Consider the following 56,020-nt stretch of genomic DNA (forward strand, 5'->3'; position numbering starts at 1 on the left):
ATGCTGCTTCTGGGCGGCTTCTCGCGTTTTGGCGTCTGGCGGCAGGTGATCTGGGCGGTGGTGGCGCTGCTCTTCGTGCATTTCCTGTCCACTGCCGCCGCCAGCCGCGCGGCGAAGGCGCCGGAAAGCTGGCCGCTGCTCTATGTGCCCGCGATTGCGGGCGCGGCTATGGTCATGGCGGCGCTGTGGGTGGCGGCCCGGCCGCGGCGGCTGCGCGGGGCGGACCAAGCCGAGGTCGGGCCATGATCCTGCAACGCTATGTCGCCCAACGCTTCCTGCGGCAATTTCTGCTGGTGACGGCAGTCTTCGTGGCGATCCTCTTCCTCATCGACATCGTCGAGCAGATCCGCCGCTTCGGCGGCGACGACATCGGCCTTGCGGGGGCGGCTGGCCTGTCGGCGCTGAACATCACCGAAGGCGTTTATGCGATCCTGCCGCTGATCGCCCTGCTTGCGGGCATCGCGCTGTTTCTGGGGCTGTCGCGCAGTTCGGAAATGGTGGCGATCCGCGCCGCCGGGCGGTCCGGGCTGCGCATCGTGGCCGCGCCCGTCATCACGGCGGTCGTCCTGGGCGCCATTCTCGTCAGCGTGATGAACCCGATGGTGGCAGCCACCACCAAGCGCTACGACGAGGCCGCCGCGCGGGCGAACGGAGAGGTGCCGCAGGCCGTCTCGCTGGGACGGGGCGCGGTCTGGCTGCGGCAGGGTGTGCCGGCGGGCTCGGCCGGGACCGGGCCCGAGGGCGGCCAGATCGTGATCCGCGCGAGCCGCGCCAGCGCCGACGCGACCACGCTTTACAACGCGACCTTTCTGGTCTTCGACGCGACCCAAGGCCCGGTCCGCCGCATCGTCGCGCAGTCGGCGCGGCTCATCAACGGCGCCTGGGCGCTGACCGGGGTGAAGGAATGGCGGCTCGGCAGCGCCAATCCCGAAAGCGCGGCGCTGGCCCTGCCCGGCATGACGCTGCCCACGGAACTGACCGCCGCGCGCATCCGCGACGGCTTCGGCGCACCCGAGGCGATCCCCTTCTGGCAGTTGCCCGATTTCATCGAAGGGCTGGAACGCGCGGGCTTTTCCGCCCTGCGCCACAAGGTCTGGCTGATGATGGAAATCGCCCGGCCCTTCCTGATGGGGGCGATGGTGATGGTCGCGGCCGTCTTCACCATGCGGCCGATGCGAGGGCGGCGCAGCGGGATGCTGGTGCTGACCGCCTTCATCACCGGCGTGGGGCTGTTCTTCCTGCGCAACCTGACGCAGGTTCTGGGAGAGGCCGGCGAGGTGCCGCCCGCCTTCGCCGCCTTCGCGCCCCCGCTGATCGCGGCGCTGCTGGCACTGACCGCCCTTCTGCGGCTGGAGGAATGATGACCGCGCCTGCCCGCATCCTCCGCCGCGGCACGGCCGCCCTGGCCATCGGCCTTGCGCTGGCGACCGCCGCCTCGGCGCAGACTGACCTGACCGCGCCCTCGGTTCCTTTCGTGGGCAGAGGCGGGCCGGCACTTGCGCCGACGGAATCGAACCGGCGCGGCGACCGGCTGGCCGACGGAACCAGCTTCACCGCGCTGCCTGTGGTGATCGCGCCCCGGCGGCCGCCCGCGCGGGTCGAAACGCCGCCCGAGCCGGATGACGCGGCCACGCTTCTTGCCGATCACGTCGATCTGTCGGGCGACCGGGTGCTGACCGCATCGGGCGGGGTCGTGATCTGGTTCCGCGGCGCGCGGCTGATCGCCGAGCGGGTGATCTATGACGGCAATGCGGGCACGCTGGCGATCGAGGGGCCGATCCACCTGACCGAGCCGGGCAGCGAGAGCACCCAATCGGAAGTCATCCTGATCGCCGACGCCGCGCAACTGGACGAGGACCTGCAGGACGGGCTGCTGACCGGCGCCCGGATGGTGCTGGCGCGCGAACTGCAGTTCGCCGCAGCCGAGGTCCGCCGCACCGGCCAGGGCCGGATGACCACGCTGACCCATGTGGTCGCTTCCTCCTGCCAGGTCTGCGCTTCGGACCCCACGCCCTTGTGGGAGATCCGCGCCCGCCGCATCACCCATGACGCCGAAACCCGGCGCATCCATTTCGACCGCCCGCAGTTCCGCGCCTTCGGCCTGCCTGTCGCGACCCTGCCCGTGCTGTCCGCCCCCGATCCCACGGTCGAGCGGATGACCGGCTTCCTCGCGCCCCGCTTCCGCACGACCTCGGGGCTGGGGTTCGGGGTGATGCTGCCCTATTTCATCACCTTGGGCGACAGCGCCGACCTGACGTTGACGCCCTATGTCTCGGCCAGCCGCACCGCGACTCTGGGGCTGCGCTACCGGCAGGCCTTCGTGAACGGCGCCGCCGAGATCAACGGCGCGATCTCGGACGACGACCTGGCCTCGGGGACGCGCGGTTATCTGTTCGCGAACGCCGCCTTCCGGCTTCCCCGCGATTACCTGCTGGGGCTGCAGCTTCAGACCGCCTCGGACCGCGCCTACCTGCTGGATTACGACATCACCGACGCCGACCGGCTGTGGAGCGGGGTGACGCTGGACCGCGTCGCCCGCGACCGGCTGGTGACTGCCCGCGTCGGCCGCTACGAGGCCCTCCGCGACGAGGAGGACAACGCGGCATTCCCCGACCTTGTCGCCGACGCGCTGTGGGAACGGCGGTTCCGCCCTGCGCTGATCGGCGGCGAGGGCGGGGTGCAACTGTCCGTCCACGCCCATCGGCGCCGCTCGGGCGAGGACATCGAGGGCCGCGACATGGCCCGCGGCTCGGCCCGGCTGGACTGGCAGCGCAACGAGATCCTGCCCCTTGGGATCGTCGCGGCGATGCAGGGGCGGCTGGACGCGGACCTTTACCGCATCCGCGACGACAGCCGCTTCGACGCGACCGAGGCCCGCGCGACCCCGGTCGGCGCCATTGAGCTGCGCTGGCCGCTGTTGTCGCGGGGCGGCCGGGCCGCGAACCTGCTGGAACCCGTGCTGCAGGTCGTCTGGTCGCCGGAACTGGACAACGAGGACGAGGTGCCGAACGAGGATTCCCGCCTGATCGAGTTCGACGAGGGGAACCTGTTTTCTCTGGACCGCCTGCCCGGCCGCGATGCGGTGGAAGGGGGTCTGCGGGCGAACCTCGGGCTGACATGGACGCGGATCGACCCGGCGGGCTGGTCCTTGGGGGTGACGGCGGGCCGGGTGCTGCGCAACGACCCGGACCCCGCCTTTGAACGCGGCGGCGAGGTGCTGTCCGGCCGCCAGTCCGACTGGCTGCTGTCCGCGACCTATTCCGATTCCAGCGGCCTTGCCGTCGCCAACCGGGCGCTGTTCGACAGCGACCTGTCGATCCACCGCGACGAGCTGCGCGTGGGCTGGCTGCGCCCCGGCCTCGAACTCTCCGCGGGCTATCTGTGGATCGACGCCCGGACCGAGGAAGGCCGCCCGCGCGACGTGTCCGAACTGACCGCCACCACCGGCTGGCAGGTGGCCCAAGGCTGGCGCGCGACGGCCGAGACCCGCTACGACTTTGCCGCCGACCGGGCGCAGAAGGCGGAACTGGGGCTGGAATACCGCAACGAATGCGTGACGGTGGACCTGTCGGTGTCGCGCCGCTTCACCTCGTCGGACACGGTTCGGGCCGACACGGACGTAGGGCTGTCGGTGCGGCTGGGCGGCTTCGGGCGCTCGCGCGCCGATGGCGTGGCGACGGTGGCGCGGCGGTCCTGCCTGCGCTAGGTTGGCCTGCAAGAACAGAACGGCAAGACCTGAGGACGGGGCGACGATGCGGCGGATTCTTCACGCGACGACCATGGCGGTGGCTCTGGGGGCGACGGCCCTGCCCGCGTTGGCCCAGACGGGGCCGCTGTCGCCCGTGGTGTATGTCAACAACTCGGCCGTGACGCAGTATGAGCTGGACCAGCGCATCCGCTTCATGCAGATCCTGCGCGCCCCCGGCGCCGACCGCGAGGGCGCGCTGCAGGCGCTGATCGACGACCGGCTGAAGATGGACATCGCCAGGCAACTCGGCATCGCCGTCACCGACGAGGGGCTGGAAGCGGGGCTGGCCGAGTTCGCAGGCCGCGCCGGGCTCGGCATCGAGGAATTCGCCGCCGCGCTTGGCCGCGAGGGGGTCGAGCGGCAGGCTTACCGCGATTTCGTCCGCACCGGCGTCGCCTGGCGCGAGGTCATCCGCCAGCGCATCGTGCCCACCATCGATGTCAGCGACCGCGAGGTCGAGCAGGATCTGACCCGCGAGATCGAGACGCCCATCGTCACCCAGGTCCTGCTGTCGGAACTGGTGATCCCCGCCCCGCCCGGGCAGGAACAATCCGCGCTGGCGCTGGCGCAGCAACTGTCGGGGTCGGTGACGACCGAGGGGCAGTTCGCCGCCGCCGCGCGCCAGTATTCGGCGGTGCCGACCGCGCCGCAGGGCGGACAGCTTCCCTGGACGCCGCTGGCGAACCTTGCGCCGGGCCTGCGCGACATCATCCTGCAGATGCCTTCAGGCTCGATCAGCCAGCCGCTTCCGGTGCAGGGCGCGGTGGTTCTGTTCTTCCTGCGCCAGACGCAGGGCCGCCTGCGCGCGGGGGCCGAATCCCAGACCGTCGATTACGTCGAGCTTGCCCTGCCCTCGGCGGCCGAGGGCGCGCGCATCCTGTCCGTCGCCGACAGTTGCGAGCAGGTCTTCGTCGAGGCCAACCGCTTCGCCGGCGACGTGATCCGGCGACAGACGCAGCCCCTGTCGGCGGTGCCGCTGGACGTGGCGCAGCGGATCGCCTCGCTGGACCGTAACGAGGGCACGGTGATCGACTATGGCGGGGGGGCGCGGCTGGTGATGCTCTGCAGCCGCACGCCCGCGCTGATCGCCGACACGGCCGAGCCCACCACCCTGCCCGGCCTGCCGGTGCCCCCGCGGCGCGAGGCGCCCCCTCCCAGCGCCGCCGAAGCGCCCAATGCCGCGAACGCCGCCGCCGATGCAGCCGCCGCGGCAGGCGTCGCCACGCCCGGCGACCCGCCGCTGCGAACGCGCGAGGAGGTGCGGGCGGTGATCTTCAACCGCAAGGTCAACGCGGCGGCCGACGCCTATCTGGCCGAGTTGCGCGCCGACGCGCTGATGCGCCGCCCGTGAGCCAGCGCCCGTGACCCCGCCGCTGATCCTGACCTGCGGCGAACCCGCGGGCATCGGTCCGGAACTCGCCCCTCTGGCGCTGGCTGCGGGCGTGCCCTTCGTCTGGCTTGGCGACCCCCGGCATCTGCCGGAGGGCACGGTCTGGGCCGGGGTCACGGCGCCCGGCGATCCCGTCGCATCCGGCACGCTGCCCGTCTTGCGCCACGACTTCGCTGCCCCTGCGACTCCCGGCAGCCCCGATCCAGCCAATGCGCAAGGCATCATCGACGTAATCGCCCGCGCCGTGGCGCTGGCAATGGAAGGGAAAGCGGGTGGCATCTGCACCCTGCCCATCAGCAAGCAGGCCCTGAAGGAAGGCGCAGGCTTTGCCTTTCCCGGCCATACCGAATACCTCGCCCACCTCTCTGGCGGGGCCGAGGTGGCGATGATGCTCGCCTCGACCACGGTGCATCCGCCCTGCCGTGTCGTCCCCGCCACGATCCATATCGCGCTCGAACAGGTCCCGCATGCCCTGACGCCCGAGCTGATGGAGCGCACCATCCGCATCACCCATGCGGGCCTGATCCGCGACTTCGGTATCGCGGCCCCCCGCATCGCCGTCGCCGGCCTCAACCCCCACGCTGGCGAGGGCGGCGCCATGGGCCGGCAGGAACTCGACTGGGTTGCCCCCCTCTGCCAGCGCCTTGCGGCCGAGGGAATGCAGGTCACCGGCCCTCTGCCCGCCGACACGATGTTCCACGCCCCCGCTCGCGCCCGCTATGACGCGGCGATCGCCTGCTACCACGACCAGGGACTGATCCCGATCAAGACGCTGGACTTCGCAGGGGGCGTGAACGTCACCCTTGGCCTGCCCTTTGTCCGCACCTCGCCCGACCACGGCACCGCCTTCGACATCGCGGGCCGGGGCCGGGCCGATCCCTCCAGCACCATCGCCGCGCTGCGCATGGCCTGGGATATGGCGCAAAAGCGGTCAGCGGCATGACCGATCTTTCGGCCCCAAATATCCTGCGGGGGTGCGGGGGGGCAAAGCCCCCGCTTGCCGCCCGTTGAACGCGATCGACGGCCTGCCGCCCCTGCGCGAGGTCATCGCCCGCCATGATCTGCGGGCGAAGAAGCAGCTTGGCCAGAACTTCCTTCTGGACCTCAACCTGACCGCCCGCATCGCCCGCGCGGCAGGCGACCTCACCCGATGCGACGTGATCGAGGTCGGCCCCGGCCCCGGTGGCCTGACACGCGGCCTTCTGGCCGAGGGCGCGCGCCACGTGCTGGCCATCGAAAAGGACGCCCGCGCAATTCCCGCGCTGGAGGAAATCGCCGCCGCTTATCCCGGCCGGCTGACGGTGATCCACGGCGACGCGCTGGAGATCGACCCGCTCGCCCATGTCACGCCCCCGGTCCGCATCGCCGCGAACCTGCCCTACAACATCGGGACGGAACTGCTGGTCGGCTGGCTGACCCCACCCGAATGGCCGCCCTTCTGGCAATCACTGACGCTGATGTTCCAGAAGGAGGTCGCGCAGCGCATCGTGGCGAAGCCGGGCGGCAAGGACTATGGCCGCCTTGCGATCCTCGCCCAATGGCGCTGCGAGGCGCGGATCGTCCTGACCCTGCCGCCGCAGGCCTTCGTGCCCGCGCCCAAGGTCGAGTCTGCGGTCGTCCACCTGACCGCCCTGCCCGCGCCGCGCTTTCCGGCCGATCCGCGTGTGCTGGAAGAGATCACCCGCGCCGCCTTCAACCAGCGCCGCAAGATGCTGCGCGCTTCGCTGCGCGGGCTGAATCCGCAGATCGAAACGCTTCTGGCCGAGGCTGGCATCCCGCCGACCGCCCGTGCGGAAGAAATCGACCTGGAACGCTTCTGCATCCTTGCCCGTGCGCTGGCGGCTGCGCGCAGCACGGGCTGACCCCGGCGCTCACCGGACGATCACGGGCAGGAAAGCTTGCAAAGACCCGGCTGCGGCGGCGATCCTGCACGCAGCCATGCAGGAAAGCCGTTGACGTTGTTTGACGAGTTCCCGCCTGAACGATGGGGAGACAGGCACAAGGACATTGTACAAGACAACCTCGCGGGCCAGCAGTCCCAAGGCATTAGACCGTCAGCACGACATGAGCTTCTGCTGGAATCCGTGCCTGCAGCGCAGGACCACCAAACCGCGGAACTTTCCGGGCGGCATTGCAGGAGGCGCGTCCTACGCGCCCCTGCAGTCCTGATGCCTTATTCTTCCCCGGCAGCTTCGGGGGTGGCAACCACAGCCTCGCCGTCCTCAGTGCGGCGGCGACGCTGGGGGGCACGGCGCGGCGTCGTCGCGCGCGGCTTGCGGGTGCGCGGAGGTGCCGCCTGCAGATCGACCGCAGCTTCGTCGCGGCTTTCGGGCGTTTCCACCGGCACCGCATTGTCGTCACCCTGCGCTTCGGGCAGGCCGGGAAGGTCGGGCTGCGAAAGCTCGGGCAGCGCGGCATCCTCGCTGGGCACCGGGTCCGCCTGCGCCTTGACAGCGGGCGCCTCGGCGGCAGGCGTCTCGACGGCGGGGGCCAGCGGCAGGATCTCGGCGGCGGCTTCGGCGGGGGCCTCGGTCACGGGTCCGACGGTCGGGCGTTCGTCGCGGCGGTTGTCCTCGCGCTCGTCACGCCGGTCATTACGATCATCGCGGCGAGGCTGGCGGTTGTCGCTGCGGTCGTCCCGGCGGGTGTCACGCGGCTCGTTGCGGCCGTCGCCGCGATCATCGCGCCGCTCGCCCTGCGGCTGGTTGCCCTGGTAAGGGTAGCCGTTGCGCTGCTCCTCGCGCCCGTCGACGCCGGGCTGCTGGCCGCCGAACTGGGCCTGACGCTCGGCCTGCTCGCGCTGGGCCTCGCCCAGCATCCGCGTGTAATGCTCGGCATGCTGCAGGAAGCTCTGCTCGGCCACGCGGTCGTGGGACAACTGCGCGTCGCGGGCAAGCGCAAGGTATTTCTCGATGATCTGCTGGGGAGTGCCGCGGACTTTCCCTTCGGGGCCGGAGCTGTCGAAGACGCGGTTGACGACGTTGCCCAAAGACCGCGGATTGCTGCGGGACTTGTTGCGCGAGCGGGACTTGGAAGATCTCATCGTGCCAATGTTCTTGGTCCGGCGCGGAACGCCTGGATGCGGTTGGGGTCACGGTGCTGCGGCATGGGTCGGGACAGTGGCCCGGCAATTCGCGGAACTCTCCGGCAACGGTGTGTGCGGATGACCCGTGCGGGGCATCATGCCCCTGTCACGCCGCCTGCTAACCATGCAAGATGATCCATGGCAAGTGAAATCGCCCTGAAACACGGGTCGTTTATCTAAAAATGCATCCGATCAGCCCGGATTGCGCGCCATAATCACCCGGTCGCGCCCGTCAAGATCGTGGCGGAGGCCGATCTGCTGCAACCCGCAGGCCGCGAAAATCGCGCTGACAGCCGCGGCCTGCGTCGGCCCGATCTCGACCGCAAGCCAGCCGCCGGGCGACAGATGCGGCCCTGCCCCCGCGGCGATGGCGCAATAGGCGGAAAGCCCGTCGCCCTCGTCGGTCAGGGCGACGCGGGGTTCCCACTCGCGCACCTCGGGCGACAGGGCGGGCATCTCGTCGGCGGCGATATAGGGAGGGTTCGAAACGATGAGGTCGAAATGGCCTCCGGCCGCCGAGAACCAGTCCGAGCGCCGGAAATCAGCGGCAATGCCCAGTGCGGCGGCATTGCCACGCGCAACCTCCAGCGCCGCTTCGGACAGATCGACCCCAAGGCCCCGTGCGCCGGGACGGTCGGCCAGCAGCGACAGAAGGATTGCCCCGGTTCCGGTGCCGAGATCCAGCACCGAGCGCCATGGCAGTTCCAGCGCGGCGGCCACCAGCGTTTCCGTATCGGGGCGGGGATCGAGGGTGTCGCGGGTGACGCGGAAGCGGTGTTTCCAGAAGTCGCGATAGCCGATGATCTGGCTGACCGGCTGGCGTTCCAGCCGCGCGGCGATGGCCTCCTCGAAGCGTGGGACCGCATCCGGCGGCATCGGCTGCGCCAGCGCATCACGCAGGGCATGGCGGGGAAGGCCCAGCGCGTGCCCCATCAGCACCAGCGCGTCGCCGGCCGCAGTGTCGATCCCGGCGGCGGCCAGCCGGGCACTCGCCTCGGCCAGCGCCGCGTGACCGTCCCTCACCCTTCGGCCTCGGCCAGCCGGGCAGCCTGGTCGTGGGCGGTCAGCGCGTCGATGATCTCGGTCAGGTCGCCGCCCATCACCCGGTCCAGCGCATAGATCGTCAGGTTGATCCGGTGGTCCGTCACCCGTCCCTGCGGGAAGTTGTAGGTGCGGATGCGCTCGCTGCGGTCGCCCGAGCCGACCTGTGACCTGCGGTCGGCGGCGCGTTCGGCATCGGCGCGGGACCGTTCCATGTCGTAAAGCCGCGCCCGCAGCACTGCCATCGCGTTGGCGCGGTTCTGGTGCTGCGACTTTTCCGAGCTTGTCACCACGATCCCGGTCGGCAGGTGGGTGATCCGCACCGCTGAGTCCGTCGTGTTGACGTGCTGGCCCCCCGCCCCTGACGAGCGCATGGTGTCGATGCGGATGTCGGCGGCGGGGACGTCGATGTCCACGTCCTCGGCCTCGGGCAGGACCGCCACGGTCGCGGCCGAGGTGTGGATGCGCCCGCCCGATTCCGTTTCCGGCACCCGCTGGACCCGGTGGACGCCGGATTCGTATTTCAGCCGGGCGAAGACCCCCTCGCCCGCGATATGGGCCACGGCCTCCTTGACCCCGCCCAGTTCGGATTCGGCCAGTTCCAGCAGGCGGAAGTCCCAGCCCTGCTGTTCCGCATGGCGCTGATACATCCGCAGCAGGTCGCCCGCGAACAGCGCGGCCTCGTCGCCCCCGGTGCCGGGGCGGATTTCCAGGATCGCGGGCCGGGCATCCGCCGCGTCCTTCGGCAGCAGCGCCAGCCGCAGCGCCTGTTCCAGTTCCGGCAGAAGCGCGCGCAGGCGGGCGATCTCGTCCTCGGCCAGTTCGCGCATGCCGGGATCGGCCAGCATCGCCTGCGCCTCGGCAAGACCCGCCCGCGCCGCGCGCCATTCGGCGACTTGGGCGACCACCGGCCCGAGCTCGGCATATTCGCGGCTGACGCGCGCAATCTCGTCGGCCTGCGGTCCCGCGTTCAGCCGCGCTTCGAGATACTCGAAGCGGCTGACGATCTGGTCGAGGCGGTCGGCGGGCAGCATCCCTGCCGCTTAGACCCCATGACCGGGGGCGGCAAGGGCGCATGAAAGGCGAAAGCTTTGATCTGCATCATGGAACCGTCACCGCCCCGGTGCGATAGTCCGTTGACGCGCGGAAACCGCATCAAGCGAATGGAGCCATGATGACCTACCGTCCCCTTATGTATCTTACCACGGCCCTTGTCCTTGTGGCGCCCGTTGCCTTTGCACAGCCGGCGACCGCCCCCGCCGCCGTTGTCGAACAGGCGCAGGGGGTGCAGGTCCCCGCGGCGGGCGACCCGGCGCAGGAAGCGATCGCCGCGGGCGACGCCGCCCTGGCCCAGGGGTCGACCGAGGAGATCGCCGCCGAAACCGCCGTGACCCCGCCCGAGGGCGGTGCCGTGTCAGACCCCCAAGCCATGCCCGAGGCTGCCGCAGTCGAATCGCCCGATGCCGAACTGCGCGCCGAGGCCGCGGACTGGTTCGAGCCGATCCCCCGCGCCGCCGAACTGCCCAGCGGCCGCCCGATCACGCGCGCGCGGGCGGATCTGGGACGGATGCTGTTCTTCGATCCCCGGATGTCGCTGTCGGGCGTCTTTTCCTGCCACTCGTGCCACAACCTCGGCCTGGGCGGGACGGACCAGCTTGAAGCCTCGGTCGGGCATGGCTGGCAGCAGGGTCCGCGCAACTCGCCCACCATGCTGAACGCGGTCTTCAATGCCGCCCAGTTCTGGGACGGCCGCGCCGAGGATCTGGCCGAGCAGGCCAAGGGTCCGGTGCAGGCGGGCGTCGAGATGAACAACACGCCCGAGAACCTGATCGCGACCATCAGTTCGATGCCCGGCTATGTCGAAGCCTTCGAGGCCGCCTTTCCCGGCGAGGAAGACCCGATCACCTTCGACAACTTCGCCTTGGCGCTTGAAGCGTTCCAGACCACGCTCATCACCCCGAACTCGCGCTTCGACCAGTGGCTGATGGGCGTGGACGGGGCGATGAACGAACAGGAAAAGCGGGGCCTGCAGGCTTATATGGAGGCGGGCTGCACGACCTGCCATGCGGGCGTGAACTTCGGCGGACAGGAATACTTCCCCTTCGGCCTGGTCGAGGCGCCCGACGCCGAGGTGCGCCCCGAGGGCGACGTCGGCCGCTATGAGGTCACCCAGACCGAGGAGGACCAGTATGTCTTCCGCGCCTCGCCGCTGCGCAACGTCGCCCTGACCGCGCCCTATTTCCATTCCGGCAAGGTCTGGAGCCTGGAGGAAGCGGTGAAGATCATGGCGACCGCCCAGCTCGGCACCGAGCTGACCGAGGAACAGGCCGAGGACATCACCGCCTTCCTGATCACGCTGGACGGCGAGCAGCCGCAGGTCGTTCACCCGACCCTGCCCGTCCGCACCGACAAAACGCCGCCCCCCTCGCCGATCGACGCAGCCCCCGGGGCAAATGCCGCGGCGAACTGATCGCGGCTGAAAAGCATCAGGGCCGCCCAAGGGCGGCCCCTTTCTTCTGCCAGGTTCGGCCGGATCAGCCCTTGATCGCCTCGACCGAGATCTGGATCTCCATCTCGTCCGACACCGCCGGCGCGAGCATCCCGAGGTTGAAGTCGCTGCGCTTGATCTCGCCCTCGGCCACGAAGCCGACGGCCGGCTTCTGGGTCATCGGATGCGCGGCCGCCTTGCGAAGATCGACATCCAGCGTCACCGGGGCGGTCACGCCGTTCAGCGTCAGCTCGCCCGTGACCTTGGCCTCGTCGTCATCCTCCAGCTCGACCGAGGTCGAGCGGAAGGTCACCTGCGTGTCGGGCGAGGCGCCGTTCAGCATCTGGTCGCCATACATATGCTGGTCGAGATCCGCGTCGATGGTGCTGATCGACGACAAGGGGAAGCTGGCCTCGACGCTGGAGTTCGCGGGATTCGCCGCGTCCAGGGTGATCGTCCCGGTGACGCCGTTGATCATGCCGTGGCTGATGGAAAAACCCAGGTGATCATACGAGAACACGATCTGGCTGTGGCCCGGGTCGATCACATAGGCGCCGCTGATGTCGCCGCTCTCGGCGGGGGCTGCCGCGGCTGCCACGGCCTGGGCTGCAGGCTCGGGGGCGGCGGGGGCCTGCTGCGCGTCGGTGGCGGTCTGCGCAAGGGCGGGGGCCGCCAGCAGGGTGGAAAGGGCAAGGAAGGAGAGGGTGCGGGTCATGAAGGCTCCTGTCGTTGATGTGGCTATGCAGGGATAGGTAGTGTGAGGAACATCGAACCGCCATTCTTGTTCCGGAAGCAGTCTTCTTCCATCGGTTTGCGCCGAATCCGCTTGCTTGGGACGGCGCGTCCCCTATAAGGCCCCATTCCTTTCCGCAGTTTTGCGAAACCGGCGCAGCCTCTCGTGGCGGGGCGCGGAAAGGATCTTACCCGCCTATGAAGCGCGCCCGAGACGAGAAGGGATTGCCATGCCGCTTTACGAGCATGTGCTGATCGCCCGCCAGGACCTGTCGAACGCGCAGGCCGAAGGGCTGATCGAACATTTCTCGACCGTGCTGGCCGACAACGGCGGAACGGTCAAGGAAAGCGAATACTGGGGCGTGCGAACGCTCGCCTACAAGATCAACAAGAACCGCAAGGGCCATTACGCCTTCCTGCGTTCGGACGCGCCCTCGGCCGCCGTGCAGGAGATGGAGCGTCTCGCCCGCCTGCATGACGACGTGATGCGCGTGCTGACCGTCCGCGTGGACGAGCATGCGGAAGGCCCCTCGGTCCAGATGCAGCGCCGCGACGACCGCGAGCGTGGTGATCGTGGGGACCGTAGTGATCGTGGCGACCGCCGTGACGGGGACCGCCGGGACGGCGACCGTGGCGAGCGCCGCGAATCGCGCGGCGAGGATCGTGGGGATCGCGAGCGCGCCCCCCGCGGCGACCGTTTCTGATCGTAAAGGAGCGACATCATGGCGACCAAACCGTTTTTCCGCCGCCGCAAGGTCGATCCGTTCGGGAGCGACAACGCGCCCGCGATCGACTACAAGGACACCCGCCTGCTGCAGCGCTACATCAGCGAACGCGGCAAGATCGTGCCGTCGCGGATCACCGCCGTCTCGGCCAAGAACCAGCGCAAGCTGGCGCAGGCGATCAAGCGCGCGCGCTTCCTTGCGCTGCTGCCTTACGCCGTGAAGTGAGGATCTGACCGATGCAAGTCATTCTTCTGGAACGCGTGGCCAAGCTGGGCCAAATGGGCGAGGTGGTGCGGGTCAAGGAAGGCTTCGCCCGCAATTATCTGCTGCCGCAGGGCAAGGCGATGCGCGCGTCCGACGCCAACATCGCCGCCTTTGAAGTCCGCAAGGCCGAACTGGCCAGCCGCAACGACGAGACCCGCGCGGAAGCGCAGCGCATCGCCGAAAAGCTGGACGGGGCGAGTTTTGTCGTCATCCGTTCGGCCTCGGACGCTGGCGCTCTCTATGGCTCGGTCACGCCGCGTGACATCGCCGAGGCAGCCGCCGCCGATGGTTTCCAGGTCGAGCGCCGCCAGATCGTTCTGGCCGAGCCGATCAAGGATCTGGGCCTGCACGACGTGACGGTCCACCTGCACCCCGAGGTCGAGGCGAAGATCACGCTGAACGTCGCCCGCTCGCCCGAAGAGGCCGAGCTGCAGGCGACGGGCCGCTCGATCCAGGATTTGGCCGCCGAGGAAGACGCCGCCGCCGAATTCGAGATCGCCGAACTGTTCGACGACATCGGCTCGGCCGGCCGCGACGAGGACGACGCCCCCCGCGGCTGATTCCGGCCTTCTTGAAAACTTTGAACCGCGCCGCATCCCGGCGCGGTTTTCTTTTGCGCGAACCTCACCGGAACGCCCCTGCCCCGCTGCAAGTTGGTTTGCCGGACCTGCAAGGAGGCAGTCATGAGCACGCATCCCACCATCCTCGGCGACATGGTCAAGAACGAGGGGGAAAAGGACGACAAGACCTCGCTGGATGTCGAGCGCGACCTCGGCACACCCACCGGCATCGACAGCGACACGACGGATGTCGCCCGCGATCTGGCGATCCCGCCCTCGGACCTGCCCGATGCCGAGCGGCAGCCGGATGCCGGCTCGGGGCGCAAGCAGTCGGAGTGACAGGGCGCGCGGCTGCGGGAACGATCGGCCGAGCCGATGTGTTGGAGGACCAAAGGGACCGCATCGCCGCAGACGCGGCAGCAGCAAGGAAAACCTCATGTCCGATACCGACAACCTGCCGTCCAACAGCTATATTCCCCAAGGCGGGGGCCTTGGCCGGCCGGTGGACCGCCGGCAGGAACGCTACCAGCCCTCGGGGCACAGCGCCCGCCCGATCCCGCCGCATGGCGACGTGTCGCCTGACGGGGAACGGATCTGGCCGCAGCCGTCGATGACCTCGCGCGTGCTGGTCTATGGCGGCGCGGCAATCGCCGCCGCCGCCGCGACCGCCGGCGTGGTGCTGGCCGCGCGGAAGGTGGCCGACATGGTGACCGGCGACGACAGGCTTAACCGCGAGGCCGAGGACGCCGCCGAACGGGCACGGGTCAAGGTCTATGACGAGGCCCATGGCCGCTACACCGCGCCTCGCATGGCCGCCCTGCCCGAACGCGAGCGCGAGGCCGTGCGCGCCCGTGCCCGCAGCCGGATGCGCGAGGATGACGCCCAGCGCAGCCGGATGCGCGCGGAAGCCCGGCGCAAGCACGGGGGCGACCGCAAGCCTGCCCCTCCGCGCCAGGGGGTTCAGCCCATGGGCTTTCTGGACGATGTCGAACATACCGCCCAGCGGCTGACGTGCACCGTCAACGACGTGGTGAACGGCATCGGCGCGGCGGTCGCGGCCTTCCGGTCGGTCGCAGCCCAAGCCGAAGGCGTGATGCGCGACTTCCATGGCGCAGCCGATCAGGTGCGCGGCTTTCTGGATACCGGGCGCGGCACCGGAACGAACCCCGCGCCGCGCCGCGACCCTTACCGCCGCCCCGCGCGCCGCGACGTGGTCGACCTGCGCGACACGGGCGAACCCGCGCAGGGCGAGGGCGATCCCGCCCGGACCCACCGCCTGTAAGCCCGGTCGTCCGGCATCCCCGATCCGGCCGCGCCTTTCCGGCGCGGCCTTTCCCCACCCGAGGCACCCATGACCGATCCGAAACCCGATGTCTTCGCAGCCTTGTTCGACCCGCTTCCCGAAGGCTGGCGCGAACGCAAGGGGTTGCCGCCCGAACCCGGAGGGTCGAAGCAGGACAGGCCGGAAAAGCCGGGCCACGGGAAGGAGTCCGCAGCCGCGGCTGCCAAGACCGAAAAGGCAAACGAGGCGCCGCCGCCCCGGCGTCCCGGCGCCCCGGAATCGCCCTGGCAGTTGAGCCGGCAAAGCTGGGTCAAGATCGGCAAGCGCGTCGTCACTGAATTCACCGCCGACCGCGTCACCTCGGTCGCGGGCGGCGTCACCTTCTTTGCGCTGCTGGCGCTGTTTCCCGCGATCACGGCGCTGGTGTCGATCTACGGGATGCTCGCCGATCCGGCGACCATCGCCGACAACCTGTCGATGCTGGATCGCATCCTGCCGGAAAGCGCGCTGGAACTGATCTCGGGACAGGTGATCGCCATCGCGTCGGCCCCCACTACATCGCTGTCCATCGCCGGGATCATCGCGATCCTGATTGCCCTGTGGTCCGCCAATGGCGGCATGAAGGCGCTGATCGAGGCGCTGAACATCGCTTGGTTCGAGACCGAGAAGCGCGGCTTCATCAAGCTGAACCTGGTGTCGCTGGCGCTGACCCTCAGCGCGATCGTGGGCGTCATCCTGATGATCGCACTGGTCGCGGTGCTGCCGGTGCTGCTGAACACCGTCCTTGCCGGCAGCGGCGTCGAGACATGGCTGAACTGGCTGCGCTGGCCGATCCTTGCCGGGATGCTGATCCTGGGGCTGGCGGTGATCTACCGCTTCGGCCCCAGCAAGGAAGACCCCCAGTGGCAATGGATTTCCCCCGGCGCGGCCGTGGCGGCGCTGGGGCTGCTGATCGCCTCGATCCTGTTTTCCTGGTACACGGCGAATTTCGCCAACTACAACGAGACTTACGGCTCGCTGGGGGCGGCGGTCGCGATGATGATGTGGCTGTGGATCGCCGCCATCGTGGTCCTCACCGGGGCCGAGGTGAATTCCGAGGTCGAGCGGCAGATCAAGATCGAGAACGGAGTCGAGCCCAAGGACGAGGACGACATGGACCGCAGATGAAAAAGGCCGCCCCAAGGGGCGGCCCTGTCGTTCAAGCCGGGACGATCAGATCTCGTCCAGCGCCTCGAGCGCCTTTTCCAGTTCCTCCTTGGAAACGGAACGGTCCGTCACCTTGGCGCCGGCGATGATGTGATCCACCACCTTGTCTTCGAAGATCGGGGCGCGAAGCTGCTGGCGGGCGCCCTCGTTCTGCTGGATGAACTCGAAGAAGGCGCGTTCCTGTCCGGGGAAGTTCCGGGCCTGGCGCATGACCGCTTGGGTCATTTCCTGGTCCGAGACGTTGATCTCGGCCTTCTGCCCCACATCGGCCAGCAGCAGGCCCAGACGCACGCGGCGCTCGGCCAGCTTCTTGTGCTCGTCCGTCGGCTCGATGGAGCCGTGGTTGTGGCCCTGCTCTTCCGGGTGTTCCTCGTGCCAGAGCTGGTGGGCGATCTGCGCGGCCTCGGCCTCGACCAGCGATTCGGGCAACTCGAAGCTGACCAGCTCGTCCATGCGGTCCAGCAGGGCGCGCTTGACCAGCGCACGGCTTGCGCCCTGGTATTCGGCCGACAGACGCTCGCGGATCTGGGTCTTCAGCGCGTCCAGGCTTTCCGCGCCGAAGCGCTTGGCCAGTTCGTCGTCGATCTCGGCCGCCTTCGGCGACTTGACGGCGTGGATGGTGGTCTCGAAGACCGCGTCCTTGCCCTTGAGATTCGGGGCGCCGTAATCCTCGGGAAAGGTGACGTTGACGTTCACGCTGTCGCCTGCCTTGACGCCAGCCAACTGGTCCTCGAAGCCGGGGATGAAGGACCCCGAGCCCAGCACCAGCGGATAGCCCTCGGCGCTGCCGCCCTCGAATGCCTCACCATCGACCATGCCCTTGAAGTCGATGGTGACCTGGTCGCCCGGCTGCGCGGCCTCGCCCTCGGCGCGGTCCTCGAAGTCTTGGGCGTTCTTTGCCAGGTTCTCCAGCGCCTCGGTCACGGCCGCTTCCTCGGGCTCGACCGTCAGCCGTTCAAGCTCGACCGCCGACAGGTCCACTTCCGGGATCTCGGGCAGCAGCTCGTAGGAGACGTTGACGACCACGTCGTCGCCGTCCTTCCAGCCTTCGCCGTTCTGCATCTCGATCTTCGGCTGCATGGCGGGGCGGACGCTGTTTTCCTGCATATGCGCGCTGATCGCGTCGTCGATGGATTTCTGCATCGCATCGCCCATGACACGCGGGCCGTAGTTCTTCTTCAGCAGCGCCATCGGCACCTTGCCCTTGCGGAAGCCCTTCATCTCGATCTGGGGCTGCGCCTCGGCCAACTGGCGATCGACCTCGGCGGCCAGATCGGCGGCGGGCAGCGTGAACTGGTAGCCGCGCTTGAGACCTTCGTTCAGGGTTTCCTTGACCTGCATGGGCATTCCTTTTGTCATGTCGAAGGGGCCGCGACAGCAGCGGCCGTGCAGTTTGTGCGCCCTTCTAGGGACCCCCGGCCGCGCGCGCAAGCAGCGGCGCCATGCTGTCGCAGGGCGGACTTCACCGGTTCGTGCCTTGTGCTTGCAACCCGGCTGATCCATCGCGGACTGCCCAAACCAGGGATGGCGTGATGAGGATCGTTGGTCTGTGCCGCTTTTCGCTGGTCGGACGGGGCGACTGGCGGGCCACCCGGAAGATGAGGGCGGAGGAGTTCGGGGCAATCGCCTCGGAACGCGCCGCGATGCTCTTCGCCCCCCGCCGGCTGGAAGCGCGGCTTGCCACCTTCGAGCATCTCACCCTTGCCTCGCTGAAGGGGCAGACGGACCCCGACTTCACCTTTGTCGTGCTTGCATCAAGCCTGATGCCCGAGTTCTACCAGGACCGGCTGGAAGCGGTCTGCGCGCAGGTGCCCCAGGTCGTGCTGCGCTATTTCCCCGTGACCAGTGCCGAGGCGGCCCAAGACGCGACCTTCCGGGAACTCGGCATTCCGTATCGCGACACCCTGCAGTTCCGGCTGGATGACGACGACTGCCTTTGCGCCGATTACGTCGAGGTGATGCGACGGCACGCGGCGCCCCTGATGGACGGCCCTGAGGTCTTCGCCGCAAGCCTGACAGGGGTGATGTTCTCGGTCCTGAACGGGCAAAGGCCGGTGATCCATGACTGGCCGGTGGCGTTCTTCAGCGCCGGCGCCGCCATGCGCCATCCCCGGCGCAGCATCTTCCGCTTTGGGCATTACGCGCTGCCGCAAAGGTTTCCGCATCTGACATTGCCGCGCGGGATGGCGCTTGTGACGCATGACGGCAGCAACGACACCGGCGCGCCGAACGAGACCCGGAAAAAGCGCCGCGGCATGACCGAGATGAGTCCATCCGAGATCGGGGCCGTGCGGGACAGGTATTTCCCGTTTCTGACCGAAGCGGGCATGATGGTGGCCGGACTGACCGGCGCGCTTGAAAGGGCTGGCTGATGCGGCATTTCCCGGCCACATGCCGGGCATGACGGCGCGGCGGATGCTTCAAGGGTGGCATGGTGCGGGTAAAGGGACTCGAACCCCCACGCCTTACGGCGCCAGAACCTAAATCTGGTGCGTCTACCAGTTCCGCCACACCCGCATCCCCGGCGCAGCGCGCCGGTCGGGGCCTTGTAGCAAAGCCGCCGGGCGCGCGCGAGAGGAAATCACAGCCCGAGATCGCGGAACACGCCCGGCAACTGGTCGGGCAGGTCGTCGGCGATCAGGCCGGGGCCGAAGCGGCGGGCGGCGGCGGCGTGCAGCCAGGCGCCGGTCGCCGCGGCCTCAATCGGCGGGAAGCCGCGGGCGAGCAGCCCGGTGATGATGCCCGCAAGCACGTCGCCTGTCCCCGCAGTGGCAAGCCAAGGCACGTCCCAGGCGCCAATGACGCGCGGCGGCCCGGACCCGTCCGCCACGACCGTCGCCGCGCCCTTGTGCAGGAGCACGCATCCGACCCCGCGCGCGGCCTCCTGTATCGTCCCGATGAGGCTGCGGCTTGCGTCGACGCTCTTGGGAAGCAGGCGGGCAAACTCGCCGCCATGGGGGGTCAAGACGACCTCGCGGTGCCGGGTCAGATCGAACAGCGCCTGTGGATCGTCGGCAAAGGCGGTGAGCGCGTCGGCATCCAGCACGAGCCTCAGCCCATGGCGCGCGCGGGGATGGTGCAGCGCCGCCTCGACCAGAGCGCGGGCACGCTTCAGCCCAAGGCCCGGGCCGAGGCAGAGGGCGCGGATGCGTTCATCCTCCAGCGCGGCGGTCAAGTCGTCCGGTCCCGCTATGACCCGGCGCATCAGCGCGTCGGGCAGGGCCGGAGTCACGCCGCCCTCCGGCAACCCCAGCGTCACCAGCCCCGCGCCGACGCGCAGAGCGGCCCGCGCGGCCAGCCGCGCCGCGCCGGCGTGGCTGGCGCCGCCCGACAGCACCAGCGCATGGCCGTGGTCGTATTTGTGCTGCCCCGCGTCCTTGGCGAGCGCGGGCGCAGAGGGCGGCAGATGGCGGGTCCACAAGAGGGGATACTGGTTGAACCTGCGCGAGCCGGGACCGGAGAAGCGCATCCATTCGTTGTGCAGCCCAAGATCGGCAACCATCACCCGGCCCGACAGCAGCGGCCCTTGCCCCAGCACATGGCCGGGACGGGCGCGATGGAACGTGACCGTCAGTTCCGCCGCCGGCTCGGCGGAATCGGCCGCGCCGCTGTCGAGGTCGAGCGCGCTGTGGCCATCGACGCAGACCAGATGATCCGAGTTCTCGGCGAAATCGTAGAGGTTGCCATACCAGCCCTGCGGCATCGGATGGCGCGCGCCCGAGCCGAGGATCGCATCAACCGCGACATCGTAGGAGGTTCCGATCATATGGCCGGGGAACTCGCCTTCCGGGTCGGGCGCATCGTCCACCTTGCCCCCGGCCTCGATCAGCCTCTGGCGGGCGGCGGCGGCCTCGGGGGGCTGGCGCGCGGGATCGCCCAGGCCGATCACGTCCACGGACCAGCCCTTCTCGTGCAGCAGCCGGGCGACGATATAGCCGTCGCCGCCGTTCAGCCCCGGCCCGCAGAGGACCACGGCCGAGCCGGGAAACCGCCCGCCCCCCGGCGCAAGCTCGGGCCATGCCTGCTCGATGGCGGCGACCACGGCAGCGCCCGCGATCTCCATCAGCCCGGCACTGGTCGCCGCGCCGCTGGCGAAGACCTCCTGTTCAAAGGCGCGGATGGTGCGGCAGGGCACAAGTTCGGTCCCAGCTTCCGGGTTCGTTCCAAGTTCGATCAACATCTCACCACCCTGCCCAAGATTTGGGCACCTGCTGCCGAATGCCGGAAACCAGGGCAGTCGCCCGGCGCACCGGCATTTACCCCGTCCATCAAACCCGCCACCACACCTTCAAGGCAAGCCGGACAGGAGCAAAGCGCGATGAAGAAGGTCGAAGCCATCATCAAGCCGTTCAAGCTGGACGACGTGAAGGAGGCGCTGCAGGACGCGGGCGTCCAGGGCCTGTCCGTCACCGAGGTCAAGGGCTTCGGCCGCCAGAAGGGCCATACCGAGCTTTACCGCGGCGCCGAATATGTCGTCGATTTCCTGCCCAAGGTGAAGATCGAGATGGTGCTGCCCGACGACCTGGTCGATGCCGCCATCGAGGCGATCATCGGCGCCGCCCGCACCGACAAGATCGGTGACGGCAAGATCTTCGTTTCCCCCGTCGAGCAGGCGATCCGCATCCGCACCGGGGAAACCGGCGACGACGCCGTCTGAGCCGAAATCCTACCCACGAACCCGCAACCACGCGGCAAGGAGAAGTTTATGGCCACAAAAACGGTCGCAGAGGTTCTCGACCTCATCAAGTCGGAAGAGGTCGCCTATGTGGACGTCCGCTTCACCGACCCCAAGGGCAAGCTGCAGCATGTCACGCTGGACGTGGACCTGATCGACGAGGACTGGTTCGAGGAAGGCTTCATGTTCGACGGCTCCTCCATCGCCGGGTGGAAGTCGATCGACCAGTCGGACATGAAGCTGATGGCCGATCCTTCCTCGGCCTATATCGACCCTTTCTACGCCGAAAAGACGCTGTGCCTGCATTGCAACGTGGCCGAGCCCGACACGGGCGAGCCTTATGACCGCGACCCGCGTAGCACCGCCGTCAAGGCCGAGGCCTATCTGAAATCGACCGGCATCGGCGATGCCTTCTACTGCGGTCCCGAGGCCGAGTTCTTCATCTTCGACGACGTGCGCTATTCGGTGACGCCGCAGAAGGTCAGCTTCCAGATCGACGCCCATGCCGCCGCTTGGAACACCGACGCTGAATACGACAGCGGCAACCAGGCGCATCGCGCGGGCTTCAAGGGCGGGTATTTCCCCGTGAATCCGATCGACGAGGGGCAGGACATCCGGTCCGAGATGCTGTCCACCATGAAGCGCATGGGCATCAAGGTAGACAAGCACCACCACGAGGTCGCCACCTGCCAGCACGAGCTGGGGATGATCTTCGGCGGGCTGGTGGAACAGGCCGACAACATCCAGAAATACAAATACGTGATCCACAACGTGGCCCACGCCTATGGCAAGAGCGTGACCTTCATGCCGAAGCCGATGAAGGGCGACAACGGCTCGGGCATGCACGTCAACATGTCGATCTGGAAGGACGGCCGCCCGCTGTTTGCCGGCGACCGCTATGCCGATCTGTCGCAGGAAGCCCTGTGGTTCATCGGTGGCATCCTGAAGCACGCGAAGGCGCTGAACGCGATCACCAACCCCTCGACCAACAGCTACAAGCGGCTGATTCCGGGCTTCGAGGCCCCGGTGCTGCGCGCCTATTCCGCCCGCAACCGCTCGGGGGCGGTCCGCATCCCGTGGACCGAGTCGCCGAAGGCCAAGCGCGTCGAGGCCCGCTTTCCCGATCCCTCCGCCAACCCCTATCTCGCCTTCGCGGCGCTGCTGATGGCGGGGCTGGACGGAATACGGGGCAAGATCGACCCCGGCCCGGCCTCGGACAAGGATCTCTATGACCTGCCGCCCGAGGAACTGGCCGAGATCCCAACCGTCTGCGGGTCCTTGCGCGAGGCGCTGGAGGAGCTGGAGAAGGACATGGACTTCCTGCTGCAGGGCGACGTCTTCACCCGCGACCAGCTGGAAAGCTACATCCGGCTCAAGTGGGAAGAGGTCTATGCCTTCGAGCATACTCCCCATCCCATCGAATACGCGATGTATTACAGCTGCTGATCCCAGCGGCAGGATGATGCGGAAGGGCGCCCCATGCGGGCGCCCTTTTCTGTCGCGCCCGTCACAACAAAGTTCAGCGGAACACCTCCGCCGTCGCCGCCGTTCGGCTGGCACAACAGTTGGAGGCATGAATGCGCGCGATCACCTTTCAGGGCACCGGCAAGGTCCAGGTGGACAACGTCGACGACCCCACTATCGAGGATCAGGGCGATGTCGTCCTGAAGGTCACCAGCACCGCCATCTGCGGCTCGGACCTGCATCTTTACGACGGCTTCATCCCCGAGATGCGGAAAGGCGACATCCTCGGTCACGAGTTCATGGGCGAGATCGTCGCTGTCGGCTCGGGCGTGACCAGGTTCAAGCAGGGGGACCGGGTGCTGGTGCCCTTCAACATCGCCTGCGGGCAGTGCGACTTCTGCCGCGTCGATGCCTTTGCGCTGTGCGACAACACCAACCCCGACCACGAGAAGGTGGACGCGCTCTATGGCCAGTCTCCCGGCGGGATGTTCGGCTATTCGCATCTCTTCGGCGGTTATGCTGGTGGACAGGCGGAATACGTGCGCGTCCCCCATGCCGACGTGGGACTGGTCGCCGTTCCCGAAAGCCTGCCCGACGAAAAGGTGCTGTTCCTGACCGACATCTTCCCGACCGGCTATCAGGCGGTCGAGCAGGTCGGCACCGGCCCCGGCGATCTGGTCGCGATCTGGGGCGCGGGCCCCGTGGGGCAGTTCGCCATCCGCTCGGCCTTCATGCTGGGGGCCGAGCGGGTCTTCGCGCTGGATTTCGAGGAAGGGCGGCTCGACATGGCCCGCAAGGCGGGGGCCGAGACGATCAACCTGTCGAAAGAGGACAGCTACGAGCGGCTGCTGGACCTGACCGGGGGCAAGCTGCCCAACCGCTGCATCGACGCCGTGGGGCTGGAAGCGCATGGCGCATCCGTCATCGGCAACATCTACGACAAGGCCAAGGCAGCCATGATGCTGGAAACCGACCGGCCGAACGCACTGCGCGATGCGATCATGTGCTGCCGCAAGGGCGGCGCGGTGTCGATCCCCGGCGTCTATGCGGGCGTGGCCGACAAGTTCCCCATCGGCGCGGCCTTCGGCAAGGGGCTGATGATGCGCGGCGGCCAGACCCACACCCGCGCCTATATGGAGCGCCTGCTCAAGCGCGTCGAGGCGGGCGAGATCGACCCCAGCACCATCATAACCCACCGCGGCACGCTGGAGGACGGGCCGGGCTTCTACGAGAATTTCCGTGACAAGCGCTCGGAATACATCAAATGCGTGATGACGCCCTGACGGACGCCTGACCAAGGCCGGGCTAAGCTGCCCGGCCCGATTCGGTTGCACTGCCGGCGTGGGGGGTTCTAAGAGGCAGGCGAACGCTCCCGCGACGGAAGGCCCCGCCATGATCCCCCGCTATTCCCGCCCCGAGATGGTGGCCATCTGGTCGCCGGAAACCAAGTTCCGCATCTGGTACGAGATCGAGGCCCATGCCTGCGATGCCCAGGCCGACCTTGGAGTGATCCCGCGCGAGAACGCCGAGGCCGTGTGGAAGGCGAAAGACGTCCAGTTCGACGTCGCCCGCATCGACGAGATCGAGGCCGTCACCAAGCATGACGTCATCGCCTTCCTCACGCATCTGGCCGAGCATATCGGCGCGGATGAAGCCCGCTTCGTCCACCAGGGCATGACCTCGTCAGACGTGCTCGACACCACGCTGAACGTCCAGTTGGTGCGCGCCGCCGACATCCTGCTGGACGACATGGACCGGGTGCTCGCCGCGCTGAAGACCCGCGCCTTCGAGCACAAGGATACGGTGCGGATCGGCCGCAGCCACGGCATTCATGCCGAGCCCACGACGATGGGCCTGACCTTCGCCCGCTTCTACGCGGAAATGGCCCGCGGCCGCGAACGGCTGGAACGTGCCCGCGAGGAGGTCGCGACCGGCGCGGTCTCGGGCGCCGTCGGCACCTTCGCCAACATCGACCCGGCCGTCGAGGAACACGTCTGCCGCATGATGGGCCTGCGCCCCGAGCCGATCAGCACGCAGGTCATCCCCCGCGACCGCCACGCGATGTTCTTCGCCACGCTGGGCGTCATCGCGTCGTCCATCGAGAACATCGCCATCGAATTCCGCCACATGCAGCGCACCGAGGTGCTGGAGGCGGAGGAGTATTTTTCGCCCGGCCAGAAGGGCTCGTCCGCGATGCCCCACAAGCGCAACCCGGTTCTGACGGAAAACCTGACGGGCCTTGCGCGCCTCGTCCGCATGGCCGTGGTGCCGGCGATGGAGAACGTGGCGCTCTGGCACGAACGCGACATCAGCCATTCCTCGGTCGAACGCGCCATCGGGCCGGATGCCACGGTCACGCTGGACTTCGCCCTGAACCGTCTGGCGGGCGTGATCGAGAAGCTGGTGATCTACCCCGAGAACATGCTGAGGAATATGAACAAGTTCAAAGGGCTGGTCATGTCCCAGCGCGTGTTGCTGGCGCTGACCCAAGCCGGTGTCAGCCGCGAGGACGCTTACCGCTTGGTCCAGTGCAATGCCATGAAGGTCTGGGAACAGGGCGCCGACTTCCGCGAGGAACTGCTGGCCGATCCCGAAGTGACGGCGGCGCTCTCGCCTGCCGAGATCGAGGAAAAGTTCGACCTCGGCTATCACACCAAGCATGTGGACACGATCTTCCGCCGGGTCTTCGGGGCGGCGTGAAGCCGTTAACCTGAGGTTAAGGCCCGTCTGCGAGACTGCCCCCCAGGTCTGATTCACGGGGGCGGACATGCTGAGGGTAGTGCCGGGGTTGTCCCCCCGGCAGAAGGCGGCGGTGGTGGTCCGGGTGATGCTCGCGGACGGGGCGGATCTCGACCTGTCCCGACTGCCGCCCGAGTTGCAGGCGCTTCTGGCGCAGGAAATGGCGGGGATGGAACTTGTCGACCGCGACACCTGCGACCGGGTGATCGCCGAGTTCTGCGGCCAGTTGGAAGCGGTGGGCGTCACCTTCCCCGGATCGATCGACGGGACGCTCGACATCATCGGCGCGCATCTTTCCGCCGACACCAACAGCCGGCTGCGGCGGATCGCAGCGCTGAACGGCTCGGCAGACCCTTGGGACCGCATCGCCGCGCTGCCCCCCGCGCAACTGGCGGAACTGGCGCGGACCGAGGCCATCGAAGTCGCGGCGGTGATGTTCACCCGCCTGCCCGTCGCCCGTGCGTCAGAGGTCTTCGGGCTGCTCGACCCCGCGCTTGCCCGCCAGATCGCCTATGCGATGTCGCTGACAGCCGGGATCGAGGCGCCTGCCCTGCGGCGCATCGGGCTGGCGCTGATGCGCGCCGTGGACGCCCTGCCCCGGCCCGCCATCGAAGGTCAGCCGGTCGAAAAGGTCGGCGCGATCCTCAACTTCGCCCCGGCGCTGACGCGCGACACGGTCCTGGCGGGGCTGGATCAGGACGATGCCGATTTCGCCGGCCGCGTCCGCAGGACCATCTTCACCTGGGCCACCATCCCCCGCCGCATCGACCCCCGCGACATCCCCCGCGTCATTCGCGAGGTCGATGCCGCCACCATCACCAAGGCCCTTGCCGGCGCAACGGGCGAGAATGCCGCAACGGTGGAGTTCCTGTTGTCCGGCCTCAGCACCCGCCTGGCCGACAGCATGCGGGAAGAGATGGAAGGCGCAGGCAAGGTCACGGCCCGCGACGCTGAAGAGGCGATGAGTGCCGTTGTCGCCGCGATCCGGCGGATGGAACAGGCCGGAGAGCTGTTCCTGATCGTCGAGGAGGACGAGGGCACCGGCGGATGACGGCACCGCGCACGCTGCGGAAGGGGGGTGCGCGGACGAGCCGTCGGCTTGCAGCGGGGCGGGCGGCCCGATTATGACGCGCGCAGGACTTATTCGGGGGCAGAGCCATGACCAACAGCATCGCGCTGGCGCTGGCGCTGATCGTTGTCGGGTTCTTCGTTCTCGACGCGGCGGTGCTGCACTGGAACCTGCCGCTGCTGGTCGGGCGGCAGATGCTGTCGCTGATCGAATGGGTCAGCTTCTGGCGCTGACCTGCCCCTTTCCCCGGCGATCCGGGCTGCCGACCCCTTCGACTGATTGCATTTCCCTGCAATCTTGGGCATTGCGTCCCCGCGCAGTCAGCGGTTGGAGGTATTCATGGCAGTCAAGGTAGCGATCAACGGCTTCGGCCGGATCGGTCGGAACGTGTTGCGGGCAATCATCGAGTCGGGCCGCACCGATATCGAGGTCGTGGCCATCAACGATCTCGGCCCCGTCGAGACGAACGCGCATCTGCTGCGCTACGATTCCGTCCATGGCCGCTTCCCGGCCGAGGTGAAGACCACCGCGGACAGCATCGACGTGGGCCGCGGCCCGATCCGCGTCACCGCCGAGCGTGACCCGGCCAAGCTGCCGTGGCAGGACGTGGACGTGGCGCTGGAATGCACCGGCATCTTCACCGACGGCCAGAAGGCCGCGATCCATCTGCAGAACGGCTCGAAGCGCGTGCTGGTCTCGGCCCCCGTCTCGGGCGAATGGTCCACCGACCGCGCGCTGAAGACCATCGTCTATGGCGTGAACCACGACACGCTGGAATCGGAAGACCACGTCGTCTCGAACGCCTCCTGCACGACGAACTGCCTGTCGCCCGTGGCCTATGTCCTGAACGAGGCGGTGGGCATCACCCGCGGCTTCATGACCACGATCCACAGCTATACCGGCGACCAGCCGACGCTGGACACGATGCACAAGGATCTTTACCGCGCCCGCGCCGCGGCGCTGTCGATGATCCCGACCTCGACGGGCGCGGCCAAGGCCGTGGGCCTGGTGCTGCCCGACCTCAAGGGCAAGCTCGACGGCGTGGCGATCCGGGTGCCGACACCCAACGTCTCGGTCGTGGACCTGACCTTCGAGGCCGCCCGCGACACCTCGGTCGAGGAGATCAACGCGGCGATCAAGTCGGCCGCGGACGGCAGGCTCAAGGGCGTGCTGGGCTACACCGAGGAGTCGCTGGTTTCGATCGACTTCAACCACGATCCCCATTCCTCGGTCTTCCACATGGACCAGACCAAGGTGCTGGAAGGCAAGCTGGTCCGCATCCTGTCCTGGTACGACAACGAATGGGGCTTCTCGAACCGCATGTCCGACACCGCGGTCGCCATGGGCAAGCTGATCTGAATCCCTGCCCCATGAATGACAAAGGCCCGGCGATTGCCGGGCCTTTTCGCTTTCCGCCGCCTCAGAGCCGGGTGCCGAGCCGTCTGGCATTGGCCCGCGTCCGCCGCCCGTAAGGCTTCAGTGCCGCTGCGAGGATCTGGTCGGCCCGCGCCCCGCGCGCCGCCGAGCGGAAGGCCGCGCCGAAGGATTCGCGCACCGCGTCGGTCTTTTCCGATACCATCAGCGTGTTCTCGTTCTTGCCATGCGGCAGCAGTCCCAGCATCCCCGCAGTCCGCAGGGTCATGACGAACTGGGCCTCGATCCCCATCCGCATCATGTCGCCCCAGAGTTTCGCCGAAGGCATAAGCGCGCCAATCATCATGTTCATCAAAGACATCCTTTCGAATTGATCTGCGTCATTGCTGCCGAAGCTGAGGGACGATGGTCAAACACGCCACTCAGCCTTTTGGACAGGACACCGGACGGGCGCAGTCCGACCGCTGGCTAACGCGATATGGTTCGTTATAGATGCAGGTCATGAACAACTTCTTGCGACTTCGCCGGCCTGACGATTGGCATCTGCACCTGCGGGACCAGCAAATGCTGGCCGCCGTGGCCCCCTGGTCGGCCGATCTGGGGCGCGCGATCATCATGCCGAACCTTGTTCCTCCGGTAGTTACGGGGTCCGAGGCGGCGGCCTATCGCGACCGGATCACGGCCGCGCTGCCCGAAAACGCGACGTTGCGTCCGTTGATGACGCTTTACCTGACCGAAGCCACCGATCCGGCTGATGTGGTAGGCGCCCACGCCCAGGGAATCATCTCGGCGGTCAAGCTTTACCCGGCGGGCGCGACCACCAACTCGGCCAGCGGCGTGCGTGATTTCGACCGGGTGCGGCCCGTTTTCGAGGCCATGGCAGAGGCGGGCGTCCCCCTTTGCGTCCATGGCGAGGTGACGGACCCCGCCGTGGACATTTTCGACCGCGAGGCGGTGTTCATCGACCGCGTTCTCGACCCGGTCCGGCGCGAGACGCCGGGCCTGCGGGTGGTGATGGAACACGTCACGACTTCGGACGGCGTGGATTACGTCCGCGCGGGTGGCGACATCGGGGCCACGATCACGACGCATCACCTCGTCATCAACCGCAACCACATCCTCGCGGGCGGCATCCGGCCGCATTACTACTGCCTGCCCGTCGCCAAGCGCGAATCCCACCGACTGGCGCTGGTCGAGGCCGCGACCTCGGGCGATCCGCGCTTTTTCAGCGGCACCGACAGCGCCCCCCATCCCGACCGCGCCAAGGAAAGCGCCTGCGGCTGCGCCGGCTGCTTCACTGCCCCGAACTGGCTGTCCATCTGCGCCCATGTCTTCGAGGAAGCCGGCGCAATCGACCGGCTGGAAGCCTTCACCAGCCTGAACGGCCCGGCTTTCTACCGCCTGCCCCCGAACAAGGACCACATCCGCCTGGTCCGCCGCGACGAGCCCGCGGTCTTCCCCGACCGTATCGAGGCGGGCGGCGAGACCGTAACGGTCTTCGACCCCGGCTTCCCCTTGTTCTGGCATATCGAGACCGACGCATGACCCTGAGCTTCCCCACCCGCGAGGAGATCGCCCGCCTCTCGGCCCGGATGCTGCTGGAGATCAGGGCCGTGCATTTCTCGGCCGAGCCCTTCACCTATGCCTCGGGGCTCAAGGGGCCGACCTATATCGACTGCCGCAAGCTGATCTCCTACCCCCGCATCCGGGGCACACTGATGGATTTCATGGCGGCCACCGTCTGCCGCGACGCGGGCTTCGAAGCTTTCGACAACATCGCAGGCGGCGAGACCGCGGGCATCCCCTTTGCCGCGCTGGTGGCGGAACGGCTGGGCCTGCCCATGACCTATGTCCGCAAGAAGCCCAAGGGCTATGGCCGCAATGCCCGGATCGAGGGCGAGATGCGCGAAGGCCAGCGCGTGCTGCTGGTCGAGGACCTGACCACCGACGGCGGATCGAAGCTGTCCTTCGTGGACGCCATCCGCGAGACGGGGGCCACCTGCGCCCATACGGCGGTGATCTTCTACTACGGCATTTTCCCCGAGACGACGCAGCGTCTGGCCGATCATGGTGTAAGGCTGCATCACCTGTGCACCTGGTGGGACGTGCTGGAAGAAGCCAAGGCGCAGGGGTCTTTCGACAGTGCAACCCTTTCCGAAGTCGAAGCTTTCCTGACCGACCCGCGCGGCTGGCAGGCAGCTCATTCCTGATTCACCCACTGAGTTGTCCACAATTTCGCCGGTTATCCACAGCTTTCCCCCGGCCTGCCCCGCGCGATACGGGGCGTGATCGTGGACCCCCGCCCCCTGTCATGAGATAGTCGGGCGCACCCGAGTCGAGGACATGAGATGAACGAGCTTCGCGCGCTCACGCCCCGCCCTGTGGCGGGTGCCGATGAGTCCGATACCCCCTCCGTGCCCTTCTCGATCGAGGCCGAACAGCAGCTTCTGGGCGCACTGCTGACCAACAACGACGTGTTCGATTCGATCACCCGCCTGATCCGGGCCGAGCATTTCTACGACCCCGTCCACCGCCGCATCTTCGAGCTGTGTTCGGAACGCATCGTCAGGAACGCCCTGGCCAGCCCGGTGACGATCAAGGCCTTCATGGAACATGACGCGGGGCTGAAGGAACTGGGCGGCCCCGCCTATCTCGCGCGTCTGGCCGGGGCGGCGGTCTCCTCCTACGCCGCGCGCGATTATGCGAAGATGATCCGCGAGTTCGCCCTGCGGCGCGAACTGATTTCGCTGGGGCAGGAAATCTCGGCCCGTGCCGCGACCGTCGTCATCGATGACGACGCCGAGGAGCAGATCAAGACCGCCGAGCAGACGCTTTACAAGCTGGGCGAGCAGGGCGTGGCGGAACGCGGGTTCCAGTCTTTCCTGCAGGCCGTCACCGGCGCAGTGGAAACCGCAAACGCCGCCTATCAGCGCGGTGGCAAACTGTCGGGGATCTCGACCGGGCTGTCCGATCTGGATGCCAAGCTGGGCGGCCTGAACAAGTCGGACCTGCTGATCCTGGCCGGGCGGCCGTCGATGGGAAAGACCTCGCTTGCGACCAACATCGCCTTCAACGTCGCCAAGGCGCACCGGATGGGCGAGTTGCCCGACGGCAGCCGGGGCACCGTGGACGGCGGCATCGTCGGATTCTTCTCGCTGGAAATGTCGGCGGAACAGCTTGCCGCGCGGATTCTCTCTGAGGCATCGGAAGTGCCCAGCGAGATGATCCGGCGGGGTGAGCTTTCCGAAGAGGAGTTCCGCCGCTTCGTGGAAGCGGCCCATGCGCTGCAGAACTGCCCGCTGTATATCGACGACACGCCGGCGCTGCCGATCAACCAGTTGGCCGCCCGCGCCCGCAAGCTGAAGCGGACGATGGGGTTGGACGTGCTGATCGTGGACTACTTGCAGCTTCTGCGCGCGGCTTCTGCCAAGGACAGCCGCGTGAACGAGGTGAGCGAGATCACGCAAGGGCTCAAGGCCATCGCCAAGGAACTGAACATCCCCGTGATCGCACTGTCCCAGCTTTCCCGTCAGGTCGAGAACCGCGAGGACAAGCGCCCGCAGCTGTCGGATCTGCGCGAATCCGGGTCCATCGAGCAGGACGCCGACATCGTGATGTTCGTCTTTCGAGAGGAATATTACCGCGAGCGCGAGAAGCCCTCGGACCACGACCTCGACAAGATGGCGACCTGGCAGCAGGTGATGGAGCAGGTCCACGGCAAGGCCGAGGTCATCATCGGCAAGCAGCGCCACGGACCCATCGGCTCGGTGGAACTGAGCTTCGAGGGCCGCTTCACCCGCTTCGGCAACCTGGCGCGGAACCACGTCCAGCAATGGGGCTGAGCGTCCCGGCCGTCACCATCGGCCTGCTGATCGCATCCAACCTGTTCATGACCGTCGCCTGGTATGGACATCTCAAGTTCAAGACGGCGCCTCTTTTGATGGTGATTCTCGTCAGTTGGGGCATCGCCTTCTTCGAATATCTGCTGCAGGTGCCCGCGAACCGCATCGGGCACGGGCATTTCAGCGCGGCCCAGTTGAAGACGATCCAGGAGGTCATCAGCCTGACCGTCTTTGCCGGCTTCTCGTGGCTTTACCTCGGCGAGCGGCTGGGGTGGCAGCACGCCGTGGGCTTCGGGCTGATCTGCGCGGGGGCCTGGTTCGTCTTCCACGACTGGGGCTGAGGGACTTTGCAGCGGATGCACGACCGATGCACAGGTGATGCACAGTCGATCTGAACGCCACCCTGCATTTGCGTTTGCAAAACCACCGTGATTTTGCAAACGACGCGGCAGGAGGGATCGATGGCCAGCCACAAGATCTACGCCGGCGCCTCGCTGCGCGAGACGCGCAACCGCCACGGGCTGACGCAGCGGGTCTTTGCCGACCGGCTGGGCGTGTCCCTGCCCTATCTCAGCCAGATGGAAAACAACCACCGTCCCGTCTCGGCCGGGGTGCTGCTGCGGCTGGCGTCCGAGTTCTCGGTGGACGTGGGGGCGCTGGCAACGGGGGACGGCGACCGGATGGTGGTCGATCTGGCCGAGGCGCTGGCCGATCCGCTGTTCGCCGCGACGCCGACGCTGGCCGACATGCGGCTGGCCGCGTCCAACACGCCGGGGCTGGTGCGGGCATTTCTGGACCTTTACCGCGCCCATCGCGCCGGGCAGGACCGGCTGGCGGCGCTGGACGAGGCTTTCGGCCCCACGGGCCAGAATGCGCTCACCTCGCCATGGGAGGAGGTGCGCGACTTCTTCCATTACTGCGACAATTACATCGACGCCGTGGACCGCGCCGCCGAACGCTTCGCCTGCCCCGAGGGACGCCGCGCCCCGCCGATGGACCGGGCGCTGGCCGCGCTGGGCGAGCGGGGGATCACCGTCCGCTCGGCCGAGCTTGCGGCGGGATCGGTCTTTCGGCGCGAGGGCGACGTGGTCACGCTGAACACGCTGGCCGATCCCGCCACGCAGGTGTTCCAGTTGCTGAACCTCGTCGCGCGGGAAACGCGGGGCGAGTTGCTGGACGCGACGCTGGACCTTGCGCGGTTCCGCAGCAATGCCGCCCGCGACATCGCCCGGCTGGGGCTGGCCAATTATTTCGCCGGCGCGGCCCTACTGCCCTATCGCGCCTTCCTGGCGGCGGCGCGGGCGGAACGGCACGATCTGGAACGGCTGTCGCATCTCTTCGGCGCCTCGCTGGAGCAGGTGGCGCACCGGCTGTCCACCCTGCAGCGGGCGGGGGAACGCGGCATCCCCTTCTTCTTCGTCCGGGTCGATCAGGCGGGCACCATCACCAAGCGCCATTCCGCCACGCGCCTGCAATTCGCCCGCTTCGGCGGTGCCTGTCCCCTGTGGAACGTGCATCGCGCCTTCGAGACTCCGGGCCGGTTCCTGCGGCAACTGGCGCAGACGCCGGACGGGGTGCGTTACCTGTGCCTGTCGCGCGAGGTGGCCAAGCCCGGCGGGTCCTTCCGCGCGCCCGTGCGGCGCTTTGCCATCTGCCTCGGCTGCGAGATCACCCATGCGCGCGACTTGACCTATGCCGACGATCTCGATGTCGGAAATCCGGCGGGCTACGAGCAGATCGGCGTCAGTTGCCGCATCTGCCCCCGGCAGGACTGCCACCAGCGGTCCGTCCCGTCCATCGACCGCGAGGTGAAGATTCCCGAGGACCGCACCGGTCCCCTGCCCTATGCCATGGCCTGAAAGAGCAAGACACGAGTGGTCGCGCCGCTGTGATTGGGCGGAAACTCTCCACCGGAACGGCTTTCCTGCGCGGGCTTCCGCCGACCCTGCTGCAAAGATTTCGTGAAGCGTTGCAGGTCTGCCACGGTTTCCGCTAGCAAGCCGCAACCGCGAGGCGACCGCCTCGGCCTTCACGAATGGATAACCCCCATGACGCGACCGGCTGTTGACCGTCCCGCAACCATTGCCCCTGTTTCCCCTGCACGCCGCCCGCTGGTCCGGCGGCTCGGCATGGTGGTGGTGGTCGGATGGGCGGCCGCCGCAAGCTCGATCCTGACGCTGGACGCCATGGGCGGGACCGCGCCGCGCAATGCATCCGCGGCGATGGAACAGCAGCTTCAGCAGCTTGCCGCCGAGCGCGACACCCGCGCCGCCGAGGCCGCCGCTGCGCAGAGCCGCTTCACCGCGGCGCTGGACCAGATCTCGGCCATGCAGTCGCACCTGCTGGCATCCGAGGAAAAGCGGCGCGAGCTGGAAAGCGGCATCGGCGCGATCCAGGCCGCGCTGCACGACGTGCAGGCGGAAACCGAGGCGGCGCGCCAGGCCGGAACGATGGACGCCGGGCCGCAGGCCGCCCGTGCCGAGGAAATGTCGGTGGCCTTGGGGGCGCTGTCGAGCGAACTGGCCGCCACCGCCGCGGCAAGGACCGCGGCCAGCCTGCGCGCCGATGCCGCCATCCGCACCGCCGAGGCCATGGCGGTCGAGCGTGACGCCATGCTGAAGCGCAACGAGGAAATCTTTGCCCGGCTGGAAGAAGCCGTCGAGATGTCGGTCAAGCCGCTGGACGAGATGTTCGAGCAGGTCGGCGTGGACAGCGACCGCCTGCTGGCCACCGTGCGCGAGGGCTACGAGGGCACCGGCGGGCCCCTGACGCCCATGGGCTATTCGTCGCGCGGCAATGCCGCCATCAGCGAATCCGAGGCGCGGGCGACCGAGGTCATGGTCTCGCTGGGCAAGGTCAAGGATTACAAGATCGCCGTCAGCAAGCTGCCGCTGGCGATGCCGGTCAAGTCGGCCTTCCGCTTCACCTCGGGTTTCGGTCCGCGCTGGGGCCGCCAGCACCAGGGGCTGGACCTTGCCGGTCCAGTGGGCACCCCGATCTTTTCCACCGCCGACGGTGTCGTGACCTATGCCGGCTGGCAGCGCGGCTATGGCAACCTCATCAAGATCCAGCACGAGCTGGGGACCGAGACCCGCTATGGCCACCTGTCCAAGATCCGGGTGAAAGCCGGGCAGAAGGTCTCGCGCAACAGCCTGATCGGTGATATGGGCAACACTGGCCGCTCGACCGGACCGCATCTGCACTATGAAGTGCGCGTGGACGGGAAGGCCGTGAATCCCATGAGCTTCATCAAGGCCGCACAGAATGTTTTCTAAAACCCGCGTCACCGACCCCGGCCCCCGTGCCCAATCCCAAGAATCGGAAATGAACCGGCCCGCCATGGACATGAAACCCGACTTTCCCCCGCCCGCCGCGATGCGCACCCGGTCAGGGCCGTCGGTCCTGTCCAGCGACCTGACGGTCAAGGGCAACATCACCACCCAGGGCGATGCCCAGATCGAGGGCACGGTGGAAGGCGACATCCGCGCCCACCAGTTGACGGTCGGCGAAAGCGCCACCATCCGGGGCGAGATCGTGGCCGAAGAGATCATCGTGAACGGCCGCGTCGTGGGCCGGGTGCGCGGCCTCAAGGTCCGGCTGTCGGCAACCGCGCGGGTGGAAGGCGACATCGTCCACAAGACCATCGCCATCGAATCGGGCGCGCATTTCGAAGGCTCGGTCCAGCGGCAGGAAGACCCGCTGGGCAACGGCATCACGCCCAAGCTGGCGCCGCCCGTGTCGGCCGATCTGGACGCCTGATCGTCCTTTGGATCTGAGATGACGGGCGCCTTCGGGCGCCCGGTGTCGTTTCAGTCCCAGTCCTCGGGCGGCAGCAGGTGGCGATACATGTGCCAGCTTGCATGGCCCAGCACCGGCAGGGCCACGAACAGCCCCAGGAACAGCGGCGCGATGCCGGCAAACAGGATCGCCGCGATCGTGACTGCCCAGGCCAGCATCACCAGCGGGTTTGCCGTCACCGCGTCGAAGCTGGCGATGATGGCGCTGACCAGGTCCACCTCGCGGTCGAGGATCAGCGGCAATCCGCCCACGGTCATGCCGAACAGGGCCGCGGCGAAGCCCGCGCCGATAACCGTGCCCAGCGCCAGCATGGTCAGGCCGCGGGGCTGCAGCAGCAGTTCGGGCGAGTTGGTGATGTTCGTCAGCGACTGGATGCCCATGAAGACGGCAAAGATCGTGTGGGCGACAAAGACCCAGAACATGAACATCAGCAGGATTGCCATGGCCATCAACGGCACCTGCCGGTCCTTCTGGGCGAAGACCACGCCCAGCACGCCCGCCCAGTCCAGCGCCTCGCCGGATTCGAGCCTGCGGCTGACCTCGTAGAGACCCACGCCCGCAAAGGGGGCGAGCAGGGGAAAGCCCACGATGAAGGGCATCAGCCACCATTCCTGCCCCGAGGCGGCGGCCACCGCCGTCAGGACCAGCCCGCCCAGCACATAGAAGGCGGCGAAGAACAGCCCGAAGGCCGGGGCGCGGCGGAAATCCGACCAGCCCGCCTTCAGCGAATCGATGATCGCGTCGAAGCCGATCAGCGCGGGTTCAGGAATCCTGTCCGCCGCGATGTCGGCCCGCAGCGAGGCCGGGCTGTAGGGGGTGGACCGTTCGTCATGCGTCGTCAGGCGGGTGAAGTTCGTGCGCCGCGCGCGCGGCTCGGGCGCGGGGTCCGGCGCCGGGTCGGGCATCGGCGGGCGGGTGGGATCGGGGATCGGCCGGGGGGGACGCGGTTCTCTCATCCGGCGGGCTTTCCGCTGCCGGCGGCAAGGGCATAGCGGTCCCGCAGCGCCCGGTTGATCGCCGGTGGCACGAACTTGGACACGTCCCCCCCCAGCCGGGCGATTTCCTTCACCAGCTTCGAGGCGATGGCCTGCCGGCGCGCGTCGGCCATCAGGAACACCGTTTCCACGCTGGAATCGAGCGCGCGGTTCATGCCGACCATCTGGAATTCATATTCAAAATCCGCGACCGCCCGCAGCCCGCGCAGGATCACGCTGGCGCCCACGTCGCGGGCGCAGTCGATCAGCAGGTTCTCGAAGGGGTGGACGACGATCTCGATGCCGGTCGTGCGGGCAACCGCCTCGCATTCGGCCTCGACCATCGCCACGCGCTCTTCCAGCGGGAACAGCGGTCCCTTGTCGCGGTTGATGGCGACGCCGATCACCAGCCGGTCCACCAAGGTGGCGGCCCGCTGGATGATGTCCACATGGCCCAGTGTGATCGGGTCGAAGGTGCCGGGGTAAAGGCCGATCCGCATGGGGCTGCTCCGTTCACGGTTCCGTCACGACGGAAAACGTCAAACTCGGGCGCTTTGCAAGCGGCAAGGGGGCTTCAGTTGCCCATGATCATGCCGGTCAGCGCCTCTTTCTCGGCATTCAGTTCCTTGAGCCGGCCGAAGACCACGTCACCGATGGACACCACGCCCAGCATCTCGCCCTTGTCGTCCAGTACCGGCAGATGGCGGAAGCGTCCCTTGGTCATCCGGTCCAGCAGTTCCAGCGCGTCATCGCCGCAGACGCAGGTCATGACCTTGCTGGTCATCAGCTCGCTGGCCTTGCGGTCCAGCACATCGGGGCCGGAACGGCCGAGTTCGCGCACGATGTCGCGTTCCGACAGGATGCCTTCGGCCCTGCGCCCGTCCGAGGACACGACCACCGCGCCGATGCGGCGTTCGGACAGAAGCCGCGCGGCCTCGCCTACGGTCGAATCGGGACGGACCGTCACGATTTCCTCCGGGCCGGCTTTCATGGCGAGGATCTGCTTGACGATCATGGCGGGCACCTTCGCATTCGTTTCACCACCCAGCGTTGCCGCGCAGGATCGTTTCGTCAACCCTGCGCTTGGACGGAAGCCTCAAGCCGCGCGATCTCGCGCCTGAGGCCGTTGGCCACTGCCTCGGCCAGCCGGTTCAGCCGGTCGGACCGGCGGTCGTCGGCCGGGCGCAGCAGCCAGAAGGACCGGGTCAGCGAAATCTCGTCGGCCAGCAGCCGCCGCACGCCGGGCGCGAAGGGGATGGCGAAGTCGTGGACGATCCCCAAGCCTGCCCCCACCCGGATCGCCTGCAACTGCACGCTGACCGAGTTCGAGGACAGCGCCGCGTGATCCGCCCCCGTTTCCGACAAGTAGTCCAGTTCGCGGTCGAAGATCATCTCGGGGATATAGCCGATCATCCGGTGGCCTTTCAGATCGGCACGGCCTTGGATCGGCGGGTGGCGGTCGAGGTAGTCGGCGTGCCCTGCCAAGTGCAGTTGGTAATCGGCGATCTTCTGGATCGCCGCCCGGCCCGTCTGCGGGCGGCTGACGGCGATGGCCATGTCGGCCTCGCGCCGGGAAAGGTTGAAGACGCGCGGCAGGGCGACGATCTGGACCTCCAGCCCCGGATGCTCGGCCATCAGCCGCGCGGCAAGCTGCGGCAGCAGGTAGTTGGCGCAGCCGTCCGGGGCGCCGATGCGAAGCTGGCCGCCAAGGGTTCGCGTGAAGGATTCGGCCGCCGCCTGCGCCGCGGCCTCGGCGGCCTCGGCATGGGGGACCAGCGCCGCGCCTTCCGTCGTCACCGCATAGCCCTGCGGGGTCTTGGCGAAAAGGACGCGGCCCAGCGCGGTTTCCAGCCGGGCGATGCGGCGGCCCACGGTCGAGGCGTCCATCCCCAGCCGCCGCCCGGCGCGGGAGAGCGACTCCTCGCGCGCGACGGCAAGGAAGATGCGCAGGTCGTCCCAGTCCATCCCTGCAATCCTGCAAAACCGTTTGGCCGGATCGTCGCTTTACGCAGGCGTTTGTGCAAGGCTATGGTTCGCCCGAAAATCAGGGGAGAGCCTATGATGCGTTCCGTTCATCACTGGATCGACGGCAAGGAAGCGCCCGGCACGTCCGGCCGCACCGCCGATGTCTTCAACCCGGCCACCGGCGAGGTGCAGGCCAAGGTCGATCTCGCCAGCAAGGCCGAGATGGACGAGGCCATCGCCCGCGCGGCCGAGGCGCAGGTGAAATGGGGCGCCACCAACCCCCAGCGCCGCGCCCGCGTCATGATGGAGATGGTGCGGCTGCTGAACCGCGACATGGACAAGATGGCCGAGATGCTGTCATCCGAGCATGGCAAGACCTTTCCCGACGCCAAGGGCGACATCCAGCGCGGCCTTGAAGTGATCGAGTTCTCGGTCGGCGCGCCGCACCAGTTGAAGGGCGAGTTCATCGACGGCGCCGGCCCCGGAATCGACATGTATTCGATGCGCCAACCGCTTGGGGTCGTGGCCGCGATCACGCCCTTCAACTTCCCGGCGATGATCCCGCTGTGGAAGCTGGGCCCGGCGCTGGCGTCCGGCAACGCGGTGATCCTGAAGCCGTCCGAGCGTGACCCGACCGTGCCGAACATGATCGCGGCGTTGTTCAAGGAAGCGGGGCTGCCGGATGGCGTGCTGCAGGTCGTCCACGGCGACAAGGACGCGGTGGACGCGATTCTGGACAGCGAGATCATCCAGGCGGTGGGCTTCGTGGGTTCCACCCCCATCGCGCAGTATATCTATGAGCGCGCGGCCCAGACCGGCAAGCGGGCGCAGTGTTTCGGCGGCGCCAAGAACCACATGATCATCATGCCCGACGCCGACATGGACCAGGCGGCGGATGCTCTGGTCGGCGCGGGCTATGGGGCTGCGGGCGAACGCTGCATGGCGATTTCCGTGGCCGTGCCGGTGGGCGAGGAGACCGCCGACCGCCTGATCGAGAAGCTGGTGCCCCGGATCGAAAAGCTGAAGGTCGGTCCCTGGACCGCCGGGAACGATGTGGATTACGGCCCCGTCGTGACGAAGGCCGCCAAGGAGAACATCCTGCGGCTGGTGGAAACCGGGATTCAGCAAGGCGCGGAACTTGTCGTGGATGGCCGCGACTTCAGCCTGCAGGGCTATGAGGACGGCTTCTTCGTCGGCCCGCATCTGTTCGACCGGGTGACGCCCGACATGGACATCTACCGGAAGGAAATCTTCGGGCCGGTGCTGTCTACCGTCCGCGCCGCGTCCTACGAGGAGGCGCTGGGGCTGGCGATGGACCACGAATACGGCAACGGCACCGCGATCTTCACCCGCGACGGGGACGCGGCGCGCGACTTCGCCAGCCGGGTGAACGTGGGCATGATCGGGATCAACGTGCCGATCCCGGTGCCGCTGGCCTATTTCACCTTCGGCGGCTGGAAGAAATCGGGCTTCGGCGACCTGAACCAGCACGGGCCGGACGCCTTCCGCTTCTATACCCGCACCAAGACGGTGACCTCGCGCTGGCCCTCGGGGATCAAGGAAGGGGCGGCCTTCAACTTCAAGGCGATGGACTGACGGAGGCGCGGGACCGGGGCGCTGCCCCGGACCCCGGGGATATTTCCACGAAGAAGATGGACCGGAGCGTCGTGGCTTGCGCGGGATGCGCAAACCCCGATGTACTGGCCGCAAGAGGATGCAAGGGGAGGTCGCATGGATTTCGCACTGACCGAGGAACAGCAGGCCATCTTCGACATGGCGCGCGATTTCGGGGCCGAGCACATCGCGCCCCATTCGCGCGAATGGGAGGCAGCGGGGACCATCCCCAAGGACCTGTGGCCGCGCATCGCCGAACTGGGCTTCGGCGGGCTTTACGTATCCGAGGAATATGGCGGCTCGGGGCTGACGCGGCTGGACGCCACGCTGGTCTTCGAGGCGCTGGCGATGGCCGATCCGGCGGTGGGATCGTTCCTGTCGATCCACAACATGTGCGGGGGAACGATCGACAAGTTCGGCAAGCCCGAGGACAAGGAGCGCTGGCTGCCCGACCTCTGCAGCATGCGGAAGGTGTTTTCCTACTGCCTGACCGAACCCGGCAGCGGCTCGGACGCGGCGGCGCTGCGGACGCGGGCCGAGCGGACGAACGAGGGCTGGAAGCTGAACGGGACCAAGGCCTTCATCTCGGGCGGCGGCTATTCGGATGCTTACGTCTGCATGGTTCGGACCGGCGAAGACGGGCCGAAGGGCATCTCGACCGTGGTGGTCGAGGACGGCGCGCCGGGCCTGTCCTTCGGCGCGCTGGAACAGAAGATGGGCTGGCAGGCGCAGCCGACGACCGCGGTGCAGTTCGACGACTGCGCGATCCCGGCCGAGAACCTGCTGGGCGAGGAAGGGCGCGGCTTCGCCTACGCCATGGCCGGCCTCGACGGCGGCCGCCTGAACATCGCGGCGGGCGCCTTGGGCGGAGCGCAGGCGGCGCTGGACCGGACGCTGGTCTACATGGGCGAGCGGAAGGCCTTCGGCAAAAGCCTCGACCAGTTCCAGGCGCTGCAGTTCCGGCTGGCCGAGATGGAGGTCGCGCTGCAATCCGCCCGCACCTTCCTGCGGCAGGCGGCGTGGAAGCTGGACAACAAGGCCCCGGACGCGACCAAGTTCTGCGCCATGGCCAAGATGTATGTCACCGACCGCGCCTTCGAGGTGGCGAACGGCTGCCTGCAACTGCATGGTGGCTATGGCTACCTGGCCGACTATGGTGTGGAAAAGATCGTGCGCGACCTGCGGGTGCACCAGATCCTGGAAGGCACCAACGAGATCATGCGGCTGATCGTCAGCCGCGCCATGCTGGCCGAGAGGGGCTGATGGACGACCTGAACATCCGCCGCGACCATCACGCGGGCCGCATTACCCTGAACCGCCCCAAGGCGCTGAACGCGCTGAGCCACGAGATGGCGAACGCGATCAAGGCGGCGCTTGACGGCTGGCGCGACGATCCGGCCGTGAGGCTGGTCATCATCGACGCCGAAGGCGATCGCGCCTTCTGCGCGGGAGGCGACATCGCGGCGGTCTATCACGGCGGCCGGGCGGGCGACCACGGGATCGGGCAGCAGTTCTTCGCGGACGAATACCGCATGAACGCGACGATCAGGGATTTTCCCAAGCCTATCACCGCCTTCATGCAGGGCTTTGTCATGGGCGGCGGCGTGGGGATCGGCGGCCATGCCTCACATCGGGTCGTGGGCGACACGACGCAGGTGGCGATGCCGGAATCGGGCATCGGGCTGATCCCGGACGTGGGCGGGACATGGCTTCTGGCCCGCGCACCGGGACGGATCGGGGAATATCTGGGGCTGACCGGCGCCCGGATGGGCGCGGGCGACGCCATCCACGCGGGGTTTGCCGACATCTATCTGCCCGAGGCCGAGTGGGCGGCGGTGAAGGAGCAGTTGGCCGAAACCGGCGACATCTCGGTCCTGAAACGGGGGACCCTGCCCCCGGCGGCACTGGAAAGCCGCGACCTGTCGGCCTTTGGAGGCCGCACGGTCGAGGACATCATCGGCGCGCTGGAACATGCGGGCGACGCCGAGGCGCTGAAGGTGATGCGCCGCAACTCGCCCCTGTCGATGGCGGCGACGCTGGCGATGGTCAGGGCGGCGCGCGGCGACCGGCGGATGCAGGAATCGCTTTCGCGCGAATACCGCTTCACCCACCGGGCGACGGCGGAAAGCGACTTCCTGGAAGGCGTGCGGGCGCAGATCATCGACAAGGACCGCAACCCGGCATGGAAGGCGGCGGCCGACCCGGCGATGGTGGACGCGATGCTGGCCGATCTCGGCCCGAACGAGTTGACGTGGGAGGAACAGGCATGAAGGTCGCCTTTATCGGCCTTGGCAACATGGGCGGCCCGATGGCCCGCAATCTCGCGCAGGCGGGGCACGAAGTCACGGGCTTCGACGTGGCGGCGCCGGATGTCGAGGGCCTGATCCCGGCGCTGAGCGCGTCCGAGGCCGCACGGGGGGCCGAGGTGGTCATCACCATGCTGCCGAATGGCGAGATCCTGCGCAGCGTCGCCGGGCAGGTGATCCCGGTGATGCAGGCGGGCGCGGTGTTGTGCGACTGCTCGACCGTGGACGTGGACAGCGCCCGGGCGGTGGCGGACCAAGCGCGGGCCGCGGGGCTGGGGACGCTGGACGCGCCAGTCTCGGGCGGCGTCGGCGGGGCGGCGGCGGGGACGCTGACCTTCATGGTCGGGGGCTTGGCCGGGGATTTCGCCACGGTGAAGCCGCTGTTCGACATCATGGGCCAGAAGGCCGTCCATTGCGGCGATTCGGGCGCGGGACAGGCCGCCAAGATCTGCAACAACATGATCCTGGGCGTGACCATGATCGCCACCTGCGAGGCTTTCGCTCTGGCCGACAAGCTGGGGCTGGACCGGGCGCGGATGTTTGACGTGGTGTCCACGTCCTCGGGCTACAGCTGGTCGATGAATGCCTATTGCCCGGCGCCGGGGGTGGGGCCGGTCTCGCCCGCCGATAACGGCTACAAACCCGGATTTGCGGCCGAACTGATGCTGAAGGACCTGCGGCTGTCGCAGCAGGCCGCCGAAAGCGCGGATGCGGATACGCCGATGGGTGAGATGGCGATGCGGCTTTACACCGAGTTCGTCGAGCGCGAGGACGGCCGGGGCCTCGACTTCTCGGCCATGCTGCCACGCTTTGCCGCCCGCGCCCGTGGGGGCCAGCCGGGGGACTGAGGCGAAACCTGCCTGCCGGTGGCGCGTTGGTTCAGCCACAGCAGAAAGGACGCAGGATGAAACTTTCCGGTTTCCTTGCGGGTGCCGCCCTGGCCCTGTCGCTTGCGCCCGCCGCGCTGACGGATCAGGCGGGCCGGGATAACCCGCCCGGTCCTGCCCCTGCGGAAAGGGACGGACGGGTGGTCGTCGCGCAGCAAAACCCGCCCGGCTGTCCACCGGGGCAGGCAAGGGATGACGGGGGGTGCCTTCTGCCCGGACAGGCGGCACATGGTCCGCTGGTCGGCCGGGTCGTCGATTGGAATGACGTGCATGTTGTCAGGAAGCCGGGGCTTTACGGCCTTGCCGACCCGCCCGAGGGGCAGCATTACGCCATCATCGACGGCAGGCTGGTGCGGATCGAGGCACGCTCGGCCAAGGTGCTGTCGGTGATCCGGGGCGTCGAGGCGATCCTCGACTGACCGCGGCGGCCTGAGGGTTCAGGCGGGCGCGGAGGTCAGCAGGGCGATGGCGGCGGCGCGGGCGGCAGGGGTGATCTCTTCGCCGGCGAGCATCCGGGCGATCTCCTCGACCCGCTCGGAGTCGTCCAGCGCCGCCACCCGCGAGGTGGTGACGCCATCCGCCACCGACTTGGCCACCCGGAAATGCTGCTGCCCCAAGGCCGCGACTTGCGGCGAATGGGTGACGACCAGCACCTGCGCGCCCTCTGCCAGCCGCGCGAGGCGGCGGCCGACGGCATCGGCGGTGGCGCCCCCGACCCCGCGGTCGATTTCATCGAAGATCATCACCAGCGGCTCGCCGCCACGGGCAAGGCAGACCTTGAGCGCCAGCAGGAAGCGCGAAAGCTCGCCGCCCGAGGCGATGCGGTCCAGCGGACCGGCAGGGGCACCGGGGTTGGTGGCGACGGTGAAGGCCACGCTGTCGCGGCCGTCGGGACCGGGCTCGCCTGCGGTCACGCGGGTCTCGAAGACGGCGCGTTCCATCTTCAGGGGCGCAAGCTCGGCGGCCATGGCGGTATCGAGCCGCCCTGCCGCCGCGCGCCTGTCGGCGCTGACCTTCTTCGCCGCCGCGTCATAGGCGGCATCGGCCTCGCGGACGGCCTGCTCAAGCTCGCCCATCCGTGCCTCGCCCGCGTCCAGTGCCTGCAGGCGCGTCGAGAGTTCCGCGGCAAGCGTCGCCAGATCGTCCGGCAGCACGTCATGCTTGCGGGCAAGGGCGCGCAGGGCGAAAAGCCGCTCCTCAGTCGCTTCCAGCGTCCGGGGGTCGAAGTCCATGCGCGCCAGCGCGTCCTCAACCCCTCGGGTGGCGTCGCCCAGTTCGATCGAAGCGCGGGACAGGGCGACCAGCGGTTCGGACAGCCCTTCGTCACTGTCGCCGATCTTGTCGGCGGCGCCTTCCAGCCAGCGGGTCGCCTCGACAATCAGCCCCTCGGCGCCGAGGTCGGCCCCTGCCCCTGCCAGCATCTGCAGCGCGCGGGCGACATCGCCCCGCACCCGCTCGGCGGCCTGCATCTGGCGGCGGGCGACATCGAGCGTGGCCTCCTCGCCCGGTTGCGGGTCGAGCTTTTCCAGTTCGGCCACGGCATGGCGCAGGAAGTCCTCCTCTTTCCGGGCGGCTTGCAGCGCCGCCTCGGCCTCGGCCAGCGCCGTCGCTGCCTGCCGGCGGGCGGTCCATGCGGCGCGGACCTGCGACAGGTCCAGCGCCCCGAAAGCGTCCAAGAGCAGCCGGTGGCCGCGCGGGTTCAGCAGGCCGCGGTCGTCATGCTGCCCATGCAGTTCCACCAGCGCGTCGGACAATGCCCGCAGCACCTCGCCCGAGACGCGGCGGTCGTTGATCCAGCCGGTCTTGCGGCCATCGGCGGCGTTGACGCGGCGCAGGATCAGTTCGTCCTCGACCTCGATGCCTGCGTCCTCAAGCACCGTCCGCGCCGGGTGTTCGGTAGGCAGGTCGAAGACGGCCGTGACCTCGCCCTGCGCCGCACCGGCGCGGACCAGTTCGGCCCGGCCGCGCCAGCCCAGCACGAAGCCGAGGCAGTCCAGCAGGATCGACTTGCCCGCACCCGTTTCTCCGGTCAGCACGTTCAGCCCCGGCGCGAAATCCAGAGACAAGCGGTCGATCAGCAGGATGTCGCGTATGTCCAGCGTCCGTAGCATCCGCCCGTTCCCCGCCGGCCCGCGGCCGTTACAGCCACCGGCCCTGGATCACCTCGCGGTAGACCCGCGTCAGCCAACTGTCGCCCTGCGGCGTGGCCGTCAGCCCCCGCCCCCGCAGTTGGGCATAGGCGTCGGTGTAGAAGGGCGACGAGCGGAAGTTGTGCCCGAGGATCGCCCCCGCCGTCTGCGCCTCGTCGGTCAGGCCGAGCGCAAGATAAGCCTCGACCAGCCGCATCAGCGCCTCGGGCGTGTGGGTGGTGGTCTGAAACTCTTCGACCACGACGCGGAAGCGGTTGATGGCGGCAGTGTGGTGGCCGCGCTTGAGGTAATAGCGGCCGATCTCCATCTCTTTCCCGGCGAGATGGTCGAAGGCGAGATCGAATTTCAGCACCGAGGAGCGGGCGTATTCGCTGTCGGGATATTGCTCGATCACCTCGCGCAGACCCTGCAGGGCCTGGAAGGTCAGGCCCTGGTCGCGGCCGACCTCGTCCACCTGGTCGTAATAGCTGAGCGCGAGCAGATACTTGGCATAGGCCGCGTCCTCGTCGCCCGGATAGTTGTCGATGAAGCGCTGGGCCGCGGCCCGCGCCTCGTCATACTGGCGGGCCTTGTGATGCGAATAGGCCTGCATGATCAGCGCGCGCTTGGACCATTCGGAATAGGGATAAAGCCGCTCGATCTCGCTGAAATAGCGGACGGCGTCCTGGGGACGGTTCTGATTCTCAAGTTCGTATTCGCCGCGCTTGTAGATTTCCTCGGCGGTGAAATTGTCCAGCGGCTCGGACGTCGCGCCAGCGCCGCCGCGCCCGCAAGCCGCCAGCGAAAGAGACAGCGCGACTGCCATGAGCACGAGGCGCGTTTTGCTGAATGCCATGTCCGTCCTGTCTGTCCGTCGTCCTGCGGTCGCGTGCCCCGCACCCGTCAACGCCCGCGTGGCCCGGCTGTCCTAGCACACAACATGGACCCGCGCAAAAGGGCAAGTCGCCCTGTGTTCAGGCAGTTGTGACCGCGGCGCCCGCCCTTTTCAGGCCGCCACACGCGTCAGGCGACAGCGCGGACGCGGGCGACAACCGGCGCGGTGGCCCGCTGGGCGATGACGCCCGCGCCGGGAAGCTGTTCCTCGATCTCGGGGGTGCAGGTGGTCCATTCCCAGGCGTCGTCATTGGCGAACAGCGTCCGCAGCAGGCGGTTCGTCATCGCATGGCCCGCACGGTTGCCGGTGTAGCGCGCCAGCAGCGGCGCGCCTGCCAGCGCGAGGTCGCCCACGGCGTCCAGCATCTTGTGGCGCACGGGTTCGTCCCGGTGACGCAGCCCGCCGGGCGACAGCACCCGGTCGCCGTCCACCACGACGGCGTTGAAATAGGTGCCGCCAAGGGCAAGGCCATTCGCCCTCATCGCCTCGACATCCGCCTGGCGGCAGAAGGTGCGCGAATCCATCAGTTCGCGCAGGAAGGCGCCATTGGCGAGGTCGAGCCGCTTCTGCTGCCGCCCGATGGCCGCGTCGGTGAAGTCGATGGCGAAATCCATCTGCAGGCTGTCGGCGGGCGAGAGCCGGGCAAAGCCCGCGCCCTCATGCACCTCGACCGTCTTGAGGACGCGGATGGCGCGCAGCGGCTCGGGCGAATGGCGCAAACCGGCCTTGAGGATGCCTGCCACGAAAGGCGCGGATGAGCCGTCGAGGATCGGCACTTCCGGCCCGTCGATGTCGATCAGCGCGTTATGGACGCCGGTGCCGACCAGCGCCGCCATGACATGCTCGACGGTCGAGACGGTGACGCCGTCCTCGCCCTGAAGAAGGCTGCAGAGCGGCGAGGGAACGACGTGATCCCAGCGCGCAGGAATCTGCGCGCCGCCCAGATCGGTGCGGCGGAACGTGATGCCGTGCCCGGCGGGGGCCGGGTTGATGGTCAGCCGGGCCGGTTTCCCCGAGTGGAGACCGGCGCCCTTGAAGCGGGCGGGGGTGGCGAGGGTGGCTTGCATCGTCCTGTCCGTCTTGTTGGGGAACGCAACGGTTCCCGTGTCAGGATCGATGTAGGTCCGCGGGGGGAGTCTCTCAATTAACGATTTGTGACGCCTTGTAACATGGACCGCCGCCGCGCGCCGGAACAGGGCATTCCCCGCAAGCAACCGTTCACGAAAGAAAAAAGGCCGCTTGCGCGGCCTTTCGCTGTCATGTCGATCCTTGCCGCCGTCGCGATCGGCGGCAGGCCGTCAGTTCGCCTGACGGCGCAGGAAGGCCGGGATCTCGACGTTGTCCTGGCCTGCGTCCGGCGAGGCGAGATCGTCGAAATCCGCTTCGGCCTTGCGGGCGCGGGCCATGCGGTCGTTCACCCGCTCGGCGATCGTCTCGGGGCGGGGACGCTCGGCCTCGGCGGAGGTGCCGGCGACGCGGTTCAGCATCCGGCCAAGGCCCGACATCCTGCCCTGCGCAGTGGTGGGCTCGGGCGCGGCGGGGCGGCCGGCGCTGCCGTCGCGGTTGAGGGCGCGGTCCAGCCGCTCCTTGACCGCGGCGGAGGGTTCGGCGCGCGGGGATTGCGGCCGCGCGGGCGCGGTGAAGTCGCTGGCCGGGTCGTTCAGCCGCTGGTCCATGCTGCGGGTGTCCGGGCGGATCTGGACGCGCGGCTCGGGCGCGGGCTCGGGGGTCGTCGGGCGGTAGGCGGGTTCCGGCAGCTCCTCGGCGACCGGGGCCGGACGCGCGGCGGGAGCCTCCATGACCGGGCTGCGGCGGGCGGGGGCCGGCGCCTCCTCGGGGACGGCGGGGGCGGCGGCGCGGCCGACGGTCGGGTGCTGGGTCAGCGGCTCTTTCAGCCCGCGGCGGGGGGCGGGGGCCTCCGTCGTGGCGGCGCTGTCGATGCCGGTGGCCACGACCGAGACGCGGACGGCGCCGTCAAGCGACGGATCAAGGGTCGAGCCGACGATGATGTTGGCCTCGGGATCGACCTTCTCGCGGATCTTCTCGGCCGCCTCGTCCATTTCGAACAGGGTCAGGTCGTGGCCGCCGGTGATGTTGATCAGGACGCCCTTGGCGCCATGCAGGCTGATCTCGTCCAGCAGCGGGTTGGCGATGGCCTTTTCGGCGGCTTCCACCGCGCGGTTGTCGCCGGTGGCTTCGCCCGCGCCCATCATGGCCTTGCCCATCTCGTCCATCACCGCGCGCACGTCGGCGAAGTCGAGGTTGATGAGGCCCGGGCGCACCATCAGGTCGGTCACGCCCTTGACGCCCTGATACAGCACGTCGTCGGCCATGGCGAAGGCTTCGGTGAAGGTGGTTTTCTCGTTGGCGATGCGGAACAGGTTCTGGTTGGGGATGATGATGAGGGTGTCCACGACCTTCTGCAGGTTCTCGACGCCCTCGTCGGCCTGCCGCATCCGCTTGCTGCCCTCGAACTGGAAGGGCTTGGTCACGACGCCGACGGTCAGGATGCCCATCTCGCGCGCGGCCTGGGCGATGATCGGGGCCGCGCCGGTGCCGGTGCCGCCGCCCATGCCGCAGGTGATGAAGCACATGTGCGCGCCCATCAGGTGATCGACAATGTCCTCGATCGTTTCCTCGGCGGCCTTGGCCCCGATCGAGGGCTTGGCCCCCGCGCCCAGCCCTTCGGTGACCTTGGGGCCAAGCTGGATGCGGCTTTCCGAACGGCTTTGCGCCAGCGCCTGCGCGTCGGTGTTGGCGACCACGAAGGTCACGCCGTCAAGCTGCTTCTCGATCATGTTGTTGACGGCGTTGCCACCGGCACCGCCGACGCCGAAGACGGTGATGCGCGGGCGCAGTTCCTCGTCGTCACTCATCATCAGGTTGAGATTCATCGCCGCCTGCCCTTCTGTTTGCCTGCCGGAGCGTCGGGCGCCCGGTCGAATCTGCTCTTTTGCCGCGAAGGTATCAGATTGAGCCCTCGCGTCACTTACCAATCGTCCGCCGTCCGCCGATTCGAGGCCCGGTCGGGGCGGGTTTTGGCGGTATGCCGCCGATAGTGCAACCGGGTGCGACAGCCCGCGCCACCCCCCTACCAATTGGCCCGGAACCACCGGATCGCCCGGCCGATCCCCGCGACCCCGGCCCGTTCGGCGGGCATCTCGAAGTCCCACCATTCGTCCTGCGGATTGGCCGCGTGCAGGGCCAGCCCCACGGTCGCGGCATGGCAGGCGGCGGTGTGCTGCTGCGCCAGCCCCTGTATCCGCAAGGGCCGCCCGATCCGCACGTTGTAGCCGAGAATTCGCGTGGCCAGCGTGTCGAGGCCGGGGATCTGGCTGCCGCCGCCGGTCAGCACCACCTGGCGGGCGGGCATCTGGTCGAAGCCCGCCGCGTCCAGGATCTCGCGCACGCCGTCGAAGATTTCCTCGACCCGCGGGCGCATGATGCCGATGAGGTCGGCGCGGCTGACATGCCGGCGCTCGCCCCCTTGGTCGTCGGGATTCCCGTCGGTGACGGGGATCATCTCGCGGTCGTCGCGGCCGGTCGCCTCAAGGCCGCCGTGGCGGGTCTTGAGCCATTCGGCCACCGTTATCGGCACCCGCAATCCCTGGCTGATATCGCGGGTGACCAGCTCGCTCCCCATCGGTACGGCATCGGCAAAGAGCATGTGCTTCTTGAGGAAAAGCGACACGCCGGTGACGCCGCCGCCCATGTCGATGCAGGCCGCGCCCAGTTCCTGTTCGTCCTCGACCAGCGCCGCGCGCCCGGCCGCATAGGCGGCCGAGCCGAGGCCCGCGAGTTCCAGGTCGCAGCGCCGCATGCAGTGGATCAGGTTCGACACGGTCGTGCTGTCGATGGTCAGGACGTGCATGTCCACCGCCAGCCGGTTGCCCACGATATCGCGCGGGTCCGAAAGCCCCGAGCGCGCATCGACCGCGAAGTTCACCGGCTGGGCGTGCAGCACGTCGCGGTTGCGGCCGAAATCGGGGACCTCGCAGGCGGCCAGGACCGCGCCGATGTCGGCCTCGGCCACCTTGCCCGAACGCAGCGGGACCTCTCCGGCCAGGCCATAGGAGGCCGGGCGGCCGCCCGAGATGGTGGCGATGACGTGATCGACGCGAAGCCCGGCCTGGTTCTGCGCCCCCTGGATCGCGTGGCGGACGCATCGCTCGGTTTCGGCCATGGCCTCGATCTCGCCATAGCGGACGCCGCGGGACTGGGTGGTGAACTGGCCGATCACCCGGAACGAGGATTGCCCGGCCATCGGTCCGACCCCGTCGGCCCCGCGGAACTGGCCGGGGCCGTCGAACTCCAGGATGATGCAGGTGACTTTCGAGGTGCCGATGTCCAGCAGCGCCAGCACGCCCCGCGCCATCGCCGCGCGGCGCGCCTGCCGCATCGCCCGCTGAGCCTCGTAAAGATCCCGCATCCCCGTCGTCCCCCTGTCCCTGTCGTCAGCCGCGCGACGCGCTTGCGGTCTTGGCGCCGGTCTTCGCCCCGTCCTCGGGGTCGATCTCGTTGCCCTGGGCGTCCAGTTCCGGCAGCCCGGCGGCGCGGCGCAGCGTGTTCTGCGCCGTCAGCCCCATCCGCAGCACGGGGCGCGCGGGGTCGCGCATGTCCACCGCCACCACGTCGCGGGCCAGCAGCCCGTCCTCGCGGTCGATGGCGAGAACCCTTTTCAGCGCCGGCAGCGGCCGGTCGGTCGGCAGCATGATCCGCTGGCCGCCGTCCAGCACCACGTCCCAGCGCCGCTCGCCCATGCGTTCCAGGCCCCGCAGGCGCGGCAGGATCGGGCCGATGGCGTTGATCAGCGCCAAGGCCTCGGCGGCGTGACGGCCCGCGCCCTCGCCCGCGATCATCGGCAGGTCGGTCCGCACGTCGCGCGAGGTGACGGAGGCCACGCGATGGCCGCCCGCGTCCAGCAGGTCCAGCCCCCGCGCATGGCGCCACAGGATCGCAGGCGTCCGCTCGGTCACGACGGCGGACAACAGCCCGCCGGGCTGGATCCGCAGTTCCATCTTCTCGATCGCGTCCAGCCGCTCGGCCGCGGCCCGCAGTTCGGGCAGGTCGATGTCGAAGCTGGATGCGGGCAGCGTCACCGGCAGCATGGCCCGCAGCGCCTTGTCCACGGCAGGAGATGCGCCCTCGATCTGCATTCCGTGGACCATGAAGGCTTCCTGCGACTGGATACGGTCCACCATCGCCGTCATCGTGCCCGTCAGGTTCGCGCGGCGGGTGTCGTCGGCCAGCCACGCCCCGGCAAAGGCGCAGATCACGAGGATCGGGACGCCCACGCGGAACAGCCGTCGGTAAAGCGGCGTCAGCCACAGCCGGTTCAGCCGGTAGGCCAGCCGCGAAGGCCCCGGTTCCCGCCGCGGGGCGGTTGCGGGCTGCGGCCGCGCGCCGGCGCGGCGCATGGGCGCAGGCAGGCGCGCGGCCTGGAAGGTCCGGGTGAGATGCTTCAGTCCCGACACAGCGCGTCCTCCACGATCCAGCGGCACAGCGCGGGGAAATCGATGCCCGCAAGGGCCGCCTGCTCGGGGGCGAGCGAGGTCGGCGTCATGCCGGGCTGGGTGTTGGTTTCAAGGATCACCAGTCCGTCCAGACCGCGGCTGTCGTCCCAGCGGAAATCGGTGCGCGACAGGCCCTGGCAACCCAGCGCGTCATGCGCCCGCAGCGCGTAATCCAGACAGGCGCGGGTGATCTGATCGGGGATCTCGGCCGGGACCACGTGGCGCGATCCGCCGGCCGAATACTTGGCCTCGTAGTCATACCAGCCGTCGGTGACGATCTCGGTCACGCCCAGCGCGCGGTCGCCCAGCACCGTCGCGGTCAGTTCACGGCCCGGCGCATAGGCCTCGACCATGACCTCGTCGGGCATGTCGTCAGACAGCGGCGGGGCATTGTCGCCCTCGCGGACGATATAGACGCCGACCGAGGACCCCTCGTCATTCGGCTTCACGACATAGGGCGGCGGCAGCAGATGCTCGGCCCGCGCGTCCTCGCGGCTGGCCAGCACGCTTTCGACGACCGGCAGCCCGGCCTCGCGGAAGACCTGCTTGGCACGGGTCTTGTCCATCGCCAGCGCCGAGGCCAGCACGCCCGAATGGGTATAGCGGTAGCCCAGCCATTCCAGCAGGCCCTGCACGCGCCCGTCCTCGCCCATCCGGCCATGCAGCGCATTGAAGACCACATCGGGACAGGCTTCCGCCAGCCGCAGGGGCAGGCTCGCGCCGTCATCCGGGCCGAGCGCGATCTCGACCACCTCATACCCCGCCACCCGCAGCGCATCCGCGCATCCGCGCCCCGAGGACAACGACACCTCTCGTTCCGCCGAGGGGCCGCCCATCAGGACCGCTACGGTGTGGGCTGTCCTGCTCGACCTGCCCGCCACATCTGCCTTTCGCCCCGTAAGCCGGGGACTGATTCGGGGATCTTCGCCCCCGGTTTCGCCGCGCCTTAGACGGCGCTGTTCGATGCGGTGATGATAGTCACAAAGCCGTGGCCGGGGGAAGGGGGTTCGCGCGGCGAACACACGCTCTGCGCGATCAGCGCTCGCCGACCCGCACGACCTCCCATGCAAGGTCGTGGCCGCTGGCCGCGCGGACGCGGGCGCGGACAAGCTCTCCCAAGTCCTCGAGATCGGCTGCCGTGGCCCCGCCGGTGTTGAGCAGGAAGTTCGGGTGCTTCTCGCTCATCTGCGCCCCGCCAAGGCGGTGGCCGCGCAGGCCGGCGTCCTCGATCAGCTTCCAGGCCTTGAGATCGTGGCTGTCGTCCGCCCGCCCCGTGGAACTGTAGCCCGCCGGGTTGCGGAAGGTCGAGCCGGCGGTGCGGTCCTTCGTGGGCTGGGAAGCGTCGCGTTTCGCAAGCTGCGCCTCCATCTTCGCGGCCAGCGCCTGCGGGTCGCCGGCCTCGGCGTGGAAACTGGCGCGGGTCAGCACCCAGCCTTCGGGCAGCGCCGACGAGCGATAGGCGAAGCGCAGGTCGTCGGAGGTCAGCACCTGCAGATCACCCTGCCGCGTCACCGCCTCGGCCTGCACCAGATGGTCGGCCACATAGGAACCGTAGCAGCCCGCGTTCATGCGGATCGCGCCCCCGATGGTGCCGGGGATGGTGCGCAGGAAGGTCAGGTCCAGCCCCGCCTCGGCCGCGCGGCGGGCCACATGCATGTCCAGCGCGGCGGCGCCGGCATGGACAAGCCCGTTCTCGACCTCGACGCCGTTGAAGCCGCGGCCCAGTCGGATCACCACGCCGCGGATGCCGCCGTCGCGCACGATCAGGTTCGAGCCGACGCCCATCGGGAAGACCGGCACCTCGGGCAGCAGGTTCCGCAGGAACAGCGCCAGGTCGTCTCGGTCGGCAGGCTGGAACAGCCAGTCGGCCGGGCCGCCCACGCGCAGCCAGGTCAGCTCGGCCAAGGATCGGTCCTGCGTCAGCGTGCCCCGGATGGGCGGAGGGTTGGTCATCGGCATACTCCTTTCGGCGGCCCCCGCCTAGGGCAGCCGCCCCCGTCGGGCAAGCCGGTTGCAATGCCCCGGCGCCCGCGCCACCATCCTGCGACACCGACGCCCCTGCGCCCCAAGACCGGAGACCCGATGCCCCTGCCCGCCCGTTCCGCCGCCCTGACCGCCGCTCTGGCGCTTGGCCTTGCCGCCCCGGCGCTAGCCGAGGATGCGTCCTGCGAAACCGTTCGGCTGTCCGACCCCGGCTGGACCGACATCACCGCGACGAACGGCGTGGCCCATGTGCTGCTGGAGGCGCTGGGCTACGAGCCTGATGTGCGCTCGCTGTCGGTGCCGATCGGCTACGAGGCGCTGAAGACGGCACAGATCGACGCCTTCCTCGGCAACTGGATGCCGGCGCAGCAGGCTTTCCGGGCCGATCTGGACGCTTCGGGGCAGGTGCAGGAATTGGCCGTGAACCTCGAGGGCGCCAGGTTCACGCTGGGCGTCAACGCGGCAGGCAGCGCGCTGGGGATCACGGATTTCGCCGATCTCGACGCGCACCGCGACGCCTTCGAAGGCCGCATCTACGGCATCGAGCCGGGGGCGCCCGCGAACCTGTCGGTCGCAGGCATGATCCAGGCGGACAAATTCGGCCTGGGCGACTGGGAACTGGTGGAATCGAGCGAGCAGGCGATGCTGGCGCAGGTCGCGCGCAATGACAGCCAGCGAACGCCCACGGTCTTCCTCGCCTGGGCGCCGCATCCGATGAACGTGGCGCATGAGATCACCTGGCTGACCGGGGGCGACGCGGAGTTCGGCCCAGACTTTGGCGGCGCCAGCGTCCACACGCTCGCCCGCAAGGAGTGGGTCGCCCAGTGCCCCAACGCCGCGAAGCTGCTGACGCAACTGACCTTCGACGTGGACATGGAAAACGCGCTGATGGCGCTGATCCTTGACGGCGCCATGACCGGGCCGCAGGCGGCAGAGGCCTACCTTGCCGACAAGCCCGACCTGATCGAGCGCTGGATGGCGGGCGTCACCACGCTGGAAGGCGGCGACGGCACTGCCGCCGTGAAGGAAGCCGTGCTGAAGTGAGCCGTCCGAACATCCTGATCCTGATGGCGGACCAGCTTTCGGGCACATGGTTCCCCGACGGCCCCGCGCCTTTCCTGCACGCGCCGAACCTGCGGGCGCTGGCGGAACGTTCGACCCGCTTCGCCAATGCCTACACGGCCTCGCCCCTTTGTGCCCCGGCGCGGGCGGCCTTCATGTCGGGGGAGTTGCCGCGCCGCACGCGGGTTTATGACAACGCGGCCGAGTTCGCCTCCGACATCCCGACCTATGCCCATCACCTGCGCCGCGCGGGCTGGCACACCTGCCTGTCGGGCAAGATGCATTTCGTCGGCCCCGACCAGATGCACGGCTTCGAGGAGCGGCTGACCACCGACATCTATCCCGCCGATTTCGGCTGGACCCCGGATTACCGTCGCCCCGGCGAGCGTATCGACTGGTGGTATCACAACATGGGCTCGATCACCGGCGCGGGCGTGGCCGAGATCACCAACCAGTATGAATATGACGACGAGGTCGCCTATAATACCTGCCGCAAGCTTTACGACCTGTCGCGCGGCGGCAATCCGCGCCCGTGGTGCCTGACGGTCAGCTTCACCCATCCGCACGACCCCTTCGTCGCCCGCCGCCGCTACTGGGATCTCTACGAAGGCGCACCGGAACTCGAGCCGCCCGCGCCGATTTCTTATGAAGCGCAGGACCCCCATTCGCGGCGCATCCTCGACGCCTGCGACTGGCGGAAATATGACATCACCCCGGAACAGGTCCGCCGCGCGCGGCAGGGCTATTTCGCCAACATCAGCTATATCGACGACAAGATCGGCGAGATCCTGGGCGTGCTGCGCGACACCCGGCAGGAGGCGATCATCGTCGTCCTGTCCGACCACGGCGAGATGCTGGGTGAGCGCGGGTTGTGGTTCAAGATGAACCTCTTCGAACCCTCGGCCCGCGTGCCCCTGATGATCGCGGCACCCGGGATGCCTGCGGGCCGCGTGGACACACCCGTCTCCACCATCGACGTGCTGCCGACGCTGGGGGAACTCGCCGGCATCTCGCTGGACAAGATCGCCCCTTGGACGGACGGGCAGTCGCTGGTTGCGGTCGCCTCGGGCGCGGCGGCCCAGCCCGTGCTGATGGAATATGCGGCGGAAGCCTCGGTTTCCCCCATCGTCGGCATCCGCGAGGGCCGGTGGAAATACACCCGCTGCCTTGCCGATCCCGAGCAGCTTTTCAATCTGGATGCGGACCCGGA

General features: G+C 68.4%; 54 protein-coding genes and 1 tRNA gene (2 of these 55 cut by a window edge). 35 read left to right on the forward strand and 20 right to left on the reverse strand.

Annotated features, from left to right (window positions below; genetic code table 11):
• The 6 genes from lptF to rsmA form a co-directional block, all read left to right on the forward strand.
• A protein-coding gene (lptF, locus tag H5395_RS02570) for an LPS export ABC transporter permease LptF (protein ID WP_182790971.1) crosses the window boundary here: on the forward strand, positions 1-246 show its 3' end. The gene continues 894 nt to the left of window position 1, outside the view; only the last 246 of its 1,140 coding nucleotides appear in the window; the start codon falls outside the window, past its left edge; it ends in the stop codon at positions 244-246.
• Positions 243-1,361 (forward strand): LPS export ABC transporter permease LptG, encoded by a 1,119-nt coding sequence (lptG, locus tag H5395_RS02575; protein ID WP_182790972.1) that lies wholly within the window; start codon positions 243-245, stop codon positions 1,359-1,361. Before lptF ends, lptG begins: the two co-directional genes overlap by 4 nt.
• Positions 1,361-3,706, forward strand: a complete 2,346-nt coding sequence (locus H5395_RS02580) for an LPS-assembly protein LptD (RefSeq protein WP_255440473.1) — start codon at positions 1,361-1,363, stop codon at positions 3,704-3,706. Before lptG ends, H5395_RS02580 begins: the two co-directional genes overlap by 1 nt.
• Before the next feature lie 46 nt (positions 3,707-3,752).
• A complete protein-coding gene (locus H5395_RS02585; protein WP_182790974.1) occupies positions 3,753-5,099 on the forward strand; it encodes a peptidylprolyl isomerase in 1,347 nt (448 codons plus the stop codon).
• Positions 5,100-5,109: 10 nt separating this feature from the next.
• Positions 5,110-6,081: a 4-hydroxythreonine-4-phosphate dehydrogenase PdxA gene (gene pdxA / locus H5395_RS02590; protein ID WP_182790975.1), complete on the forward strand. Its 972-nt coding sequence runs from the start codon at positions 5,110-5,112 to the stop codon at positions 6,079-6,081.
• A 64-nt stretch (positions 6,082-6,145) separates the two neighbouring features.
• Entirely contained in the window at positions 6,146-7,000 is an 855-nt protein-coding gene (rsmA, locus tag H5395_RS02595; protein WP_182790976.1) for a 16S rRNA (adenine(1518)-N(6)/adenine(1519)-N(6))-dimethyltransferase RsmA, read from the forward strand.
• A 311-nt stretch (positions 7,001-7,311) separates the two neighbouring features.
• On the opposite strand, the gene H5395_RS02600 is transcribed toward rsmA, so the two are convergent.
• From H5395_RS02600 to prfA, 3 genes are all read right to left on the reverse strand, one after another.
• Entirely contained in the window at positions 7,312-8,181 is an 870-nt protein-coding gene (locus H5395_RS02600) for a DUF4167 domain-containing protein (protein ID WP_182790977.1), read from the reverse strand.
• A gap of 234 nt (positions 8,182-8,415) precedes the next feature.
• Positions 8,416-9,246: a peptide chain release factor N(5)-glutamine methyltransferase gene (gene prmC, locus H5395_RS18465; protein ID WP_370576352.1), complete on the reverse strand. Its 831-nt coding sequence runs from the start codon at positions 9,244-9,246 to the stop codon at positions 8,416-8,418.
• Positions 9,243-10,298, reverse strand: a complete 1,056-nt coding sequence (gene prfA / locus H5395_RS18470; RefSeq protein WP_200559362.1) for a peptide chain release factor 1 — start codon at positions 10,296-10,298, stop codon at positions 9,243-9,245. Before prfA ends, prmC begins: the two co-directional genes overlap by 4 nt.
• A 395-nt stretch (positions 10,299-10,693) precedes the next feature.
• Here prfA and H5395_RS02610 point away from each other — a divergent pair, with 395 nt between their 5' ends.
• A complete protein-coding gene (locus H5395_RS02610) occupies positions 10,694-11,734 on the forward strand; it encodes a cytochrome-c peroxidase (protein ID WP_182791107.1) in 1,041 nt (346 codons plus the stop codon).
• 64 nt (positions 11,735-11,798) lie between these two features.
• Here the strand turns inward: H5395_RS02610 and H5395_RS02615 are convergent, their stop codons facing one another.
• Entirely contained in the window at positions 11,799-12,467 is a 669-nt protein-coding gene (locus H5395_RS02615; protein WP_182790978.1) for a YceI family protein, read from the reverse strand.
• Positions 12,468-12,714: 247 nt separating this feature from the next.
• Between H5395_RS02615 and rpsF the strand changes: the two genes are divergently transcribed.
• The 6 genes from rpsF (at position 12,715) to H5395_RS02645 (ending at position 16,482) form a co-directional block, all read left to right on the forward strand.
• Positions 12,715-13,188, forward strand: coding sequence for a 30S ribosomal protein S6 (gene rpsF / locus H5395_RS02620; protein ID WP_182790979.1), 474 nt, complete (start codon positions 12,715-12,717; stop codon positions 13,186-13,188).
• A gap of 18 nt (positions 13,189-13,206) precedes the next feature.
• Positions 13,207-13,434, forward strand: a complete 228-nt coding sequence (gene rpsR / locus H5395_RS02625) for a 30S ribosomal protein S18 (protein WP_182790980.1) — start codon at positions 13,207-13,209, stop codon at positions 13,432-13,434.
• An 11-nt stretch (positions 13,435-13,445) separates the two neighbouring features.
• On the forward strand, positions 13,446-14,033 hold the full coding sequence (gene rplI / locus H5395_RS02630; RefSeq protein WP_182790981.1) for a 50S ribosomal protein L9: 588 nt from the start codon (positions 13,446-13,448) through the stop codon (positions 14,031-14,033).
• A gap of 123 nt (positions 14,034-14,156) precedes the next feature.
• Positions 14,157-14,372 carry a hypothetical protein gene (locus H5395_RS02635; RefSeq protein WP_182790982.1) on the forward strand — a complete coding sequence of 72 codons (216 nt, stop codon included), beginning with the start codon at positions 14,157-14,159 and terminating at the stop codon, positions 14,370-14,372.
• 97 nt (positions 14,373-14,469) lie between these two features.
• Complete coding sequence (locus H5395_RS02640) at positions 14,470-15,315, forward strand: hypothetical protein (RefSeq protein WP_182790983.1); 846 nt, start codon at positions 14,470-14,472, stop codon at positions 15,313-15,315.
• A 69-nt stretch (positions 15,316-15,384) separates the two neighbouring features.
• Complete coding sequence (locus H5395_RS02645) at positions 15,385-16,482, forward strand: YihY/virulence factor BrkB family protein (protein WP_182790984.1); 1,098 nt, start codon at positions 15,385-15,387, stop codon at positions 16,480-16,482.
• Between the two features lie 45 nt (positions 16,483-16,527).
• On the opposite strand, the gene tig is transcribed toward H5395_RS02645, so the two are convergent.
• On the reverse strand, positions 16,528-17,862 hold the full coding sequence (gene tig / locus H5395_RS02650) for a trigger factor (RefSeq protein WP_182790985.1): 1,335 nt from the start codon (positions 17,860-17,862) through the stop codon (positions 16,528-16,530).
• A gap of 191 nt (positions 17,863-18,053) precedes the next feature.
• Here tig and H5395_RS02655 point away from each other — a divergent pair, with 191 nt between their 5' ends.
• Positions 18,054-18,893 (forward strand): glycosyltransferase, encoded by an 840-nt coding sequence (locus H5395_RS02655; RefSeq protein ID WP_182790986.1) that lies wholly within the window; start codon positions 18,054-18,056, stop codon positions 18,891-18,893.
• Between the two features lie 60 nt (positions 18,894-18,953).
• Here H5395_RS02655 and H5395_RS02660 read toward each other — a convergent pair.
• Positions 18,954-19,038 (reverse strand) — tRNA-Leu (locus tag H5395_RS02660).
• Positions 19,039-19,102: 64 nt separating this feature from the next.
• The gene (locus tag H5395_RS02665; protein ID WP_182790987.1) at positions 19,103-20,701 is read right to left on the reverse strand and encodes an NAD(P)H-hydrate dehydratase; all 1,599 of its coding nucleotides are present in this window, start codon (positions 20,699-20,701) and stop codon (positions 19,103-19,105) included.
• Between the two features lie 138 nt (positions 20,702-20,839).
• On the opposite strand from H5395_RS02665, the gene H5395_RS02670 reads away from it, so the two are divergent.
• The 7 genes from H5395_RS02670 (at position 20,840) to gap (ending at position 27,827) form a co-directional block, all read left to right on the forward strand.
• Positions 20,840-21,178 (forward strand): P-II family nitrogen regulator, encoded by a 339-nt coding sequence (locus H5395_RS02670; RefSeq protein ID WP_090752357.1) that lies wholly within the window; start codon positions 20,840-20,842, stop codon positions 21,176-21,178.
• Between the two features lie 48 nt (positions 21,179-21,226).
• Positions 21,227-22,642 carry a type I glutamate--ammonia ligase gene (gene glnA / locus H5395_RS02675; RefSeq protein WP_182790988.1) on the forward strand — a complete coding sequence of 472 codons (1,416 nt, stop codon included), beginning with the start codon at positions 21,227-21,229 and terminating at the stop codon, positions 22,640-22,642.
• Positions 22,643-22,773: 131 nt separating this feature from the next.
• On the forward strand, positions 22,774-23,943 hold the full coding sequence (locus H5395_RS02680; RefSeq protein WP_182790989.1) for a zinc-dependent alcohol dehydrogenase: 1,170 nt from the start codon (positions 22,774-22,776) through the stop codon (positions 23,941-23,943).
• 109 nt (positions 23,944-24,052) lie between these two features.
• On the forward strand, positions 24,053-25,360 hold the full coding sequence (gene purB / locus H5395_RS02685; protein WP_182790990.1) for an adenylosuccinate lyase: 1,308 nt from the start codon (positions 24,053-24,055) through the stop codon (positions 25,358-25,360).
• A 67-nt stretch (positions 25,361-25,427) separates the two neighbouring features.
• Complete coding sequence (locus tag H5395_RS02690; protein ID WP_182790991.1) at positions 25,428-26,450, forward strand: flagellar motor switch protein FliG; 1,023 nt, start codon at positions 25,428-25,430, stop codon at positions 26,448-26,450.
• Positions 26,451-26,557: 107 nt separating this feature from the next.
• Complete coding sequence (locus H5395_RS02695) at positions 26,558-26,701, forward strand: hypothetical protein (RefSeq protein WP_182790992.1); 144 nt, start codon at positions 26,558-26,560, stop codon at positions 26,699-26,701.
• 106 nt (positions 26,702-26,807) lie between these two features.
• The gene (gap, locus tag H5395_RS02700; RefSeq protein ID WP_182790993.1) at positions 26,808-27,827 is read left to right on the forward strand and encodes a type I glyceraldehyde-3-phosphate dehydrogenase; all 1,020 of its coding nucleotides are present in this window, start codon (positions 26,808-26,810) and stop codon (positions 27,825-27,827) included.
• Between the two features lie 61 nt (positions 27,828-27,888).
• Here gap and H5395_RS02705 read toward each other — a convergent pair whose 3' ends face one another.
• A complete protein-coding gene (locus tag H5395_RS02705) occupies positions 27,889-28,194 on the reverse strand; it encodes an antibiotic ABC transporter (RefSeq protein ID WP_255440474.1) in 306 nt (101 codons plus the stop codon).
• Positions 28,195-28,343: 149 nt separating this feature from the next.
• On the opposite strand from H5395_RS02705, the gene pyrC reads away from it, so the two are divergent.
• The 7 genes from pyrC to H5395_RS02740 all read left to right on the forward strand — a co-directional run bounded on the left by pyrC (position 28,344) and on the right by H5395_RS02740 (position 35,443).
• A complete protein-coding gene (pyrC, locus tag H5395_RS02710) occupies positions 28,344-29,387 on the forward strand; it encodes a dihydroorotase (protein WP_182790994.1) in 1,044 nt (347 codons plus the stop codon).
• Positions 29,384-30,052 (forward strand): orotate phosphoribosyltransferase, encoded by a 669-nt coding sequence (locus H5395_RS02715; RefSeq protein ID WP_182790995.1) that lies wholly within the window; start codon positions 29,384-29,386, stop codon positions 30,050-30,052. Before pyrC ends, H5395_RS02715 begins: the two co-directional genes overlap by 4 nt.
• 138 nt (positions 30,053-30,190) lie before the next feature.
• Positions 30,191-31,684 carry a replicative DNA helicase gene (locus H5395_RS02720; RefSeq protein ID WP_182790996.1) on the forward strand — a complete coding sequence of 498 codons (1,494 nt, stop codon included), beginning with the start codon at positions 30,191-30,193 and terminating at the stop codon, positions 31,682-31,684.
• Positions 31,675-32,025, forward strand: a complete 351-nt coding sequence (locus tag H5395_RS02725) for a DMT family protein (RefSeq protein ID WP_182790997.1) — start codon at positions 31,675-31,677, stop codon at positions 32,023-32,025. Before H5395_RS02720 ends, H5395_RS02725 begins: the two co-directional genes overlap by 10 nt.
• Before the next feature lie 120 nt (positions 32,026-32,145).
• Positions 32,146-33,543, forward strand: a complete 1,398-nt coding sequence (locus tag H5395_RS02730; protein WP_182790998.1) for a short-chain fatty acyl-CoA regulator family protein — start codon at positions 32,146-32,148, stop codon at positions 33,541-33,543.
• A gap of 189 nt (positions 33,544-33,732) precedes the next feature.
• Entirely contained in the window at positions 33,733-34,959 is a 1,227-nt protein-coding gene (locus H5395_RS02735) for a DUF5930 domain-containing protein (protein ID WP_182790999.1), read from the forward strand.
• On the forward strand, positions 34,949-35,443 hold the full coding sequence (locus H5395_RS02740; protein WP_182791000.1) for a polymer-forming cytoskeletal protein: 495 nt from the start codon (positions 34,949-34,951) through the stop codon (positions 35,441-35,443). Before H5395_RS02735 ends, H5395_RS02740 begins: the two co-directional genes overlap by 11 nt.
• Positions 35,444-35,493: 50 nt before the next feature.
• Here H5395_RS02740 and H5395_RS02745 read toward each other — a convergent pair whose 3' ends face one another.
• From H5395_RS02745 to H5395_RS02760, 4 genes are all read right to left on the reverse strand, one after another.
• Positions 35,494-36,438, reverse strand: a complete 945-nt coding sequence (locus H5395_RS02745) for a DUF2189 domain-containing protein (RefSeq protein WP_182791001.1) — start codon at positions 36,436-36,438, stop codon at positions 35,494-35,496.
• On the reverse strand, positions 36,435-36,956 hold the full coding sequence (gene coaD, locus H5395_RS02750; protein ID WP_182791002.1) for a pantetheine-phosphate adenylyltransferase: 522 nt from the start codon (positions 36,954-36,956) through the stop codon (positions 36,435-36,437). Before coaD ends, H5395_RS02745 begins: the two co-directional genes overlap by 4 nt.
• A 74-nt stretch (positions 36,957-37,030) precedes the next feature.
• Positions 37,031-37,471 carry a CBS domain-containing protein gene (locus tag H5395_RS02755; RefSeq protein WP_182791003.1) on the reverse strand — a complete coding sequence of 147 codons (441 nt, stop codon included), beginning with the start codon at positions 37,469-37,471 and terminating at the stop codon, positions 37,031-37,033.
• A gap of 56 nt (positions 37,472-37,527) precedes the next feature.
• Positions 37,528-38,421 carry a LysR family transcriptional regulator gene (locus tag H5395_RS02760; RefSeq protein ID WP_182791004.1) on the reverse strand — a complete coding sequence of 298 codons (894 nt, stop codon included), beginning with the start codon at positions 38,419-38,421 and terminating at the stop codon, positions 37,528-37,530.
• Between the two features lie 96 nt (positions 38,422-38,517).
• Here H5395_RS02760 and H5395_RS02765 point away from each other — a divergent pair, with 96 nt between their 5' ends.
• The 5 genes from H5395_RS02765 to H5395_RS02785 all read left to right on the forward strand — a co-directional run bounded on the left by H5395_RS02765 (position 38,518) and on the right by H5395_RS02785 (position 43,647).
• A complete protein-coding gene (locus tag H5395_RS02765) occupies positions 38,518-40,017 on the forward strand; it encodes a CoA-acylating methylmalonate-semialdehyde dehydrogenase (RefSeq protein WP_182791109.1) in 1,500 nt (499 codons plus the stop codon).
• A gap of 135 nt (positions 40,018-40,152) precedes the next feature.
• Positions 40,153-41,298 carry an acyl-CoA dehydrogenase family protein gene (locus H5395_RS02770; RefSeq protein WP_182791005.1) on the forward strand — a complete coding sequence of 382 codons (1,146 nt, stop codon included), beginning with the start codon at positions 40,153-40,155 and terminating at the stop codon, positions 41,296-41,298.
• Positions 41,298-42,305, forward strand: a complete 1,008-nt coding sequence (locus H5395_RS02775) for an enoyl-CoA hydratase/isomerase family protein (RefSeq protein WP_182791006.1) — start codon at positions 41,298-41,300, stop codon at positions 42,303-42,305. Before H5395_RS02770 ends, H5395_RS02775 begins: the two co-directional genes overlap by 1 nt.
• Positions 42,302-43,189: a 3-hydroxyisobutyrate dehydrogenase gene (gene mmsB / locus H5395_RS02780; protein WP_182791007.1), complete on the forward strand. Its 888-nt coding sequence runs from the start codon at positions 42,302-42,304 to the stop codon at positions 43,187-43,189. Before H5395_RS02775 ends, mmsB begins: the two co-directional genes overlap by 4 nt.
• A 56-nt stretch (positions 43,190-43,245) precedes the next feature.
• Entirely contained in the window at positions 43,246-43,647 is a 402-nt protein-coding gene (locus H5395_RS02785; protein WP_182791008.1) for a hypothetical protein, read from the forward strand.
• 18 nt (positions 43,648-43,665) lie between these two features.
• On the opposite strand, the gene recN is transcribed toward H5395_RS02785, so the two are convergent.
• From recN to murB, 8 genes are all read right to left on the reverse strand, one after another.
• On the reverse strand, positions 43,666-45,339 hold the full coding sequence (gene recN, locus H5395_RS02790) for a DNA repair protein RecN (RefSeq protein WP_182791009.1): 1,674 nt from the start codon (positions 45,337-45,339) through the stop codon (positions 43,666-43,668).
• Positions 45,340-45,367: 28 nt separating this feature from the next.
• On the reverse strand, positions 45,368-46,213 hold the full coding sequence (locus H5395_RS02795) for an outer membrane protein assembly factor BamD (protein WP_182791010.1): 846 nt from the start codon (positions 46,211-46,213) through the stop codon (positions 45,368-45,370).
• A gap of 167 nt (positions 46,214-46,380) precedes the next feature.
• Positions 46,381-47,319, reverse strand: a complete 939-nt coding sequence (lpxC, locus tag H5395_RS02800; RefSeq protein WP_182791011.1) for a UDP-3-O-acyl-N-acetylglucosamine deacetylase — start codon at positions 47,317-47,319, stop codon at positions 46,381-46,383.
• A gap of 231 nt (positions 47,320-47,550) precedes the next feature.
• Positions 47,551-49,146 carry a cell division protein FtsZ gene (ftsZ, locus tag H5395_RS02805; protein ID WP_182791012.1) on the reverse strand — a complete coding sequence of 532 codons (1,596 nt, stop codon included), beginning with the start codon at positions 49,144-49,146 and terminating at the stop codon, positions 47,551-47,553.
• 197 nt (positions 49,147-49,343) lie between these two features.
• The gene (gene ftsA / locus H5395_RS02810; RefSeq protein WP_182791013.1) at positions 49,344-50,681 is read right to left on the reverse strand and encodes a cell division protein FtsA; all 1,338 of its coding nucleotides are present in this window, start codon (positions 50,679-50,681) and stop codon (positions 49,344-49,346) included.
• A gap of 25 nt (positions 50,682-50,706) precedes the next feature.
• Positions 50,707-51,726 carry a cell division protein FtsQ/DivIB gene (locus tag H5395_RS02815; protein ID WP_370576355.1) on the reverse strand — a complete coding sequence of 340 codons (1,020 nt, stop codon included), beginning with the start codon at positions 51,724-51,726 and terminating at the stop codon, positions 50,707-50,709.
• A complete protein-coding gene (locus H5395_RS02820) occupies positions 51,714-52,601 on the reverse strand; it encodes a D-alanine--D-alanine ligase (RefSeq protein WP_234450968.1) in 888 nt (295 codons plus the stop codon). The genes H5395_RS02815 and H5395_RS02820 overlap by 13 nt, the downstream gene beginning before the upstream one ends.
• 199 nt (positions 52,602-52,800) lie before the next feature.
• Positions 52,801-53,724, reverse strand: a complete 924-nt coding sequence (murB, locus tag H5395_RS02825) for a UDP-N-acetylmuramate dehydrogenase (RefSeq protein ID WP_182791015.1) — start codon at positions 53,722-53,724, stop codon at positions 52,801-52,803.
• A gap of 123 nt (positions 53,725-53,847) precedes the next feature.
• Here murB and choX point away from each other — a divergent pair, with 123 nt between their 5' ends.
• Both choX and betC read left to right on the forward strand, forming a co-directional pair.
• Complete coding sequence (choX, locus tag H5395_RS02830) at positions 53,848-54,792, forward strand: choline ABC transporter substrate-binding protein (RefSeq protein ID WP_182791016.1); 945 nt, start codon at positions 53,848-53,850, stop codon at positions 54,790-54,792.
• Positions 54,789-56,020: the 5' portion of a choline-sulfatase gene (gene betC, locus H5395_RS02835; protein ID WP_182791017.1), read on the forward strand. It continues 271 nt past the right edge of the window; 1,232 of the gene's 1,503 nt are visible here — the first part of the coding sequence; its start codon is at positions 54,789-54,791; its stop codon lies off the right edge, out of view. Before choX ends, betC begins: the two co-directional genes overlap by 4 nt.

The sequence above is a fragment of the Paracoccus sp. MC1854 genome, assembly GCF_014164635.1.
GTDB lineage: Bacteria > Pseudomonadota > Alphaproteobacteria > Rhodobacterales > Rhodobacteraceae > Paracoccus.

Bases quoted from the DNA above. Each gene is read 5' to 3' on its own strand.
- lptG (WP_182790972.1), top strand. From the start codon at position 243: ATGATCCTGCAACGCTATGTCGCCCAACGCTTCCTGCGGCAATTTCTG.
- H5395_RS02580 (WP_255440473.1), top strand. From the start codon at position 1,361: ATGACCGCGCCTGCCCGCATCCTCCGCCGCGGCACGGCCGCCCTGGCC.
- H5395_RS02585 (WP_182790974.1), top strand. From the start codon at position 3,753: ATGCGGCGGATTCTTCACGCGACGACCATGGCGGTGGCTCTGGGGGCG.
- H5395_RS02600 (WP_182790977.1), bottom strand. From the start codon at position 8,181: ATGAGATCTTCCAAGTCCCGCTCGCGCAACAAGTCCCGCAGCAATCCG.
- prfA (WP_200559362.1), bottom strand. From the start codon at position 10,298: ATGCTGCCCGCCGACCGCCTCGACCAGATCGTCAGCCGCTTCGAGTAT.
- H5395_RS02610 (WP_182791107.1), top strand. From the start codon at position 10,694: ATGCCCGAGGCTGCCGCAGTCGAATCGCCCGATGCCGAACTGCGCGCC.
- H5395_RS02615 (WP_182790978.1), bottom strand. From the start codon at position 12,467: ATGACCCGCACCCTCTCCTTCCTTGCCCTTTCCACCCTGCTGGCGGCC.
- rpsF (WP_182790979.1), top strand. From the start codon at position 12,715: ATGCCGCTTTACGAGCATGTGCTGATCGCCCGCCAGGACCTGTCGAAC.
- rpsR (WP_182790980.1), top strand. From the start codon at position 13,207: ATGGCGACCAAACCGTTTTTCCGCCGCCGCAAGGTCGATCCGTTCGGG.
- rplI (WP_182790981.1), top strand. From the start codon at position 13,446: ATGCAAGTCATTCTTCTGGAACGCGTGGCCAAGCTGGGCCAAATGGGC.
- H5395_RS02635 (WP_182790982.1), top strand. From the start codon at position 14,157: ATGAGCACGCATCCCACCATCCTCGGCGACATGGTCAAGAACGAGGGG.
- H5395_RS02640 (WP_182790983.1), top strand. From the start codon at position 14,470: ATGTCCGATACCGACAACCTGCCGTCCAACAGCTATATTCCCCAAGGC.
- H5395_RS02645 (WP_182790984.1), top strand. From the start codon at position 15,385: ATGACCGATCCGAAACCCGATGTCTTCGCAGCCTTGTTCGACCCGCTT.
- tig (WP_182790985.1), bottom strand. From the start codon at position 17,862: ATGCAGGTCAAGGAAACCCTGAACGAAGGTCTCAAGCGCGGCTACCAG.
- H5395_RS02655 (WP_182790986.1), top strand. From the start codon at position 18,054: ATGAGGATCGTTGGTCTGTGCCGCTTTTCGCTGGTCGGACGGGGCGAC.
- H5395_RS02665 (WP_182790987.1), bottom strand. From the start codon at position 20,701: ATGTTGATCGAACTTGGAACGAACCCGGAAGCTGGGACCGAACTTGTG.
- H5395_RS02670 (WP_090752357.1), top strand. From the start codon at position 20,840: ATGAAGAAGGTCGAAGCCATCATCAAGCCGTTCAAGCTGGACGACGTG.
- glnA (WP_182790988.1), top strand. From the start codon at position 21,227: ATGGCCACAAAAACGGTCGCAGAGGTTCTCGACCTCATCAAGTCGGAA.
- H5395_RS02680 (WP_182790989.1), top strand. From the start codon at position 22,774: ATGCGCGCGATCACCTTTCAGGGCACCGGCAAGGTCCAGGTGGACAAC.
- purB (WP_182790990.1), top strand. From the start codon at position 24,053: ATGATCCCCCGCTATTCCCGCCCCGAGATGGTGGCCATCTGGTCGCCG.
- H5395_RS02690 (WP_182790991.1), top strand. From the start codon at position 25,428: ATGCTGAGGGTAGTGCCGGGGTTGTCCCCCCGGCAGAAGGCGGCGGTG.
- H5395_RS02695 (WP_182790992.1), top strand. From the start codon at position 26,558: ATGACCAACAGCATCGCGCTGGCGCTGGCGCTGATCGTTGTCGGGTTC.
- gap (WP_182790993.1), top strand. From the start codon at position 26,808: ATGGCAGTCAAGGTAGCGATCAACGGCTTCGGCCGGATCGGTCGGAAC.
- H5395_RS02705 (WP_255440474.1), bottom strand. From the start codon at position 28,194: ATGAACATGATGATTGGCGCGCTTATGCCTTCGGCGAAACTCTGGGGC.
- pyrC (WP_182790994.1), top strand. From the start codon at position 28,344: ATGAACAACTTCTTGCGACTTCGCCGGCCTGACGATTGGCATCTGCAC.
- H5395_RS02715 (WP_182790995.1), top strand. From the start codon at position 29,384: ATGACCCTGAGCTTCCCCACCCGCGAGGAGATCGCCCGCCTCTCGGCC.
- H5395_RS02720 (WP_182790996.1), top strand. From the start codon at position 30,191: ATGAACGAGCTTCGCGCGCTCACGCCCCGCCCTGTGGCGGGTGCCGAT.
- H5395_RS02725 (WP_182790997.1), top strand. From the start codon at position 31,675: ATGGGGCTGAGCGTCCCGGCCGTCACCATCGGCCTGCTGATCGCATCC.
- H5395_RS02730 (WP_182790998.1), top strand. From the start codon at position 32,146: ATGGCCAGCCACAAGATCTACGCCGGCGCCTCGCTGCGCGAGACGCGC.
- H5395_RS02735 (WP_182790999.1), top strand. From the start codon at position 33,733: ATGACGCGACCGGCTGTTGACCGTCCCGCAACCATTGCCCCTGTTTCC.
- H5395_RS02740 (WP_182791000.1), top strand. From the start codon at position 34,949: ATGTTTTCTAAAACCCGCGTCACCGACCCCGGCCCCCGTGCCCAATCC.
- H5395_RS02745 (WP_182791001.1), bottom strand. From the start codon at position 36,438: ATGAGAGAACCGCGTCCCCCCCGGCCGATCCCCGATCCCACCCGCCCG.
- coaD (WP_182791002.1), bottom strand. From the start codon at position 36,956: ATGCGGATCGGCCTTTACCCCGGCACCTTCGACCCGATCACACTGGGC.
- H5395_RS02755 (WP_182791003.1), bottom strand. From the start codon at position 37,471: ATGATCGTCAAGCAGATCCTCGCCATGAAAGCCGGCCCGGAGGAAATC.
- H5395_RS02760 (WP_182791004.1), bottom strand. From the start codon at position 38,421: ATGGACTGGGACGACCTGCGCATCTTCCTTGCCGTCGCGCGCGAGGAG.
- H5395_RS02765 (WP_182791109.1), top strand. From the start codon at position 38,518: ATGCGTTCCGTTCATCACTGGATCGACGGCAAGGAAGCGCCCGGCACG.
- H5395_RS02770 (WP_182791005.1), top strand. From the start codon at position 40,153: ATGGATTTCGCACTGACCGAGGAACAGCAGGCCATCTTCGACATGGCG.
- H5395_RS02775 (WP_182791006.1), top strand. From the start codon at position 41,298: ATGGACGACCTGAACATCCGCCGCGACCATCACGCGGGCCGCATTACC.
- mmsB (WP_182791007.1), top strand. From the start codon at position 42,302: ATGAAGGTCGCCTTTATCGGCCTTGGCAACATGGGCGGCCCGATGGCC.
- H5395_RS02785 (WP_182791008.1), top strand. From the start codon at position 43,246: ATGAAACTTTCCGGTTTCCTTGCGGGTGCCGCCCTGGCCCTGTCGCTT.
- recN (WP_182791009.1), bottom strand. From the start codon at position 45,339: ATGCTACGGACGCTGGACATACGCGACATCCTGCTGATCGACCGCTTG.
- H5395_RS02795 (WP_182791010.1), bottom strand. From the start codon at position 46,213: ATGGCATTCAGCAAAACGCGCCTCGTGCTCATGGCAGTCGCGCTGTCT.
- lpxC (WP_182791011.1), bottom strand. From the start codon at position 47,319: ATGCAAGCCACCCTCGCCACCCCCGCCCGCTTCAAGGGCGCCGGTCTC.
- ftsZ (WP_182791012.1), bottom strand. From the start codon at position 49,146: ATGAATCTCAACCTGATGATGAGTGACGACGAGGAACTGCGCCCGCGC.
- ftsA (WP_182791013.1), bottom strand. From the start codon at position 50,681: ATGCGGGATCTTTACGAGGCTCAGCGGGCGATGCGGCAGGCGCGCCGC.
- H5395_RS02820 (WP_234450968.1), bottom strand. From the start codon at position 52,601: ATGGGCGGCCCCTCGGCGGAACGAGAGGTGTCGTTGTCCTCGGGGCGC.
- murB (WP_182791015.1), bottom strand. From the start codon at position 53,724: ATGCCGATGACCAACCCTCCGCCCATCCGGGGCACGCTGACGCAGGAC.
- choX (WP_182791016.1), top strand. From the start codon at position 53,848: ATGCCCCTGCCCGCCCGTTCCGCCGCCCTGACCGCCGCTCTGGCGCTT.